Origin of the sequence: Rickettsiales endosymbiont of Trichoplax sp. H2, assembly GCF_009690945.1 — a bacterium.
Taxonomy (GTDB): Bacteria; Pseudomonadota; Alphaproteobacteria; order Rickettsiales; family Midichloriaceae; genus Aquirickettsia; species Aquirickettsia rohweri.
The window spans coordinates 12954-70624 of record NZ_NPHZ01000003.1; the positions used below are offsets into that span (position 1 = coordinate 12954).

The 57671-nt window shown below is 27.7% G+C and carries 52 protein-coding genes, 1 tRNA gene and 1 pseudogene (1 of these 54 only partly in view); 23 read left to right on the forward strand and 31 right to left on the reverse strand.

Annotated features, from left to right (window positions below; translation table 11 throughout):
- From h2es_RS03725 to h2es_RS03795, 15 genes are all read right to left on the reverse strand, one after another.
- Window positions 1-1244, reverse strand: a 1244-nt coding sequence (locus h2es_RS03725) for an Npt1/Npt2 family nucleotide transporter (RefSeq protein ID WP_154511917.1), incomplete at its 3' end; no start/stop codon positions are given.
- Window positions 1245-1320: 76 nt separating this feature from the next.
- Complete coding sequence (locus h2es_RS03730; RefSeq protein WP_154511545.1) at window positions 1321-2937, reverse strand: phosphoethanolamine transferase; 1617 nt, start codon at window positions 2935-2937, stop codon at window positions 1321-1323.
- Window positions 2938-2944: 7 nt separating this feature from the next.
- The gene (locus h2es_RS03735; RefSeq protein ID WP_154511547.1) at window positions 2945-5155 is read right to left on the reverse strand and encodes an FtsK/SpoIIIE family DNA translocase; all 2211 of its coding nucleotides are present in this window, start codon (window positions 5153-5155) and stop codon (window positions 2945-2947) included.
- 30 nt (window positions 5156-5185) lie between these two features.
- The gene (virB9, locus tag h2es_RS03740; RefSeq protein WP_230204256.1) at window positions 5186-5953 is read right to left on the reverse strand and encodes a P-type conjugative transfer protein VirB9; all 768 of its coding nucleotides are present in this window, start codon (window positions 5951-5953) and stop codon (window positions 5186-5188) included.
- A 17-nt stretch (window positions 5954-5970) separates the two neighbouring features.
- The gene (locus h2es_RS03745) at window positions 5971-6666 is read right to left on the reverse strand and encodes a VirB8/TrbF family protein (RefSeq protein ID WP_154511549.1); all 696 of its coding nucleotides are present in this window, start codon (window positions 6664-6666) and stop codon (window positions 5971-5973) included.
- A gap of 5 nt (window positions 6667-6671) precedes the next feature.
- Window positions 6672-7421 (reverse strand): prepilin peptidase, encoded by a 750-nt coding sequence (locus h2es_RS03750; protein ID WP_154511551.1) that lies wholly within the window; start codon window positions 7419-7421, stop codon window positions 6672-6674.
- Between the two features lie 13 nt (window positions 7422-7434).
- On the reverse strand, window positions 7435-8571 hold the full coding sequence (locus h2es_RS03755) for a D-alanine--D-alanine ligase family protein (RefSeq protein ID WP_154511553.1): 1137 nt from the start codon (window positions 8569-8571) through the stop codon (window positions 7435-7437).
- A 23-nt stretch (window positions 8572-8594) separates the two neighbouring features.
- Window positions 8595-9455 carry a protease modulator HflC gene (hflC, locus tag h2es_RS03760; protein WP_126044571.1) on the reverse strand — a complete coding sequence of 287 codons (861 nt, stop codon included), beginning with the start codon at window positions 9453-9455 and terminating at the stop codon, window positions 8595-8597.
- A 12-nt stretch (window positions 9456-9467) separates the two neighbouring features.
- On the reverse strand, window positions 9468-10565 hold the full coding sequence (gene hflK, locus h2es_RS03765) for an FtsH protease activity modulator HflK (RefSeq protein WP_154511555.1): 1098 nt from the start codon (window positions 10563-10565) through the stop codon (window positions 9468-9470).
- A gap of 384 nt (window positions 10566-10949) precedes the next feature.
- Window positions 10950-14435: a type IV secretion system protein gene (locus tag h2es_RS03770; protein ID WP_154511557.1), complete on the reverse strand. Its 3486-nt coding sequence runs from the start codon at window positions 14433-14435 to the stop codon at window positions 10950-10952.
- On the reverse strand, window positions 14436-17351 hold the full coding sequence (locus h2es_RS03775; protein WP_195909970.1) for a TrbL/VirB6 family protein: 2916 nt from the start codon (window positions 17349-17351) through the stop codon (window positions 14436-14438).
- Window positions 17352-17521: 170 nt separating this feature from the next.
- On the reverse strand, window positions 17522-17794 hold the full coding sequence (locus h2es_RS03780) for a hypothetical protein (protein ID WP_154511561.1): 273 nt from the start codon (window positions 17792-17794) through the stop codon (window positions 17522-17524).
- A gap of 60 nt (window positions 17795-17854) precedes the next feature.
- Complete coding sequence (locus tag h2es_RS03785) at window positions 17855-20116, reverse strand: TrbL/VirB6 family protein (protein ID WP_154511563.1); 2262 nt, start codon at window positions 20114-20116, stop codon at window positions 17855-17857.
- Window positions 20113-22530 (reverse strand): VirB4 family type IV secretion/conjugal transfer ATPase, encoded by a 2418-nt coding sequence (locus h2es_RS03790; RefSeq protein ID WP_154511565.1) that lies wholly within the window; start codon window positions 22528-22530, stop codon window positions 20113-20115. Before h2es_RS03790 ends, h2es_RS03785 begins: the two co-directional genes overlap by 4 nt.
- Before the next feature lie 27 nt (window positions 22531-22557).
- Window positions 22558-22848, reverse strand: a complete 291-nt coding sequence (locus tag h2es_RS03795; protein ID WP_126044686.1) for a VirB3 family type IV secretion system protein — start codon at window positions 22846-22848, stop codon at window positions 22558-22560.
- Between the two features lie 101 nt (window positions 22849-22949).
- Between h2es_RS03795 and tmk the strand changes: the two genes are divergently transcribed.
- From tmk to h2es_RS03810, 3 genes are all read left to right on the forward strand, one after another.
- A complete protein-coding gene (tmk, locus tag h2es_RS03800) occupies window positions 22950-23567 on the forward strand; it encodes a dTMP kinase (protein ID WP_154511567.1) in 618 nt (205 codons plus the stop codon).
- A gap of 101 nt (window positions 23568-23668) precedes the next feature.
- Window positions 23669-24730 carry a TAXI family TRAP transporter solute-binding subunit gene (locus h2es_RS03805; protein ID WP_195909971.1) on the forward strand — a complete coding sequence of 354 codons (1062 nt, stop codon included), beginning with the start codon at window positions 23669-23671 and terminating at the stop codon, window positions 24728-24730.
- 22 nt (window positions 24731-24752) lie between these two features.
- Complete coding sequence (locus h2es_RS03810; protein WP_154511571.1) at window positions 24753-25661, forward strand: glycerophosphodiester phosphodiesterase family protein; 909 nt, start codon at window positions 24753-24755, stop codon at window positions 25659-25661.
- A gap of 241 nt (window positions 25662-25902) precedes the next feature.
- Here the strand turns inward: h2es_RS03810 and h2es_RS03815 are convergent, their stop codons facing one another.
- The 3 genes from h2es_RS03815 to greA form a co-directional block, all read right to left on the reverse strand.
- Window positions 25903-27786: an MFS transporter gene (locus h2es_RS03815; RefSeq protein WP_154511573.1), complete on the reverse strand. Its 1884-nt coding sequence runs from the start codon at window positions 27784-27786 to the stop codon at window positions 25903-25905.
- A gap of 99 nt (window positions 27787-27885) precedes the next feature.
- Window positions 27886-27962 (reverse strand) — tRNA-Arg (locus tag h2es_RS03820).
- Window positions 27962-28438 carry a transcription elongation factor GreA gene (greA, locus tag h2es_RS03825; protein ID WP_126044278.1) on the reverse strand — a complete coding sequence of 159 codons (477 nt, stop codon included), beginning with the start codon at window positions 28436-28438 and terminating at the stop codon, window positions 27962-27964. Before greA ends, h2es_RS03820 begins: the two co-directional genes overlap by 1 nt.
- 210 nt (window positions 28439-28648) lie before the next feature.
- Here greA and h2es_RS03830 point away from each other — a divergent pair, with 210 nt between their 5' ends.
- The 3 genes from h2es_RS03830 (at window position 28649) to rodA (ending at window position 31313) form a co-directional block, all read left to right on the forward strand.
- A complete protein-coding gene (locus h2es_RS03830) occupies window positions 28649-29056 on the forward strand; it encodes a helix-turn-helix domain-containing protein (protein ID WP_126044279.1) in 408 nt (135 codons plus the stop codon).
- A 65-nt stretch (window positions 29057-29121) separates the two neighbouring features.
- Window positions 29122-30201, forward strand: coding sequence for a peptide chain release factor 1 (gene prfA, locus h2es_RS03835; RefSeq protein WP_126044280.1), 1080 nt, complete (start codon window positions 29122-29124; stop codon window positions 30199-30201).
- Entirely contained in the window at window positions 30198-31313 is a 1116-nt protein-coding gene (gene rodA / locus h2es_RS03840) for a rod shape-determining protein RodA (protein WP_154511575.1), read from the forward strand. Before prfA ends, rodA begins: the two co-directional genes overlap by 4 nt.
- A 94-nt stretch (window positions 31314-31407) precedes the next feature.
- Here rodA and h2es_RS03845 read toward each other — a convergent pair whose 3' ends face one another.
- Together h2es_RS03845 and csrA are read right to left on the reverse strand one after the other, a co-directional pair.
- A complete protein-coding gene (locus h2es_RS03845; RefSeq protein WP_154511577.1) occupies window positions 31408-32742 on the reverse strand; it encodes a M48 family metalloprotease in 1335 nt (444 codons plus the stop codon).
- Window positions 32739-32972, reverse strand: coding sequence for a carbon storage regulator CsrA (gene csrA, locus h2es_RS03850; RefSeq protein WP_154511579.1), 234 nt, complete (start codon window positions 32970-32972; stop codon window positions 32739-32741). The genes h2es_RS03845 and csrA overlap by 4 nt, the downstream gene beginning before the upstream one ends.
- A gap of 72 nt (window positions 32973-33044) precedes the next feature.
- Between csrA and h2es_RS03855 the strand changes: the two genes are divergently transcribed.
- From h2es_RS03855 to h2es_RS03865, 3 genes are all read left to right on the forward strand, one after another.
- Window positions 33045-33815, forward strand: coding sequence for a flagellar biosynthetic protein FliR (locus h2es_RS03855; protein ID WP_154511581.1), 771 nt, complete (start codon window positions 33045-33047; stop codon window positions 33813-33815).
- Window positions 33815-34897: a flagellar biosynthesis protein FlhB gene (gene flhB / locus h2es_RS03860; RefSeq protein ID WP_154511583.1), complete on the forward strand. Its 1083-nt coding sequence runs from the start codon at window positions 33815-33817 to the stop codon at window positions 34895-34897. The genes h2es_RS03855 and flhB overlap by 1 nt, the downstream gene beginning before the upstream one ends.
- 149 nt (window positions 34898-35046) lie before the next feature.
- Window positions 35047-35559 carry a GNAT family N-acetyltransferase gene (locus h2es_RS03865; protein ID WP_154511585.1) on the forward strand — a complete coding sequence of 171 codons (513 nt, stop codon included), beginning with the start codon at window positions 35047-35049 and terminating at the stop codon, window positions 35557-35559.
- Between the two features lie 38 nt (window positions 35560-35597).
- Here h2es_RS03865 and lpxC read toward each other — a convergent pair whose 3' ends face one another.
- The 4 genes from lpxC to h2es_RS03885 all read right to left on the reverse strand — a co-directional run bounded on the left by lpxC (window position 35598) and on the right by h2es_RS03885 (window position 39405).
- Window positions 35598-36446, reverse strand: coding sequence for a UDP-3-O-acyl-N-acetylglucosamine deacetylase (gene lpxC, locus h2es_RS03870; RefSeq protein ID WP_154511587.1), 849 nt, complete (start codon window positions 36444-36446; stop codon window positions 35598-35600).
- Between the two features lie 443 nt (window positions 36447-36889).
- A complete protein-coding gene (locus tag h2es_RS03875) occupies window positions 36890-37636 on the reverse strand; it encodes an MBL fold metallo-hydrolase (RefSeq protein WP_154511589.1) in 747 nt (248 codons plus the stop codon).
- Between the two features lie 6 nt (window positions 37637-37642).
- Window positions 37643-38419 carry a TatD family hydrolase gene (locus tag h2es_RS03880; RefSeq protein ID WP_154511591.1) on the reverse strand — a complete coding sequence of 259 codons (777 nt, stop codon included), beginning with the start codon at window positions 38417-38419 and terminating at the stop codon, window positions 37643-37645.
- The gene (locus h2es_RS03885) at window positions 38419-39405 is read right to left on the reverse strand and encodes a ribonucleotide-diphosphate reductase subunit beta (protein WP_154511593.1); all 987 of its coding nucleotides are present in this window, start codon (window positions 39403-39405) and stop codon (window positions 38419-38421) included. Before h2es_RS03885 ends, h2es_RS03880 begins: the two co-directional genes overlap by 1 nt.
- Before the next feature lie 169 nt (window positions 39406-39574).
- Between h2es_RS03885 and udk the strand changes: the two genes are divergently transcribed.
- The 9 genes from udk to h2es_RS03925 all read left to right on the forward strand — a co-directional run bounded on the left by udk (window position 39575) and on the right by h2es_RS03925 (window position 46849).
- A complete protein-coding gene (gene udk, locus h2es_RS03890) occupies window positions 39575-40198 on the forward strand; it encodes a uridine kinase (protein WP_154511595.1) in 624 nt (207 codons plus the stop codon).
- Window positions 40199-40201: 3 nt separating this feature from the next.
- Window positions 40202-40507, forward strand: a complete 306-nt coding sequence (locus h2es_RS07685; RefSeq protein ID WP_230204257.1) for a Na+ dependent nucleoside transporter N-terminal domain-containing protein — start codon at window positions 40202-40204, stop codon at window positions 40505-40507.
- A gap of 41 nt (window positions 40508-40548) precedes the next feature.
- Window positions 40549-41424: a nucleoside transporter C-terminal domain-containing protein gene (locus h2es_RS07690; RefSeq protein ID WP_326845008.1), complete on the forward strand. Its 876-nt coding sequence runs from the start codon at window positions 40549-40551 to the stop codon at window positions 41422-41424.
- 538 nt (window positions 41425-41962) lie between these two features.
- Complete coding sequence (locus h2es_RS03900; protein WP_154511597.1) at window positions 41963-42253, forward strand: hypothetical protein; 291 nt, start codon at window positions 41963-41965, stop codon at window positions 42251-42253.
- Between the two features lie 189 nt (window positions 42254-42442).
- Complete coding sequence (locus h2es_RS03905) at window positions 42443-42727, forward strand: hypothetical protein (protein ID WP_154511599.1); 285 nt, start codon at window positions 42443-42445, stop codon at window positions 42725-42727.
- A 122-nt stretch (window positions 42728-42849) separates the two neighbouring features.
- Window positions 42850-43455 carry a ribosome biogenesis GTP-binding protein YihA/YsxC gene (gene yihA, locus h2es_RS03910; RefSeq protein ID WP_154511601.1) on the forward strand — a complete coding sequence of 202 codons (606 nt, stop codon included), beginning with the start codon at window positions 42850-42852 and terminating at the stop codon, window positions 43453-43455.
- Window positions 43452-43862: a Fur family transcriptional regulator gene (locus tag h2es_RS03915; RefSeq protein ID WP_154511603.1), complete on the forward strand. Its 411-nt coding sequence runs from the start codon at window positions 43452-43454 to the stop codon at window positions 43860-43862. Before yihA ends, h2es_RS03915 begins: the two co-directional genes overlap by 4 nt.
- Before the next feature lie 5 nt (window positions 43863-43867).
- Complete coding sequence (locus tag h2es_RS03920) at window positions 43868-46192, forward strand: heavy metal translocating P-type ATPase (RefSeq protein ID WP_154511605.1); 2325 nt, start codon at window positions 43868-43870, stop codon at window positions 46190-46192.
- A gap of 303 nt (window positions 46193-46495) precedes the next feature.
- Window positions 46496-46849, forward strand: coding sequence for a hypothetical protein (locus h2es_RS03925; RefSeq protein ID WP_154511607.1), 354 nt, complete (start codon window positions 46496-46498; stop codon window positions 46847-46849).
- Window positions 46850-46970: 121 nt separating this feature from the next.
- On the opposite strand, the gene h2es_RS03930 is transcribed toward h2es_RS03925, so the two are convergent.
- Window positions 46971-47627, reverse strand: a complete 657-nt coding sequence (locus tag h2es_RS03930) for an outer membrane protein (protein WP_154511609.1) — start codon at window positions 47625-47627, stop codon at window positions 46971-46973.
- Between the two features lie 28 nt (window positions 47628-47655).
- A complete protein-coding gene (locus h2es_RS03935) occupies window positions 47656-48942 on the reverse strand; it encodes a hypothetical protein (protein ID WP_154511611.1) in 1287 nt (428 codons plus the stop codon).
- A 629-nt stretch (window positions 48943-49571) separates the two neighbouring features.
- Here h2es_RS03935 and h2es_RS03940 point away from each other — a divergent pair.
- On the forward strand, window positions 49572-49859 hold the full coding sequence (locus tag h2es_RS03940; protein WP_154511613.1) for a GIY-YIG nuclease family protein: 288 nt from the start codon (window positions 49572-49574) through the stop codon (window positions 49857-49859).
- Window positions 49860-49923: 64 nt separating this feature from the next.
- Here h2es_RS03940 and h2es_RS03945 read toward each other — a convergent pair whose 3' ends face one another.
- Both h2es_RS03945 and radA read right to left on the reverse strand, forming a co-directional pair.
- Window positions 49924-50751, reverse strand: a complete 828-nt coding sequence (locus h2es_RS03945; RefSeq protein ID WP_154511615.1) for a CvpA family protein — start codon at window positions 50749-50751, stop codon at window positions 49924-49926.
- A 3-nt stretch (window positions 50752-50754) separates the two neighbouring features.
- Complete coding sequence (gene radA / locus h2es_RS03950) at window positions 50755-52119, reverse strand: DNA repair protein RadA (RefSeq protein ID WP_154511617.1); 1365 nt, start codon at window positions 52117-52119, stop codon at window positions 50755-50757.
- A gap of 26 nt (window positions 52120-52145) precedes the next feature.
- Here radA and h2es_RS03955 point away from each other — a divergent pair, with 26 nt between their 5' ends.
- The 4 genes from h2es_RS03955 to h2es_RS03970 all read left to right on the forward strand — a co-directional run bounded on the left by h2es_RS03955 (window position 52146) and on the right by h2es_RS03970 (window position 54236).
- Window positions 52146-52706, forward strand: a complete 561-nt coding sequence (locus h2es_RS03955; protein ID WP_154511619.1) for a 5-formyltetrahydrofolate cyclo-ligase — start codon at window positions 52146-52148, stop codon at window positions 52704-52706.
- A gap of 265 nt (window positions 52707-52971) precedes the next feature.
- Window positions 52972-53322, forward strand: coding sequence for a hypothetical protein (locus h2es_RS03960; RefSeq protein ID WP_154511621.1), 351 nt, complete (start codon window positions 52972-52974; stop codon window positions 53320-53322).
- Between the two features lie 26 nt (window positions 53323-53348).
- On the forward strand, window positions 53349-53705 hold the full coding sequence (locus h2es_RS03965) for a hypothetical protein (RefSeq protein ID WP_154511623.1): 357 nt from the start codon (window positions 53349-53351) through the stop codon (window positions 53703-53705).
- Window positions 53706-53783: 78 nt separating this feature from the next.
- Window positions 53784-54236 (forward strand): hypothetical protein, encoded by a 453-nt coding sequence (locus h2es_RS03970; protein ID WP_154511625.1) that lies wholly within the window; start codon window positions 53784-53786, stop codon window positions 54234-54236.
- Between the two features lie 231 nt (window positions 54237-54467).
- Here the strand turns inward: h2es_RS03970 and pnp are convergent.
- The 3 genes and pseudogenes from pnp to truB form a co-directional block, all read right to left on the reverse strand.
- A pseudogene (gene pnp / locus h2es_RS03975) lies at window positions 54468-56678 on the reverse strand (polyribonucleotide nucleotidyltransferase); the annotation flags it as partial.
- Window positions 56679-56951 carry a 30S ribosomal protein S15 gene (gene rpsO, locus h2es_RS03980; protein WP_126044458.1) on the reverse strand — a complete coding sequence of 91 codons (273 nt, stop codon included), beginning with the start codon at window positions 56949-56951 and terminating at the stop codon, window positions 56679-56681.
- A gap of 15 nt (window positions 56952-56966) precedes the next feature.
- On the reverse strand, window positions 56967-57671 hold the 3' portion of the coding sequence (truB, locus tag h2es_RS03985; RefSeq protein ID WP_154511629.1) for a tRNA pseudouridine(55) synthase TruB. The gene runs 171 nt beyond the window's last position; 705 of the gene's 876 nt are visible here — the last part of the coding sequence; its start codon lies off the right edge, out of view; its stop codon occupies window positions 56967-56969.

Genomic DNA, 57671 nt, shown 5'->3' on the forward strand with positions numbered 1-57671 from the left:
TCAGCTGCTGCCTTACCTTTCGATTTTAAAGACTCATCTAAAGGAATATATGCAATCTCTTTTGTTGCATCAAAAAAGGCATATTTAGTTGCCTTACCAAGTATATTTTGCATCAAACCTATAAAAACCGCAACTACAATAGGTGCCAAAGTCAAAAATGGAATTACTTCAACAATTTCCATCTGATATATAGAAAAAATAAAAAATGCTACACCAGTTATTAAAATTATAATAGGTGTCAATAAAGCTGCTGTTTTCCAAGAAATTTTACTTAATATATAGCTACCAAATAACATAGCAGACATACTTGCAAGGCCAGTATAAGTTTGCAAATTCGACATAAATCTAGCATAGTCTTGTTTATCTGTATATACAGCACCAGCTTGTGCTTTCCAAACTCCTTCAACTATGTTTATAGAAATTCCATAACACAAAATTAATAAAGCAATTAAACCTATGTATTTTGATGTAAATACATGTTTTAAGCTTTTAATAAATCCTTCTTTCTTTTTTTTCTTAATAGTTTCAGCATTAATTATATCCTTAGAAACAAGTACATTTGTTAAAATAAAATACAATACTGATAACGATATTCCAGCAAATAACACTGAATAATTTATATACTCTAGTGATTGTTGCCAACCACTTTTACAAATATTTTTATTAGAAAATAATCTTAACAATCCTCCTGATGTAATAAGCCCTAATTGTGCTACTAATCCAAACAGTGGATACAATCTTTTTGCTTCTGTAATTTTAAATACCTGATTTGCTGTTTGCCAAAACATAAGTGAAAGCATTACACTGCCCCATAATTCTGCAAGCACAAAATATAATGAATATGACCAATTTTCAATTATAGCTATAAAATAACTTAAATATGGGTAATTATTCTTAGTTCCATTAAAATCAAAATGAAAATAAGAAATATTAGGATTAATGACAAATGTAAAAATTAAAAAATATGTGATAAAAAATCCATTAAATAAATGAAAAATTGTAGTTTTATTTAGTTCATTAGATAATTTTGCATAAATTAGCATCATTAAAATAGCTATAGGCATTGTACCATATAGCTTAATTGCACTTATTAGCTCTGCACCCATTTCATTTATTACTATTGTATCCTTCACAGTTCTCTCAATGCTATATATAAAAAGTATCATTAACATCATAAGCGAAATAACAATAAATCTTGAAATTTCATCTTTTTTAATAGGTATTAAGTTAAGTAAGTATTTCATTTGCAATTAATAAATTTCATTGCGAATAATAATCATTTTATTATAAAAGTCCAGAAATTTCTTTTTTAAAAAAATTTTAGTTGCAATGATTAAAGATAAATTTTTGATTTTTAATGTTTGTATCTATCTTTAGTAAATCTAAAATTGAATGAAAAAGGTTATCATGAGATAAATGATTATTTGAAACACTTTCTAAACAATTTGTATCTAAATTAAATTCCTTTGTAAAATTTTTAGACAACCACATTAACATAGGAATATGTTTTTGATTTTTTGGTGCTATTAAATAAGGCATACCATGTAAATATATCCCTTTTTCACCTAAAGATTGGCCATGGTCAGAAACATAAAACATAGCTGTGTTAACTTCTGTCTTTTCTTTCAATATTTCAATAATTTCTGATAAAAAATAATCCGTGTACAATATGGTATTATCATAACTATTTTTTATTTCTTCTGAAGAACATTTTTGAAGTTCTATAGAATCACAAATTGGCTGAAATTGCTGAAATTTTTTCGGAGTTCTTTTATAGTATGCAGGCCCATGACTACCCATTTGATGCAACACAATAAACAAATCATCTTTTTTATTGTTATTTATAAAATCTTTTAAAATTTTTAACATCTCTTCATCAAAGATTTCATTATTGATGCTATTATTTACTTCAACAGATTGCATTTGAATAGTATTAATATTATCACATACAGATTTACATCCGCCACCATTATTCTCTACCCATAAAACCTTAAAACCTGATTTTTTTATCAAATCTACTAAATTATCATTATATTTAAAATCTTGTTTACTAAAATTAGCTTTATCAAGAGAAGAAAACATACATGGTACAGAAACTGCAGTACTTGTACCACATGAGTAAAAATTCTCAAAATTTATCACTCCTTGCTTCTTGAGATTTGGATTGGTTTCTTTACTATATCCATTAAGTGAAAAATGATCAGCCCTTGCAGCTTCACCAATAACAAAAACAAACACCGCTCTATTTTTATGATTTTTCCAAGATTTATTCTTATGCGCTTCACTTGAAATTTGTTTTTTATTCTCAGTTGGTAACATTAAAATAACGTTTTGGTATATACCATTTATAAAGTTATTTGGAATAATCCTAAATATAATGTCCTTATGATTTCTAAAAACTGAAACAAAAGTTTTATATTGAAAAAATATAATTGAAGTGAAAATTACTAATGCTAATAACCCATAAAGATAAAATTTAATATAATCAAAAATTTTATTTGGATATTTAATCTTTACCATAAAAATAGCTAGCAAAGGTAATATACCAAGAAATAAAACATTTAAAACCATATTATACGATACTAATTCCAAAGATTCTTTAAAATCAGTTTCAAAAACATTTTGAATCATATAACTATCTATTATCACTCCGTATTTGAGCATAAAATATTGTGCTAAAGCTGAGCAAATCAATATGAAAGATAAGAAAATTTTATGTATATATGGAAAAGTAAAAAGTGATATTCCAACATAGATAAAACAAATTAATGCGATAAAAAATGATAATAAAAAACTTATTGGAATAAGATTATCTGTAACAGCTAGCTTATAGAGAAATGACCATAAAGGTATATTTAAAAATAAAACAATAAATATGCTTACTAATAAATTAAATAGTTTTACTGATGATATGTTAAACGAGGTTATTTTTTTCACTTATTATTTACTGATTTCTTAAAATTTCTCTTTTACCTTGTGAATTTGGAGGGCTTATTATACCTTCTTTTTCCATTTGTTCAATTAACGAAGCTGCTTTGTTATATCCTATTCTTAATTTTCTTTGAATATAACTTGTAGTTGGCCTTTTTTCTTCTAAAACTATTTTTACAGCTTGTTGATACAAATCATTATTCTCTCCTATATCAAAACTTGAATTTATATCTCCATTATTATCATCATTAGAAATATTAAGAGAATTAAAATCTACATCATAATCAGTTAATTTGTTTTTTTTAAGATATTTCACAATATTTTCAACTTCAACATCAGTGACAAAAGGACCATGCACCCTAGTTATATTGCCACCTGGCATCATATATAGCATGTCACCCATACCTAATAACTGCTCTGCTCCTTGCTCTCCTAAAATTGTCCTACTATCAATCTTTGACGTTACATGAAAACTTATTCTTGTAGGAAAATTAGCTTTTATTACACCAGTAATAACATCTACTGATGGCCTTTGTGTCGCCATAATTAAATGTATACCAGAAGCTCTAGCCATCTGAGCAATTCTTTGAATATGACCTTCAATTTCTTTTCCAGAAACTAACATTAGATCTGCCATTTCATCAACTATCACAACTATATATGGCAATTCTTCATTTCCTAAATCTACCTCTTCAAATATTGGCTCACCAGTTTGACTATCAAAACCAGTTTGAATAACCTTTTTGAGTGTCGTACCTTTTTTAGCTGCATCTAATAACAATTCATTGAATCCTATAATGTTTCTCACTCCAAGAGAAGCCATTGCTCTATATCTTCTCTCCATTTCTTGTACTACCCACTTTAAAGCACCAACTGCTTTTTTGGCTTCAGTAACAACTGGTGATAATAAATGTGGAATCCCATTATAAACTGACAATTCTAGCATCTTAGGATCTATCATAACAAATCTACATCTTTTTATTGTACAAGAATACAACAGAGATAAAATCATAGTATTAATAGCTACTGATTTTCCAGAACCAGTAGTACCTGCTACCAATAAATGTGGCATTTTTGCTAAATCTGTAATAATTGGTGATCCACTAATAGATTTACCTAAAATTAGAGGTAATTTATGCTTATTAATTTTATATTCATTACTTTCTACCAATTCTCTTAAATATATTATTTCTCTTTTATCATTAGGTATTTCTATTCCTAAAGCATTTTTGCCAGGAATAACTGATATTCTTGTTGAAACCGCACTCATTGATCTAGAAATATCATCAGATAACCCAATAACTCTAGATGCCTTGGTACCAGCTGCAGGCTCCAATTCAAATAAAGTTACAACTGGACCAACACTGTAATTTATAACTTCACCTTTGACACTATAATCTTTTAATGTTTTCTTTAATTTATCCAGCTCTCCTTTAATCTTATCTTTATTAAATTTAAAATTAGAAGATTCTGTAAATTTATTTAAAATATCAATAGGCGGCAAATTAAGTTGATTTGAAAATTTATCTACATCTACAACCTGATGTTTTAAACTTTCTGTTTTTAATTTAATATCCTTGATTTCATTTTTTTGAAAATCATTTTCATTTTGATCTTCTATTTTAAATTTAGCTCTTTGACTAGAAAGCTTTCCTATAATAAACCTTATAGATTTAAAAAATATTTTTATACCTAATATCAAATATTTAAATATTGACCTCCACTCATGAAATTTTAAACCTAAACTTAAAATTAAATTTACAATAAATATCAATAAAATTGAAATTAATAATACTTGTTTTTCAAAATACATTAAAAATATCTGTTTAAAATAATCTCCTAATACACCTCCCCAACCTATATTGTTAATTACATTAAATTTTATAATTAATGATAAAATTGTGGAAAATAATATTGTTCCTATTAACATCAATATAAATCTTAAAATAAAATTTTTAATAGGTAATTTACACAATATTTTTATAGATAAGATTAGAAAAAAAATTATTGGGAAAACAAAAGATATACCAAAAATTTGGATTAAAAAACTAGATACATCAGCACCGTATATACCAAAAAAATTACCTATATTAGCATTATTTTTGGCATTTAATATTGAGGGATCATTAATATTAAAAGTTATAACAGAAATTAAAATGAAAATTATTAGAAAAATTATAATAATAGCCAAAAAATTTTTTAAGCCTTTAGCAATATATTGCATATTGTACAACAAAAATAGATATTTATAAAATTACTTTTTTTGAGTTATTTTATTATTCAATAATGGTTTTTCATTAAAAACACAAATAACATCATTTCCATGCCTTAAAGTATATCTTTTAGATACTCTTTCAACAACTACATAGCCCTTCTCAACCCTATAATTAATTAAAGCTTCACTACCTTTATTATCAACCAAAAATATAGCTGGTAACTCAGCATTAATTTCTCTAAATTTAAAGTAAGTAAAACTACCATCATCAAAAATTTGTATAGGCTCTATATTTGCAGCGTTACCGCTAATCTTATATTGAAAATTATATAGCTCCGGCTGAGCTAAATTTGGGCCAGAATTAGAACTCACTTGTTTAACTGAAGAATAATTAGTTTCACTAGGATATACAAATTTTACTATAAAAGCTAAATCAGGATCATTAATACTATCTGCATGCTTAGCATGCATTTCAAAAAAATACATTCTCTTGTTGGTAATAACAGTCATATTTGTAGTAGCATCTTCTTCCACTGGCTTTAAAAAAATTCTATTGCCGGCTGGTACAATTTGCCATGGAGTTTTAGTTCCCATAGTTATAGTTTGTATCTCTTCATCTAAAGAAAATTCAATAATTGTTTGATAATAATAATGTCCAATATACCTAAAAACTGAATTAGGAATATAATTTATAATCTTTATCCTTTCCTCTCCTCCAATAGCTCTTGGCATCACTGTTGCATTAATATCAATTATGTAACTAGTTAACATAATGATCATTAAAAATTTAAAATATATCTTTTTCATATTAAATATAACAATTATCAATCTTTGTAATCGGTTATTAAAAAATTTAAGTCCTGTTTCGAATCAATAAATTTTTTATTTATTTCAGACATAAAAAAAGTAATTTCTGCAATTTTGTTTTCAATATTTTCTTTTTTATCAATTAATGAACGAACCTTATAGTATACTTGAGCATAAGAAGGAACTATTACATCTTTTGAAAACACTACTTTGTCAATTGTAATGATTCTACTATTTTTATACCTATATTTCAACAATGGACTGTCAGGATTATCATCAATGTTAATAAATTTAAAATATTTTTGAAATACTTTAAGCGACGATACATTATTAACATAGTTTAGTTTTTCATTTAATTTTTCTGGAATCAGTGAATTTTCATCAAATTCTTCTCTCATTTTAAGATAATTAATTATTAAGTATTTTGCTACAGATAAATTTATATTTTCGTTTTTATTTCCTATGGACTGTATTTTTGGAAAATATTTAACCTCATTATTAAAATATATTGGAAATGGATATCTATGTGATTCTTTAGTTACATTTGCAGTATTAATAATTAACATTGCAGCAATAAAAAATATAACCACAACAATAAGCAGCAACCTTAATGTAGCATTTATATTAACATATTTATACAAAAACCATTTTAATGATCTTTGATAAAAATCATTATCTAATAATAAGCTTTTATTATTAATATCTTCGCTCAAATTAACTACAACCTCATTAAATGATTTATTAATATAGTTAAAAATATTAAAACATAGCTAGCAAAGTAAAAATGCCTTACTAACATTACTTTAAGATTAACATACAAAAAATAACTTGCAACTAATAGCATGGTATAAGGTATTATAAACAATAAATCAAACCAGAAAAAAGCTACCAATATAATTTTAATTAATTCTAAATCTAAATTTTTAAAATTATACTTATAAGAAAAATTTATATATAAAGAATATAGTATTGAACTAATAGCAACCTTAAAAACCCAATCATAAATTGTCAAATTAAGAAGTGTATCATATATAATTGACAAAAATATACTGAAGAATATAAATTTCAAGCTCACATTTATATTGTTATATAAGCTTAAAGACATTATTAATGATACTATCCCAAATAGTAAAAAAATTATATACCAATCTAAAAAATAAAAATAATAGTAACAAATCAATGATAATAAAAGTGAGAAAATTTCTATAATTAAATAACAAATATCAATCTTGTTGCCACAATAATTACATCTACCTTTACAACTAATAAAACCTATAATTGGCAAATACTCTTTTAACTTTAAGTAATGATTACATTTAGAGCATTGTGGAGGCACTGAATTAATATGTTTAAGACCAAATAAAGAAATATTTCTTGGAATTCTAAAGTAAAAAGAAGTTGCAAAATTACCTATTATTATACCAAAATACGCAGCTACAATATAATTAATAACATTTACAGCATCCATTTTATTTTACTATTTACTTAACATAATTTAATATATCAATAGAATTATGATTCTTTATATTATTATGCTTATGCTTTTTAAAAGATAAAGCAATTAATTTATCTAATAATTCACTATATATTATACCATAATCATCTAAAAGCTTGGGATATAAACTAATTTCAGTAAATCCAGGAATGGTATTAATTTCATTAAAAAATAACTTATTAGTGTTATTTTCCAGAAAAAAATCTACTCTTGCAAGACAATTACATTCTAATATTTTAAATATATTTTTTGCTTGATATCTAATAGAATTTGATAAATTATCATCTATTAATGCAGGAATTTCAAATTTAGCACCATCTTTCATTATATACTTAGCTTCATAAGTATAAAATTCATCATTTGGTATAATTATTCCCGGCATACTTACTAAAGGTTGTTCATAATCTTCGATATTTTCAAGTACAGATATCTCTATTTCTTTTGCATCAATTCCTTGTTCAATTAAAATTTTATTATCATACCTAAATGCATTAGCAATACTTTTTTTCAAGCCATCTAAGTTTGTAACTTTTTGAATTCCAATACTTGAACCACAATTCGAAGGTTTTACAAAAATTGGAAAAAAAAAGTTCTTTTTAATACTCTCTATTAAATCATTCTTTTTTTCTTTATCGTTATATTGATATTCTTTAATGCTTATATATGGAACAACTTGAATCCCTTTTTCTTTTAGTAATATCTTGGTAAATTCCTTATCCATAGTAATGGATGAACTCACAACATTTGAACTAACATAAGGTAAATTTAATAGCTCAAAAAAACCTTGCATAATCCCATCCTCACCGGTTTTGCCATGAATTATTGGTAAAATCACATCTACTAACTGCTTTAATTTGTTAGAATCAATAAAATATGATGTTTTATTGTTATCCTGAAGCTGATTTTTAATTTCACTTATATATTTCTGTAAATACAAAATTAAATCATTTGACCCTGCTAATAAATCTATAACATTCCAATTACCTTTTATATCAACATATATAGGAATAGGATGATACTTGTTTAATTTAAGATTTTTAATTATAGAAATAGCAGATTTAATTGAAACTTCATGTTCAGCAGATACCCCTCCAAATACTATTCCTACATTAATTTTTTTCACTCAAATATAATTTTAAAATTTATTTAATTATTCAAATATTTTAAAAACTTATTATCTGATGACATTACTAATGAAGAATTTTTATCCAAAGAATTTTTATATACTTCTAAAGATTTATAAAATTCATAAAAGTCTCTATCTTTACCATAAGCTTTTGCATATAGACTAATTGCTTCAGCATCTCCCTGCCCCTTAATTATTTCCGCACTTTTATTTGCTTCAGCAATAATTATTGTTTTTTCCCTATCAGATTTTGCTTTTATAATATCACTTTCTTGATGCCCTATTGCTCTAATTTCCTTTGCTTCTTTCTGTCTATCAGTAATCATTCTTTCATATACAGCTTTTCTAGCTTTATCAGGAAGATTAACTCTAATAAGTCTAACATCAATTGCATCAACGCCAAAATTATTAATGTTTTTATTTACTATATCTATAATACCTTCTCTAATCTTATTTCTTTTTGAACCTAAAATTTCAATAAACTTAACCCTACCAATAACTTCTCTTATACCAGACTCAATTATAGACTCCAATCTCATTCTAAATTTACTATCATCATACATTGTTTCGTAAAATTGCTTTGGATTAGTAATTTTATACTTTGCAAATGCATCTACTTTCATAGTTTTTTGATCAAAAGCAACAACTTCACTATTTTCACTCATTTTAAAAGTTAGAGTTTGTATTCTTTTATCAAAAAATCTAACTTCCTGTATCAATGGTAACTTAAATTTTAAACCAGGCTCTAGTTGCTCTCCAATTACTTCACCAAATTGTATTATAATTGCAGTTTTTCTTTGATCTAGTATATATAATGAATTGGCTAAAAGAAAAACTACTATTAAAAGAATAATTAATAAACTACCTTTAATCTTTTTCATTGAACCTCTTTCTTATTTAGTATTGTTATTAAATTTATCTAACGGCAAAAATGGAAGAATTTTATTTGACACTTCTTTATCAATAATAACTTTATTTGTATCTTTATAAATTTTTTCCATCGTATCCAAATACATTCTTTTTTTTGTTATGTTTTTATCTATTGAGTAAGCTTTAAAAATCTCATTAAATTTATTAGCATCACCATAAGCTTTTGATATTACAGATCCTTTATAAGCAATAGCTTGTTCCACTACAGTTGCAGCCTCAGCTTTTGCCTTAGGTATAATCTCATTTCTATAAGCCTGTGCTTGATTTATATATCTTTCTCTATCAGCTTTTGCAGATTGAACATCACGATATGAATCTCTCACCTCTGGCCCAACATAACTATATAAAATTCCCACACTAATTATCTCAATTCCTGATTGATAAGAATCCATAATTTTTTGTAAATCATTTTTTACATCCCTTTCAATTAATAACCTTTTTTCTGATAAGGCTTCAGATAACGTTACCTCACTTATAACTTGCCTCATTACACTTTCTGCAGCACTTCTTACAATATTATCTGTTTTACTATCTTTTATATTAAATAAATAATTTTTTGCATTACCTATCTTCCACTGTATATAAAAATGCATATCAATAATATTTTCATCACCTGTTAACATCTGACTTTCTTTAGGATAGCTTAAATCATTTTCATTTTGTTGATTATCAGCATTGCTTAAATAAGCGTTTTTAGAAAACCCAATAGGACTAGTTATCTTACCTATTATATCTTTTTTAATTCTAGTAACACTAATTTTTTCAACTAATTCTATAGGATCAGGTAGCTTATAATTTAATCCAGGCTTAACTTCTCTATTATACTTTCCGAATCTAATTATTATTCCTTCTTCATCTGTATCAACAGTAAAAAATCCAGTAGATAACCACAATATAAGCAGACCAATTAATGTAATATATATAAAACGAAAGCCATGACTTTTATTCATATTATTATTAAATTTAGTAAAATTTTTCTTTTTTTTAAAAGGACCTTCATTTATATTCTTATCTTGGGAATTTTTTGAATTTGAATTATTATCCCATGGATTATCAATCATAATTTTAGATGTTTTTATGAAAATTACTTTACCTTGAATTTATAATAAACATTTGCAACTCTTGCAAGCAATTATATAAAATAACATCATTTTCTTGGAAAATAGCTTTAATTCTAAACATTATTAAGTAAATAATTAGGATTTAATTTATTATTTATATATTTAACAAAATCAAAAAATAAACAATCATGTCAATGATATTGGAATAGTTTACTAATTGTTATTAGAAATAGAGTTGTAATTATTTAGCCAATATACTTTCAACACTAAATATTTTAAAATTAACTATAACTTAAAAACCCAAATTCACATTTGTTAAAACACTCCAAAAATTTCATTTATCTATTTATGATATTAGCTTTATTATATATTACGATACTTTCTTTACTTTATCCTCCTACTTTCCTCAAATATCTCTTCTTCTAATTTTTTCATTTGATCCATTTTTTGCTGATATCTTTCAGTTTCCTCTTGTATCTTTGCTATTTTTTCCATTGCTGTTTCTTCATGATGAATCTCTTGACCAGATATAGATTGAGGCTCAAGCTGTAATTCATCTGAATCCCACCTTCCTTCGATGGAGCTTTGAGGAAGATTTTCATATTCTGATTTTTGTTGCTCATATGCATATTGAGTATTAGCAAGTTCATCTTGATCCCTTGCCATATCTTGAGAATATTGATCATATTTTTGAGCCTGATATTCATACTCTTGGTTATAAGTTTCTCTTCCTTGATCCAATTCTGTCTGCAATTGCTCAATCTGGACTTGTTGCTCTGCATAACTTTTTTCTAATGCATCATTTAACCTTAATCTCTCTCCTTCATCTTGATCACCAAGTGGTTCATCTTTTTTATTTTGTATTTCCTGAGCAAGTTGTTCAGATAATTCTCTTTGTTGTTCTAATTGCTTATTCAATTCATCCAGCTGCCTTAATTGTTCTTCTAATTGAACTTGAGAAGTAGAGAGCTCTTGCTGTCTGCTTTGGAATGAATCAACTGCTTGATTCATTCCTTCATATGTACGATTTAAATTTTCCTCTATTTCATATTTACTCATTCCTCCATCTAAAACTCTTTGTTGCTCTTCATATAATTCATATTGCTCCTGAACTAAACGTCTATCTTCTTCAAATGCACTTACACTTTTTTGATAATCTTCAACATTTTGTTGATGTGTCTCAAGCTGTTTAGCATAATTTTCTCTTTCTTGCTCTAATGATAATCTATCTTGTTCTATTTGTTGTTGTTTTTCAGCTAAAACTCTTTCTTGATCACCATACTTTTCTTGAAGCAATTCCTGATATCTCTCTTCAATATTACTTACATTAAGTGGATCACGTTGATCTTTCAAAGCCATTAATTCATCATCTTGCCTTTGAATATCATCCAGATTACGTCTTGCTTGATCGAATTCAACTTCTCCCTGACTTAATTTATTTTGACTCTTTTCTATCTCACCTAATTTACCCTCAAGCAATTGTTTTGAATCTAGAACAGCACCTTTTTCTGTTATTAATTGTTCATGTCTTGCATCTAAATTTTCAACACTCTTATCTAATATACTTTTATCTTCATCAAGCATCTTTTTCATTAAATCTCTATTCTTAGCATCTATTTTTCTACTTTTCCTATCTTTCATAGCTTGCTTTAATTTACCAAATTCTTCAACAAATAATTCCCCTGTTTCTTTAAGTTTTTTTAATTGCCTAGTTACTTTATATTCTTCTTTTTTAACATCATAAACTCCTAATTCACCTTGAGGATCACCCGTAAACCTATCCCATAAACCTTTGTGCTCTCTACCATCTTCTCCTTTATGAGTAGTTATACTATATTTATCATCAAAATTCTTAGCTAAACCCTGCAATCCTTTAACTGAACCTATTACAGAATCTTTTTTTGTGCCAAATGCCTTATTAGAAGCTCTATCAACATAGTATAATAATCCCATTCGTTGTTTTATAGGTGATAATATATTTTTATTAAAAGCTTGAATATATCTATTGTTTTTAACAAAAGCATCCATAGATTTCATTATACCTGGAGCGTCATTAGAACCCATATAAACTCCACTTAATGGTTTTTTTGCAACACCACCTAAAGCATCAACAAGTTGAGGAACATAATCAATATAAACTCTGAATAAAACACAAGAAATTAGAACATAAAAAAAGTTTTTTGGAGTAACTGCTTTTGTAAATTCATCCCAACTACTTGCTTTCCAAAATTTAAAATCTATAATTGTAATTCCTAGCGGCTTCCAACTAAATATTGTGTCCCAACAAACAGTATAATAAAGCATATCTTGCAACTGTGTAATAATTAAGCTAAGCATTAAAGCAACTGTGGCTGTTATAACTATAAGCATTACACAAGAACCTATAAATTGCTCAAGCCAATTGTCAAAAAAGTGCATAGTTTGTTTAAATAAAATTGTGACTATAAATATAGGTAGAATTATTGTTAACAGTGCTAGCAAGAAAAAACTCATAATATATTGTACCAATGATCTCCACATACCTATAAACATTAAAATGACACAAATATATATCCCTATTATTAAATAAAACCTACTAGTAAATAAAATACCCCAGATTTTATTATTAAATGCTTTTGATGTAACCATTTCAATAACACCATCATAAGCTGAAAAAACTGTATTTAATTCAGGAAAAGGTAATAAAGGTCGATTATTTATAGGATCAAACATTGAACTCTTCATTATAACAGTAGAGATATTAATAGTAGAGTCTACTATACCTTGAAATAAATCGGGTATAACATTCAATGTAGAATCTGAAATTACTGTAGATATGACACCAATTTTAAATAACCTAACAACCAACTCAGTTTGATTAATCTCAATTAAACCAAGCATAAAAAATACTACAGAAAATATAACAAATAAAACAAGCAATATTCTGGCTATAGTTCTAAATCCTGAGTCTTTAACAATATTATCATAAATAATTTTCTGAACTTTTGAAAAAGTATCTTTAAAAAAATCGATTAATTTTTCAATAAAACCTTTCTTTTTTATAAATGCACCATTATCTACCCTAATCTTATATGCACCAACATTATCTCTATAATATGAATCTTCAATTTTAAAATACAAAGTACCTCCAGCAGGTATTGGCTCCTTTGTGAATGTTTGGCTATCAGTATTCCACTTTTCTACATTCTTAACAACATATGTTTTGATAGTCACGTTCTTAGAATCATCACCTGAAGTAACGCTTGGTTTATACTGAGAAACTTTTAGTGGACCTACCCTAAAAGTTCTAAAATTAATATCATCTAAAACTTGGTAATCATTAGGATTTTTATTATTTAAAGCAATAAGACCATAAATACCATATCCATCTTTTATACAACATGGTATATTTGCTTGTTTATTACCTACATTAATTTGTTCACCATCTGGATAACAATCTTGTCCTATTCCTCCTTTACATGTATCAAATTTACACATTTTATTATTTATTTCTAAATCTCCCCAAGGCTTCCACGCACCTTCAACTGTAATAGCAATATTATTAGCATTACTATCTAAACTACTATTTCCTTTTGTATAAAAAGTTGGATCAAATTTTTTCCACTTACATTGACCACAATCTTCTTTTTTTGAATCATTACAATCACAATTTCCAGGAATGGCATCATTGTCACTACATGGGCATTTAGAACGTATAATAATTGACGAAGACGTAAATCCATAATCATATGCCATATAACAACTTCCTTGATAATTATCAACTATTGCAGGACATATATCATCACTATATGAATATAAAACAAAAAAGCTTTTAATGAAAAGTAATATAAATAAAAATCTAAAATATCTTTTTATTTTTCTTGTTTCCATTTACTTCCTCTTAACTTTTTCTGATTTACTTTTTGAAGAATCTTTTGATTTTCCTGAAGAATTTTTTGATTTCCCATCTTTTTTATTTTTATTATCCTTTGTTGAATAATCACCTGTGCCTAGTACTGTATTAGCAGCTTTAGACATCATACCTGTTGCATAAGATTGAGTTTTTATAGCTACAGCTTCTAGATCAAAACCATAAAAACTATTTGTAGCAATTTTATTTGCATAACTTGAAGCAAGCCTTACCATTCCATCCATAGCTTGTACAACTACAAAAACTGCAAAAACTGGCACTATCATATTAATAGGAGAAGACATAGAAGCTTCAAGTGGAAAATGAGCTCCATATAATGCAACCCACCAAGCATCTTTCCACGGCAAACATATTTGAGTTCCAAATATATCAAATGATAAGATACATGTAGGACAAGCAGTAAAAAACAAAGATGCGTGTAAGGTCATAATAAATAATTTATGAAGTATTGCAAGTGCTGCAAAAGCAAAAACTGGCTGAAACACCATGGATATCATATTATTTATCCATGATCTAAACAACTTTGATGTCTTTTCAAATAACATAAAAGAAATAAAAATTGGAGCTAGGATAAATAATATACATAAAGTTATCATAGAATATAAATACGTTACTATAATTCTTAATGCACAAATTAAATAGCTAACTATTGCAATAATAATCAAAAACGCAATCAAAACTCCAATTAAACTTGTACAAAATAAAGCCCAAAGCTTTGTCCAAATAATATGATTAAATAACTGATGAAAAATTTCATCAAACATACCAAAAACACTTTTAACTAATTCTGAATGAGAAGCAGTATTTACATTAATTGATTGCACAGAAGTAATAGGTTGAATGATATCATAAACTAATTCCATACTTCCATTTAACAATGCACTAAATAAATATGTATTAAAAAATACCCAACTATTAGGAGATATTATCATTACTACAAAAGCAATTTTTAATACTCTATTCATTGCTTCTTTTTGAGTAATTTTTGCAAACCCTATCATAAAACTAATTCCTGTATATACTAAATACAGTACTAATAACGCTCTAATTCCATTAATTATAATTGGATCTTGAGTTAGTTTATTAAATATATCCTGAACTTTTCCTGAATTTGACTGATTACCATCTTCACCAATAAAAAACTTAGTAACAGTATTTACTACATCCGATATAACGCCTGAAACACTATCACTTGTAGTATCTTTTTTATTTACAATTACTCCATAAGATCCTAAAGTATTTTCCCTGCCTTTAGTTATAACGCTAGGGTTAATTCTGAAAAATATCCTACCATCTCCTTCTATTTTAACTTCTTTACCACTCTTGTCACCATAAATGTACTCATACGCATCCATCCATTTAACACTTGGTTTCCATGGCTCATACTTTGAGTCACCCGTAACAGGAACCACAGCATACTGCAATCCTTCACCATTTTTATGTGGACATCCTTTCCAATTTATTTCCACTTCATAACCACCAAAATTTTTTGAGAAGCTTCGTTTAACGGGTTTACTTGTACTACTACGTGGTGTTACATCACGTTTATTATTCCTTGAAAATTTAGTTTGTATATCCATTTTAAAAGGTATCCCATCATGAAAAATATTACATGTTGTTGAATAATCACACTTCGTCTCTGATTCGTGCTTTACACATCCAAAAGCAGTGTGCCATTCACAATCGTGCCCGCAATTATTTTCTGTTTCTTTGCAATCAATAGTTTCCGTATAATCATCTTTATATTTAATTTGTAATTTTTCATCATCCGGTTCATAGTTATTTAAGTACCCAGAAAATTCAAATTTGTCTAAAGGCATATTACTAACTGAAAATCCATTGATATCCACATTCTTCTTAACATAATTGCTTCTAGTAGACCTTAAAGAACACATTTTACTTTTATCTTGTATATTATCATAACTTAACCCACCGCAACTGCCATTTTTACATTCTATTGTCTTATTATCTTTAGTTATACAATAAGACTTCTGTTGATCAGCATTGTAATAACAAGTTGACATCTGATCTCCAGGAAAATAATTTTGGCTACCAGAACATTTTCCATTAAAAGATAAACCTAAATCTGCTCTCTGTGGATCATAATAAAATTTTAAATCAGAATATAATAACTCCGAAATATATGGAAATTTATTACCAATATTTTGATCATCATAATAACCAAATACTTTACCTCCATATGCAAATCTTAAGTAATCCCCATTTTTCAAAGGAATATCAGTATGGTAAAATGCAGTGTTTCTCACATTCCAAACTTTATTTGCATTTTTATTATTAAAATTTACACTTTTATCATTAGGATCTACATACCAATACTTTGGTGTAATTTTTTCTGTTTGAAAGCCACATAAAAATAATGTGTTACCATATTGGGTACCTGAATCACCTAAACTAAAAGTTACTTTATCACCATTTTTAACATCATAACTTATTGGAAAATATCCATAATTTACTGTCTCGTCATTATCGTCATTACTACCATCTTTATCACTTTTTGAAACAACACATGCTGTATTTGTAGTTATAGTTTTGTCTGCCCATTTCCAACCAAAAATACTAGATTGACTATCATCTGCAACTCTATAATCACTTGAAAACGTTTTACCTTGCCTACAGTTGACCATGCAATCTTCAATAATATCTTGATTTAATTGCGCTCCAGTCAAACTATTAATAACATTATTCTTAGCTAATTGATAACAATCAGAACCATCTCTGTTTTCACAATTTGTAGTATCAAATTCACTTGGTTGAGAAAACTCTCTACATTGATTTTCACATATCTTATGACATTTATCACCAAGAGGTCTTACATATATATAACTTTTTTCAGCATCACCAAATTCCCAAGGCATATAACAACCTTCAAAATTAATCTGTGCGCTTACATATTGAGAAAAAAATGAAGTAAAAAAAATTATATTTAGTAAAATAATTTTAATTTTAAATGTATTCTTCACATTCTTCATTAATTATCCTCTAAAAATTCTGAAACATGATTTATAAAAATCAATTGGAGGTAGTATCATTTGCTACCTCCTTTTTTAGCTCCACTAGCTCCTCCACTATCTCCTCCTGCTGCACTCTTAATAGCTTTTAACGGAGCTTTAGCTGCAGTTCCAAATGCCTTTTTAAAGGCACCAGATAAATCGCCTTTTGCAAGACCTGCAACAGATTCAACTCCAGTTAGATATGCAAAAAATGTGGATATAGAATTCATCAACATAAAAAATAAAAATGCCATCAATGCCAACTTAAGCATAGTATAAAATAATGCATCTACAACAGAAGAACTCATTATAGTATATGAACCTAATATCCATAAATCTAGAGTTTCATATAACCCCTTAATAATATGTCATATATTCATATCGCACATATCTCTTATGCTATTATCAATGCTTCTATTACTACCCGTCATTCCTGCACCAATCTCAACATTGTTAGCTATGGCACAAATTGGACTTTCTGAAGATCCTTTGCTTTTACATTGCTCAAATATACTTTGTGAAGTGGAGTCTAATTTTAAATCTCCAAAATATATATTATCAAATGTGGCAAGCATTAAAGCTAAAAATGCAAAATGCAAACCAGGATAAATTGCATATCCCAACAACATCTTAAACCATGCTTCATAAATACCTTTTGTAAAATCAAATAAAGCAAACGTTATCATTATTGGTGAAACTGCAACTAATATTGTTATTGAGAACATTGAAAGAATAAATATATGCACAAATTTAAACAGAATTTTTAGCAACATATATGAATAAACAAACATTGCTATCATTAATACAAAACCTATGCCACTAACTAAAATTAGTGCTGTAATAGACCAAATTGCAATAAGTCCAGCAAAAGAATAATTGCAAGTCCCCATATTTAAATAATTAATTAACCTACAATCAATTAAATCCCATACCGTCATTGTAATATATCCATTTGCCCCAACGGTCGATTTCATATCACCTGTTATTGGTATATTTCTTTGACTTAATATATTCCTATTATTGTAATCATATGTACAATGTCCTAATGGATCTGCCATATTTTGAGATTCCATAAAGTAACTAGCTATTTGTTGAGCCCCATCAGTAATACCATAATAAATCCCTACTTTTTTACCATTTTTATCAACTGAGAACCAAGCATTTCCTAAAGCAAAATAAAGAACTAATGCTAATTTTATTGCAAACATCAAGTAATCACTTCTTTTTAAATTACCTCCTGAATTCATAATCTTAATCCCTGTAAGACATAAATATAACGTCACTGCTGCAAGAACTATTCTCTTCAAATTTTTCTGTATTTCTGGAAAAAATCCTGTTTTATGATCTGGATTTATAAAAACCCTCTCTAGTAAATCTAATATACAGCCAACTGTTGTACTTGTTATATGCATATCACTCATTAAAAAATTTGATACTGATTTCTTATTTCCATTACCAGTATCTTCTCCAAGAATGCCACTGTTCATAGCTAAACCAAGAGTTTTTAAATCAGTTCTTCCATTACTAAAATATTCACATCTAGTACCTTCTCCCACTGCTAGATTAGGCACATCCACTAAATTAACTGGAGGAGGGACATAAGTGCACCCTACTCTTACTGGAAACAAAGTATATGGAGCTCCAACACATAATTGCACTTTACCGATAGTTGAATTAAATCTATAATATCCAATTAATCTAAAGAACCCTTGTGCATCACTTTCACCAGTTATATCAAATAAAGTTCCTAAGTCTTTTTTAAACGTACAAGAATCATGTTGACTTGCAAATCCATGTAGAAGAAACTCAAAAGCATCAGTCCAATCACCATTTTGTCCAAATATTCTTTCCCAAGTGCTTGTATGATAAACTAATACATGACCATCTGATAAAGCCTTTATATCCGTTGGCATGTTAGAAGGAACATCTTTAAATGTTAATTTCTTAGTTGGATTAGGAATAACTAATTGACCATATTGATTTGTGCAATAAGGTGATGCTTCCAACATATACCCATATGTATTATCCAATTTTTCTCTATAATCATCATCTGTTTCTATTAAGTTTCTCTTCAAACCAGGTTCATATTTAGGATCACAATGATAGAAAAAGGGAACATCCACTGCAGTAAGTGGTGGAAGAGGATTTTTACCTTGCACAAATTTTACATTACCATCACTATCTTTTGGTTCACACTCATATCCTAAAGCAAGATTTGCATATTCATGAGGTGCAATTATAAAAGCATTAGTACAAATATCAAGCATAACTAAATATTCAACACCAATTGCAACTAAAGCAAATATACTAGCTGGTGAAAATGATAAAAGCATATCCATATAAAGTATTGCTCTACCAATTGTAGCAAGTTCTGACCAACCGGCTCTAGATCCCTGTTTAATTGTGTTATTAGCTTTTAAATAATGCGGAATACTAACGTTATTAAAATCTCCAACTGATAACTGAAACACAGCTTTACCAGAGCTGAAACAATTATCAATATGAGAAAACCATGCACTACCATCTCTTGTTTTATTTTCATAATCTATCATTGTATCAAAGCTATATACTTTTTCATCTACGTAAAACGTAATAAAAAATAATAATAAAATAATTTTTACATACTTCATTTTTTAGACCTAATTTCTTTAAGTTTTTCTGAAAATTTTGGTATCCAAATATTTGGATCATTGCCATATTTTTTTCTTACCTCATCTAGTACAACAACAGTATCAGCTCTACCAGACAATATGTCAATTACATCACTCACACCACCTAAATCTACTTTTGCAACCACAGCATCATTACCTTGCTTTATTAAAAAGTACCTAGTACCTGGATCTGTTGTCTTGATTAACTGATACTCTCTCTCACTTAGCATAAAAGAAGTTTTATACACATCAGTAGCTTTTAAATTTGGTAAAAAAATCTGTGTTGCAGTTTGTTGAATCAATGTATCACTTATCTGGCTTTTACTAGCATCTTCCACGCTTTGAGTTGCAAATACAACAAAAGTATTTAGCTTCCTCAAAACTTTAAGCCAATCTTTAATTTTAGGAGCGAATATAGGATTATCTATTAAAGCCCAAGCCTCATCTAGTACAATCATACTTGGTGTTCCATCAAGAGATAAATTAATTCTATGAAATATATAAGTTAAAACTGGACCTAAACTTGCCTTATCTTTTAATAATTCAGCCATTTCAAAGCCAAAAACACTGGATTTACCAAAGTTAATCACATCATCATCATTATCAAAAATACTTGAATGAGATCCTCCTGAGTGCCACATAGCAAGTCTACCAGCAAGAGTTCCTGGCCCTGACATACCTAAAAATGCAGCAATATTAGATAACTTTCTATCTTTCTTATCTAATTTAAAATTACCTTCAATAGCACGTGTTAATAAATCAATATCTTGAGCAGTGATAGTCTCACCATTAACTGATACTAACTGCTTTAACCAATCAAGTAAAAACGTTTTATTTTCTCCTCTATCATCTAATTTCAATGGATTGAAATTACATTTTTTACTAGGATCAATTACAGTATATTCACCACCAAGTGCTCTTAAAAATATTTCTGCCCCTCTATCTTTATCAAAAAAGAATAATCTACATTGATATTTTTGAGATTGCGCACATAAAAAATTCATCAAAACAGTTTTACCAGCACCTGTTGGTCCTATAATTGTAGTATGGCCAACATCCCTTAAATGAAAATTAAAATAATATGGAGTTCCTGAAGTAGTATCCATAACTGTTACAGCATCACCCCAATGATTATCAAATTTTTTACCTGTAGGATAATTATGGAAAGAATTAAATGCCGCTAAATTTAAAGTATTAATAGTAGATGATCTAACTATATAATCATTATTACAAGGTAATTGAGCCCAAAAAGAAGGTTCCATATTTACTCTTTCTCTAACCCCAATACCACCTGTATTAGTAAGTTCAACTGATGCCATAGAAAGTGCATTTTCAAGTTCTTTTAAATTATCAGCAATACACATAATTGACAAATGATGTGTCCCAAATGCAATTTCACCACCCATTGCCATATCTAATGCTTCAGAAATTCCTGCAATCTGAGAAATTGCTTTATCACCCGCTTGAATCATCCTATTTTGTTGAAGCTGCATTTTTGCAATAGCTATTTGCCTATTAATAAACTGGAAAGATTGGGTGATAACAAACTCAAATGGCATTTGCAAAAATCCGTCCATCATGCCTGCCCATGTCTTCTGGCTATATTCCTTTAAACTAACCATACCTGCATATTTAGATCTACCATCAATTCCTTTTATCTCTATAGCTTTTTTACCAAAATAAAATCTTTGATTATTTACTAAATTATCAAGCTTACCAAATCCTATTAGAGCATTTGAATTACCTCCACAATTCACAATACTGTTAAAGAACTCTATTAATTCAGAATATTTTTGATTATTTCTCTCTATTATTCCAAGAACCTCTGGACTATACTGCCTTAAAGAATTAACTATTCTATTAGTAGCTTCTTGTAATTGTTCAAAACCTTCAACCATTGATTCATCTTCAGTCTTTTTGTTTGAATTTTTTGAAAATTTTTCTAAAAAATCATTAATGAATGATACACTAATATTCTTTTTAACCTTATAACAAATAGTTATGTATAGTTCATTTAAGAAACCTTTATGATTTTTATGCTTTTGTACCCATTTATCATCTAAAAAGCTAGCAAAACCATCTGGCATATCTATACTTCCTTGAGAACCCTCATAAACATCTTGTTTTTTTCTAACAATATGGAAATACAGACTAATACTTGGATCAGCCATACCTTTAAAAAGGAAATTTCTAACATTCTTCTTTATATCAACATCTTCATCATCAGCTGTTTCAAAAGAAAAGCCACCTAACCTTATTACTTGAATTAACTGGTTCTTCTTCGTATAAATGGTATTTTTATCTAAATGGTATAAATATGGTATAAAACCACTAAATAAATATTCTCTATTAATAAGAGCATTTTTCTCTGGTTTAGCTGAAAAAAATTTCATTATTTTACATCCCTTTTATTAAAAATATTAAAATGGATCATATGAATTTGCTCCATGAAAAAATTTATTTTTACACCTAGAACATTTTTCAGCTCTCACTTTAAACAATTCAATAAACAAAGGTTCTTTAGAACAAATATAATAACCTATGCCGTGAATTGGGAACGCAATAACTAAGTATAAAAACTTAGTTGTCATAATATACATCAACATACACACAAGCGCATTTACAATAAAAAAATTATAACTTACACCAAATAAAAGTGGAGGTCTTGTTAAACCTACAAATAGGTGGTCAGTAGTTAACGATCCTGGCATATCACTTTAAAAAAACACTTAAATTTATAGTAACTACTTGATTCTTTGAGTACAAGATATATTTTATAAATATCTAAAAAATATATGTTTTTTAAATACCTATGAATTTTATAACTTTTGAGGGATGTGATTTTTCAGGAAAATCAACTCAAATAAAATTATTACAAGAATATTTAGAAATCAATAATAAGAAAGTTTGTGTTACAAGGGAACCTGGAGGGACAATTTTAGCTGAAAAAATCAGAGAATTACTTTTGTTACGCAATGAAATATCTGACCCACTTATAGAATATTTATTAATTTCAGCTGCTAGAAAAGACCACGTTGATAATTTAATTAAAACTAAGCTAAAAGAAGGTTATTATGTAATTTCAGATAGATTTTATGACTCATCAGTATGTTATCAAGGTTATTATAAAAATTTAAACACTACCACCTTAAATATAATAAAAAAATTAACAATTAACAAATTTGAGCCTGACTTAACTTTCTTAATTGACATATCTGTTGATGAAATACTTAAAAGAAAAAATATAAAAAGAGCTGAAAACAATATTTACGACAATAAAAATCAAGAATTTTATCAAAAAATTAAAGCATCTTATCTAGAAATAGCAAATAAGAATCCCCATAGAATATTTGTTATTGATGGAAATAAAAAAGCTAAAGATATTAGTAAGCAGATAATTAAAATTTTTACAAAAAAATATTATAGTTGATTTAACATTTAAAATCATGCAATATTTTCAAATAAAATCAATTTTATCTCATGTTTATAAATAGACTACTACTAGCAGTTTTATTTGCTCTATCCTTTAACATGCAAATACTATTTGCAATTGAAAAACCTCAAAATCCCTTTGAAAAACCAAAAATACAAAATAAAGAAATTATTAACAATGCAGACATAGATAACACTATTAACAATAGTAAGAAGCCTAGTAATAAAATAAAAATATCTACAGATACTAAAATAAAAAAAGAGGAATTTTACAACCCAAAAACAATCACCATTGCAACTAATTATGCAAATAATAGCGTTGGCAAGGTTATTTGTAGCCTAGTAAATTATAATCAACATGTAACAGGTTTCGATTGTGTAACAAAGCAAACAAGCGGCAGCACAGAAAATATGAATAAACTAGAAAAGGGAGAAGTGGATTTTGCAATTGTTCCAGCCAGTATGATTTTTGATAAAATTCAAAATCAAAGTGATGAAAATAATAAATTTAGTAAAAATTATAGATTTATTTTATCGCTAGGAGATGAAGTATTAAACTTCATGGTGAATAAATACTCAAAAATAACAAGTATTGATGATATTAAAGGTAAAATAATAGATGTTGGCAGTAAAAATTCTGCATCTTATACTTTTTTACAAAAAATTTTAAAACAAAAAAAATGGACAGACAATGATTTTTCTGGAATTGAATACTTGAAATTCTCTGATAAAATTCACGCTTTATGCTCTAATAAAGTGGACGTATCATTTATATATGGTGGAATACCTGACACACGAGTTAGTAATATCACTAATTTCTGTGAAATCAGACTTATCTCCATAGATGATGAATTAATTAAAAATATATCATCTTCAAATTATTTTATAAATAAAGAAATAATCCCTGGAGAATTTTATCTTGGAAACCCTATTGAAATAAATACTCTTGGAAGCCCTACATTGCTTATTTCTTCAAATAATGTTGAAAAATTATCTGCATACAATTTAGCAAATCTTATAATTGATAACTTAAATACCTTAAGTAAAATTCATCCAGCATTTAATATCTCTCCCTTAAAAAAAATTGCTGATAATCAAAATCAAATACCTTATCATCAAGGTGTTAAATTACTGTTTCAAGAAAAAAATTTATCACAATAATTAATATTCATTTATTATTAAAATGCTTTATAAATTTTTTATATTAGTATTATTAATAACTAATTTATCTTCTTTAAAATTAAAAGCTGATTTGCCATTAATAATACCTCATAGAGGAGGAAAATCAGAATTACCAGAAAACACAATATTTGCTTTCACAGAATTAAAAAATCTTAAAATAAATATAATGGAAATTGATGTGCAAATTACAAAAGATGAAATTCCAATAGTTTATCATTCAAAAAATTTAAATCATAACACTGATAAAAATGGTGAAATTGTAGATCAAAATTTTGATATAATTAAAAATTCTAAAATTAAATCTCTTCAGTATTTAAAACAAGAATTATATATACCTTCTTTAGAAGAAGTTCTAATTAAATTTAAAGATATACAATTCATAATTGATTTAAAATCACTAAATACAAAACAGTTAATAGATGCTATAGCAAAAATTTTATCTAAAACTGAAAGCTGGGATAGAGTTATTTTTTACTCTACAAATATTGATCATTACAAATACCTAAATCAAAGATACAAACATGCTAAAAAGTTTGAAGCAAGAGATTATACTAGAAAAAGAAACTTGAATGTCATTTTAAACAATACATGTAATATACAATTAAATGATCCATGGATAGGATTAGAATTAAGAAGGGATATGATTATCAAAGAAAAATTTCTCCTAGGAGAAGGAGTAAATAAGATTAATATAAAATTATGGAACACAAATGTTATTAATTGCACTAAAAAACTATCAAAAGATGTTAAAATAGTGTTATTTGGAATTAACAATATTAGTGATTATTGCGAATCGATAAAACTAGGAGCATATGCTATACTAACAGATTATCCAAAAAAAATGTTAAACTATAAAAAACAATTAGATCAAAAAAATTTATATATTTGTGACAAACACAAAGATCAATAAGTTAATCTTCAATAACATATGATACCTTAGATTATATAACTAAAAAATAATTCATTAATACTAAATTAACATGTAAAGCACTATAAAAGCTAAAGTACAAAATTTGTTTTTATTACTTTTATTTCTTTTTTAACAATATATCTTTGCAATATTGAAACATTTTATTTTCTAAATAAATTTTCCCAGATATACCAAGCTTATCCCCAATAATCGCTATAAATTTTATAAAATAATTATTTGTTTACTCCGCCATCTTTTTTTGCATAATCGGACTTAAACCTTTTATTGTCTCCAGATTATGCATTCTATCCATCTTTTTGATTAATAACGCTTCATTATCTTCAACTAACTGCAACTTTTTTATTGTATCTTCAAAAGTTAATTTAATATATTGGCCATTTTTAAATCTTTTATTTGTCAATCTATCAACTATTTGAGCAATTCTAAAATTAAATTTCATTTCAATAAGATGTAAATCACACTTAGAATCTTCAATTACATCATGAAGTATTGCGGCGACTATCACATCTGTCTTTAAATATCTTTCCGCTACCATTTCTGCTACTTTAAATGGATGTGAATAAAATGGGTGTTCTCCACTTTTTCTCATAGCATTTCCATGCCACTTTTTAGCAAAAACCATAGATTTTTGTATTAATTTCAAATTAACATCCCTATTTTCCCTTTGAATTATTAATTTAATTTTTTCTAATAGATACTGCGAATATTTACATTCATTTTTAAAATCTTCATATTCTATTCCTAAATCATTATATTCAAAATCTCCTTCCTCTAAAGCTGTATCTATATATGGCAATTTTTCATTTGGATATTGATAATATGCTCCTCTAGTGATTTCTAATTTCTTAAGATAATTTTTACTCATGTTTAGTGATAATAATATTATAAAATAAACCAACCAAAGAGCATAAAATCCAATATAATTCTCCATATATACCAAAAAAAAACTAACAATTGTAAATGATAATGCACCAGATAAACCAAATAGCAACGCAAAACATGAAAATCTTTTATGTATAGGAATATAGTTAAAGCAACTTACTTCTAAACCAAACATTGGCATAGATGGGAGGAGTATTAATAATTGTATAATAGTTAATATATAAATATTTAAGTTATTACTTAACAAATATGGAATAAATGGCAAGAATGTCATAAAAACTATAACTGCATAACTAGTCAATTTTATAGGATGAACCTTTTTAACAAATTTTATAAACATAACTGTGATAAAAATTGAAATTACAGTAACTTTTAAATTTTGCAGTACTATTGAATCAAAGCTCATTCCTAGTTTTATCTTCATAATATCTCCCATATATATGTATGCAATATAAAAGCTTAAAGGAATGACTGAAGAAAATACAAAATACGATAATGCTAATTTTTTATCTATTTTTTCTTTTTGTAAAAAAGAAAAATCTTTGCTTTTGACTTGTTGATTATTTAATTTATCTCTATTTCTTATTCTTTTTTTATAATCAATAAATTCTGGCGTTTCTCTTAATTTAGTCCTTGCGATCAACCCCACAAATGCAATTATAACTCCAAACCAAAAAGCTAATCTCCAATTTAATGCAAAATATGTAGAAAATAATGCTATAATCAAGGCAACTAAACTACCAATACTTGCACAAATTTCAATTACTCCACTATATATAAATTTGTGAGGTCTTTTAAAAATCTCAGAAACATATAATTGCGCACCAACAATCTCACCCAAAGATGAAAAACTTTGCAAAATTCTACATAATATAACACCAAAACTAGCTAAAATACCAATTTCCACATAAGTTTTAAGATTAGCCATAATAAAGCAAGACAACCCCATTATAAAAGTTGTAATAATTATAGTATGTTTTTTACCTATAACATCACCTATCTTACCAATTAAAACCCCACCTAAAGGCCTAAAAAAAAATGTAACAGATAGTGCAAAAACACCTAATAATTTAGCAACAATAGGATCTGTTTGTGGAAAAAATAAGTCATTTAATAAAGTAGACATGTGAACATATAGCATAAAGTCAAAATATTCAAAAAAAGTACCAATAGAAAGAAGCCCTATTGTATTTTTTTGATACTTTGTAATATTATTGCTCATGCCATTTCCCAAGATAATTTATACCTAAGTAAGTAAAATACAATTTCAATAAAATTGCAAATAAATAAAGTTATCTGCATAGAGAATATTTTTATTTATTGGTGCATTTGGAGGGATTCGAACCCACGACCTATACCCTCGGAAGGTAACGCTCTATCCAACTGAGCTACAAATGCTAAATATAGTTAATTGATAAAATTTGATAATACTTTGTTCCTTTAGGAGTTTTAAATTCAAAACATTCTTCAATTTTTTTCCCCAACAATGCCTTAGCAAGTGGAGAAGAAATTGATATTAACCCTTTAGAAGCATCTGCTTCGTAATCGCTTACAATTCTATACACTATTTCTTCATCTTTTTCTTCATCTAATAATCTTATTGATGCACCATATTTTATTTCATCACCTTGTAATTTAGAAACATCTATTATTTCTGCTCTTGAAATTTTATCCTCTAATTCAGAAATTTTTGCTTCAATAAAGCCTTGTTTTTCTCTAGCAGCATGATATTCAGCATTCTCAGATAAATCACCATGTTCTCTAGCTTCAGCTATAGAATTAATAACATTAACTCTTTCAACATTCTTTAAATTCTTAAGTTCTAAATTAAGCTTATCTAAACCCTCTTTTGATATTGGAAACCTACTTACCATTTATTTTAATATAAATTTAACTTGATTAAAAAAAAAATATATACTATACATTAACAAATGTTGTTTTTAGAAAAGCTTATCACTATTATAGATATATATCAAGTTGAGTAGTCTAAAATTTATATATTTTTAGTGTTTGTAAGATGCGTGTAAAATGCGCTTTAATTTTTAATGGATAAAAATTGAACTAAGTGGGAGGGTTATAAACTTATGGTCAATTCTAATAATAAAATACATCATGTTGATTTACATGTAGGTAAAAGATTAAAACAAAAAAGAATAGAAAAAGGTATTAGTCAAGATGATCTTGCAGGTTCGGTTAACCTAACCTTCCAACAAGTACAAAAATATGAAAAAGCCACAAATAGAATTAGTGCAAGTAAACTTTATGATTTTGCTAAATTTTTAGGAATTGACGTAAAATATTTCTTTGAAGGAATTGATGATTATGTTACTCCAGAAGTAAAAATTAATTATGCATCTGATGTAAATAAAAATTCATTTGGAATCAATATAAAATCAAAAGAAATTGAAAATTTAGTTGAGCATTATAAAAAAATACAAACTGCAGAGGTAAGAAAAAATATATTAACATTATTAAAATCTTTATCTTCATGAAAGCTTGATAGATTCAGTTTAAACTGTTAAGTTCAAAGCTAATTTTCATAAAACACATTTTTATTATGGCATTTGAAGATAGGCTAAAGAACATTATTAAAAAATATAATAGTTTAAACGACAAATTATCAGATCCTTCAAAGATATCTTCTCAAGACTTTGCTAAAATAGCTAAAGAACATTCAGATTTATCTGAAATAAATAAGCATGCTACAAAATATTTAGAAAATTTAGAACTATTAAATGAAGCTGAAGAACTATTAAAAACCAGTGAAGAAAAAGAACTAAAAGATTTAGCGTTAGAACAAAAAAAAGAATCAAAATTAAATTTAGAATCTTTAAAAGAAACACTTAAAATAATGCTAATCCCAAAAGATATTGCAGATGAAAAAGGTGCAATTATTGAAATTAGAGCTGGAACAGGAGGTGATGAAGCAGCTTTATTTGCAAGCACATTATTTAGAATGTATCAAAAATACGCTGAGAATAGAAATTGGAAGTTTGAAATTTTATCAGTATCAGGAATTGTACTAGAAGGATGTAAAGAAGCAATGGCATCTATATCAGGAAAAGGAGTATATAAAAGACTAAAATTTGAATCTGGAGTTCATAGAGTACAAAGAGTGCCTACTACTGAATCAAGTGGAAGAATACACACTTCCGCTGCCACCGTCGCAGTATTACCAGAAGCTGAAGACATTGATTTAAAAATTAATGATAAAGATTTAAGAATAGATTCATATAGATCAAGTGGAGCTGGAGGACAACACGTTAATACTACAGATAGTGCAATAAGAATTACACATATACCAACAGGTTTAGTAGTAGTACAATCAGAGAAGTCACAACATCAAAATAAAGCTAAAGCTTTAAAAATTTTAAAATCTAAATTATATGATATTGAAAGAGAAAAACAGAATAAAGAAATTTCAGATTTAAGAAAAGTACAAGTAGGTAGTGGTGATAGATCTGAAAGAATTAGAACTTATAATTTTCCTCAAAATCGAATAACTGACCATAGAATTAATTTAACTACCTATAATTTACAAGAGGCTATACAAGAAAGCAATATAGATCAATTTATTGATGCATTAATCGCCGATGATCAGGCAAAAAAAATATCTCAAGATGATAATGATGAATGATGAATTCAAAATATTTAATTAAAAAAAATTTATTCTTAATAAAATTTTTTATTATTTTAGTTATCATATTAATATTTACAAACCTTTTAGCTATGCTATCAATTGCTGGAGGAGTATTAGATAGCTTAGTAACAAAGCAAATTATTATTACATCTATTTCATTTTTAATAATTTTTATTTTTTCAATTATTAACATAAATTTTATATTTACTAACTCCTATTATATATATTTTTTTATACTCTTAACATTACTTATTACTAATTTTATGGGATATAAAGCTATGGGTGCTAAAAGATGGATAAATTTGGGCTTCATTAACATACAACCCTCTGAATTCATGAAAATTGGCATTATTTTAGCATTAGCTAAATTTTTTCATAATTGTCATGTAAATGATATAAAAAAAAATAGGTATCTTATATTTCCAATAGCTCTAGTATTATTACCATCAATAATAATATTAAAACAACCTAATTTAGGCACATCAATTATTATTATTTTAACTGCTACAACTATTTTTTTCATCTCAGGTGTTAAAATTAGATTATTTGTTTATTTATTTATCTCTTCTATCATAAGTTTACCTGTTATTTGGAGATTTTTACATAATTATCAAAAGACTAGAATATTAACTTTTTTAAATCCTCAAACCGATACTTTAGGTGCAGGATATAACATAATACAATCAATTATAAGTATTGGATCTGGTGGAACTTTTGGAAAAGGTTTTTTAAAAGGATCACAAAATCAACTAGATTTTTTACCTGAAAATCATACAGACTTTATATTTGGATCAATTGCAGAAGAAGGTGGATTTATTGTATGCTTAACATTACTATGTGTGTATATATTACTTATACTAACTTTATATTTATTAGCTTTACAATGCTATTCTCAATTTTATAGAATATACGTCCTTGGCTTTGCATCACTTATTTTCTTTCACGTTTTAATTAATATAGGAATGATATCAGGACTTTTACCAGTTGTAGGAGTTCCACTTCCAATACTTTCATATGGAGGATCAAATTACTTAACAATGATGATCGGCGTAGGATTAACTATAAATATTTTTTTTAATAAACACCAAATTTTAGTAAAAGGTACTTAATATTTTTATATTATTACTGTTTAAAAATCATTATCAATAGCTTCAACTATTTACTCTATAGCATATTGTAAATTTACATTTTTTAATTATTATCTTAATGCATCTCACTGAATTTTTTCTCAAGTAAAATGATCTGATTTTTTTGCTCTATTGTTTTAGCATATTTCTGAGCTCTTTTTAAAAAGATCTCAGAAAGCTTTTTATCTCCAACTATAATAGAACTTTCAAAATAATGTTTGTTAGCTTCAAAATAATCCTTATTTATATAATATGCATTACCTAATTTTTTCCATATTTCTGCCACTGAACTATAGTGAAATATAACTTCTTTCAATAATTCAATTGCCCTTTTAATATTCATTTTTTTTATAATTAATTGATTAGCTAATTCATATTTAGAAATATATAATTTTGGGTCCTTTTTAGTAACCATTTGATAATAATAATTAGATTGTGATATATCACCTGATTCAAATAATAATTGAGCTTTTGTTATATAATAATAAATATAATTAGGATTTTTTTTAATTAATTTATCAATAATCTCAATTGCTTTTTCAAAATTTTTATTTTTACTATATGCAATACAATTAGCATATAAACAATAATCTTCCTTACAATCATAAATCTTGTTAGTATCTGTAAAAGAGTTAGTGATAGCAAATAATTTTGCTTTAATTATATTAAATTCGTTAATTAATGATTGATTAGTATATTTAGAATTCTTATTTAAAATTACCTTATCATTTACTGATTCAATAAATCTTATGCGTTCACTAGTAAGGGGATGAGTCAATCTATATGAATTTTTAAAATTGTATATTCGCTCTCTATTCTCTAATTTTTTAAAAAAATTTATCATCTCTTTTTTATGAATCCCAAGCTTAAACAAATAATCTAAAGCTAATTTATCTGCAGCATATTCATTATGCCTACTATGCCTTAGGATATCTAAATGTGCCATTTCAGCGCTACCTAAGGCACCTATCGTTGCAACACCAGGTTTATTAATAGAAATACCAATTGCTAACCCTAAAATAGTTGAAAATATAGCTTTCTTTTTTTCTAAATTAATATTTTCTTCAAATTTTAATATGTGATTTTGTTTTATATGAGCTATTTCATGGGCTATTACACCTATTAAGCCTTCTATATTATCAATATTTGATATTAAACCAGAATATACATATACATTTTTATTATCAATAACATACGCATTTATTGTATTTGACAATATAATTTGTACCTTTATACCCCTACCTTGAAGATTTGACACCTTCAAAATAGGAGTAGTCAAATTATCAAAAAAATCAATTACTTCATCATCGTATAATATCTGATCCGAATAACACTTACATATAAAAGTAATATATAAAAATAATACATATATATATTTTTTGATTTTAGTTTTATAAAGAAAAATACTCATTCATTAATATCATCTTGTTCAACTTTTTTATCTGAATTTTCATCAAAAGATAAAAGTGCCTCCATATTTTCTTTCACAATTACATCATGAACCTCTTTTCTTAAAACAGTAGAAGATTTTGGCGTTTCAATTCCTAATTTTACTGAATTTTTGTTAATTTCAATAATAGTAATATTTATATCATTATTAATAATAATTGATTCATCTATTTTTCTTGTCAAATATAGCATTTTTAATATATGTTTAAAATTTAACTAATTATAACTTATTTTTTTATTTTGTTATAGGCTTAATCTAATAAAATGAATTTATCAAATTTCTCTGTAAATTTCATTTATACCTTTTTAATAATCTTTAGTAGAGTTGGTTGCGTAATGATGTTTACACCAGGTATTGGCGAACATCTTATTAATACTAGAATAAGATTGTTATTTGCAGTTATCCTAAGCTCTATTTTATTACCTATCATATTTCCATCTAAATTAATTATAATACCTGATAGCTCAATACAATTATTTTTGAACATATCAGGCGAGATTATCATAGGATTATTTATAGGATTATTTCTTAAAATAATTGTATCAGTTGTAAATATATTTGGATTTGTAATTAGTAACTCTATGGAACTTTCTGCAGCAACACTTGTAGATCCTTCACAATCATCTCAACAAGGCACATTACTTGGAAATTTTTTTACAATTTTAGCTATAGTTTTAATCTTTGCCACAGGAATTGATCATATTGTCATTAATAGCCTAGCATTAAGCTATAAAACATTCCCTATATTTAGTTATGCTGAATTTAATTCTGATTACACTCAATCTATAATGAAAGCTGTTAATGAAGTATGGATCATTAGTATAAAAATGGCATCATCCTTTATTATTATCAGTTTATTAATAAATATTGGTAGTGGTATTTTATCAAGACTAATGCCACAACTTCATATATTTTTTCTCATAATACCTATACAATCATTAATTGGATTTTTATTTCTTTCTATTACAATATCAACATTGATGATTTGGTTTATTGAAACATATAAAAATTATATAAATAATCTATTTATCTAATGTCTGAATTACAACAAGAAGATAAATCACAGAAAACCGAGCAACCTACTCCCAAAAAAATAGAGGATGCTAAGAAAAAAGGTAATATACCTTTATCAAAAGAATTTAACAGCTTTATACTTTTTATATTTATTGCAATACTAATAATACTTATAATGCCTAAAATTAGTATAAAATATCTAAGCAATCTTTCTTATTTTATTGAACAACCAAATCAAATTATTTTAAGCACAGCTACTATAAAGCATTTAATTACACAGGTATTAATTACTTTATTCTTTATTGTTTCAATTCCTTTTTTGTTTTGTTTAATAGCAGCTATTCTTGGAAACTTACTTCAAAATGGTGTGCTATTTGTTCCTGAATTTATCAAATTTCAACTTAATAGAATTTCTATTATTTCAGGATTTAATAAAATCTTTTCATTTAACTCAATTGTTGAATTAATTAAAGGCTTATTCAAAATCTTGATTATAAGTATTGCTATTTATCTAACAATAAAATCAGAAACATATAAATTTTCTATGCTACACACATTGAGTATGTTAGAAATATTAGATTTTTTTAATCAATCTTTGCAACAAATCTTTATCTCTGTTTGCATTATTATGTTTTTTTTGGCAGCTATTGATCTTATTTATCAAAGAAATAAATATATCTCAAATTTAATGATGAGTAAGGAAGAAATTAAAAAGGAACTAAAAGAAAGTGAAGGTGATCCTCAAATAAAATCAAAATTAAAAAGTTTAAGAAATAAAAAATTAAGAGAAAGAATGATGTCAAAAGTAGCAAATGCTGATGTTGTAATAACAAACCCCACTCATTATGCTGTTGCTTTAAAATACTCCCCTGATGATGATTCTGCACCTGTAGTTGTTGCAAAAGGCTTAGATAATATTGCTCTTATAATTAGGGAAATTGCCGAAGAAAATAATGTTCCTATATACGAAGATCCACCACTAGCTCAAACTCTTTATAAAACTGTTGAGATTGATGAAGAAATTCCTTTCGAACATTACAAAGCTGTTGCAAAAGTAATAACCGAAGTAATGAAATTAAGAGGGAAAAGGTTTGATGCTTAATAAACATTTTTATTACCAAAGCTAGATTTAACTATTTCTTGAAATTTTTTATCTATTTTATTTTTTTACTTCATAAGTATGTATTTTATAATGATTTATTTTTATATTAAGGTTATCATTATTAATAAGAGTTTGGCAAAGTTGAGGAAATGAAGAGTTCTTTACTAGAAACTGATAGATTATATATAAAAATTCCTAAAATAACAAGTTTGGATAATTGGTATAATTTGCAATGCGATCATCAAGTAATTAAATATATAGGAAATGGCAAATCTTTAAGTAAATTGCAAATCCAAAAAAATTTATATAAAAATATTGAATACTTTAAAAAATATAACTACTCATTTTTTGATATAAATTTAAAAAGTAATAATAATTTCATCGGCATAGCAGGCTTATTTAATTTAGAATTCAATGAAAAAAATAAAAATATCGAAATAGGATATATATTTAATAAAAATTCTTGGGGACACGGATTTGCAACAGAATGTATGAAACTGTTAATTGATTATGGATTAAATAAAATAAAATTAAAAAATATATATGCTTGTTGCCATAAAGATAATAAAGCATCTAAAAACGTTATAAAAAAATGTGAAATGAACTATGTAAAGAAATATAAGTATAAAGGAATAATTGATTGCAATCTTTATATAATCTAAATTTATATAAGCATCTTTATTTGAAGTTTTAATTAAGTTTATATAATTTTATATGAATCTGGTGTAGAGAATATCTTTTTCAACACCTCATTATTTAAATTGTGTCCAGCCTTATTTGCTTTTATATTACCAACAATACGATACCCCGATAAAAATAAATCTCCTATACAATCTAATATTTTATGCTTAACAAACTCATCTTTACACCTAAGGCCATCAGAATTCATAATCCCATTTTCATTTAAACCAATCGTATTCTTAAGAGATGCACCCATAGCAAGGCCATTCTTTTTTAAAACTTCAACCTCATTGTAAAAACCAAAAGTTCTAGCATTTCCTATTTCTTTTTCAAATTGACTTGAATCTGATAGAGTATAATTTTGATGACCTATGGACTTATGATCAAAATCAATATCAAAATCAATTTGAAAATCGTCTGAAGTATCAATTATTATTTGTTTACCATCTTTATCAACAGAAATTGTATTTAAAATTTTCAAATATTTCCTTTTTTTTGATTGTTTTTGTATACCGGAACTTTTAATAAGATTTATAAATTCCTTAGAACTACCATCCATAGCAGGAACTTCAGGACCAGACACCTCAATCAAAGCATTGTCTATATTCATACCCCACAATGCAGCCATTATATGCTCAATTGTTGCAACTTTTACCCCACTTTCATTAGAAATTTCTGTGCATAATTTTGTGTTAGAAACATTAAAAAATTTTGCATCTATTATATTATTCTCACTAATATCAGACCTTTTAAAAACTATTCCTGAGTTCTCTTTAAGTGGAGATATGGAAAGATTGATCATCTCACCACTATGCAAGCCAATACCTGAAATAACTTGCTTGCTACATATAGTTTGCTGATAACTCATTTAATAAATCCATATTACTTTTAATATAAGTAATACCCTTATTTATAAGCTTTATTAAATAAAATAATATTACAAATTATTGCAATATATATTTTTTTTAAAATTAACCTGAGCTGCAGATAAGAATTGCTCTATAAAAAGCTAGGCCACTATACAGCAATATTTAGCACAGTTAGGAACAACGATATAGTCATTGCAAGGGCACAAATTGCTCGTGGCAATCCAGGAAAATTATCAACAAACATAAATATAGCAACAATTCTGGATCACCACAGTCGAAACTAGCGTCCCTCCTTCGTGTGATGACATATATAGCAACAATCATTGCGAGGATACGATAGCATCCGTGGCAATCCAGATATAGAATCTTCTTCATTATTATAAGATTTGCATAAATTTCTTATTTTTTATCTGCAGTTCGGGTTATATTATTACACCATACATTAAATTTTAAGATTATCATAAGCCGCAATCACATTCTTTGGTAATATTTTTGAAATTTCCTCATATTCAATTTCGTGAGCCATATGAGTTAGAACTGCCAATTTCGGTTTAATCCTTTCTATGAGCAATAAAGTTTTTTCAAGATAAGAGTGAGTAGGAGCATAAGAGTATCTCATACAATCAACTATCCAAACATCTAAATTTTCTAATTTTTCAAAAGATTTCTCAGGTATTTCATTAAAGTCAGTAGAGTAAGCAATATTTTCTAACCTTATACCTTGTGAAATAATAGACCCATGGATTTGATCAAAAGCACTCACGTTAATATCACCTATTTTTTGAGATTTTTCTAATTTTATCCTTTTTAATAATGAATAATATAATGGAGAATTATTTTTGAAAATATAATCATATCTTTTGCTCAAACTTTTAAAAGTGCTGTCGTCTATATATGCATCTATTGGCTTTTTATCTTTACATAACCTTCTAACATCATCTATTCCTGCAACGTGATCAGAATGATCATGAGTATATATAACTGCGTCAATTTCTATTATATTATTCTCCAAGCATTGTTGTCTCAAGTCAGGAGATGTATCAATTAATATTTTGGTATCTTTATATTCAACAAATATTGATGGTCTTTTTCTTTTATTTTTTTTATTCGTAGACTTACATACAAAACAATCACAATTTATGCAAGGAACACCATGCGAGTTCCCACATCCTAAAATAGTAATTTGCATTTTTATTTAAACTTTAGCTTTGTTAAATAGATTAAAAAAGTTTTTTGTAGTTATGTCTATAAAATTATTTAAATCTAAGTCTAATAATTTGGCCATAAATTCTGCAGTATATTTTAAATATGCTGGCTCATTATCTTTACCTCTCATTGGCACTGGAGCAAGATAAGGTGCATCAGTTTCTAATAAAATTTTTTCAACTGGTATTTTTTTAAAAGTTTGTTGAATATCTTTTGCATTTTTAAAAGTGATAATACCTGAAGCTGAAATATAAAATCCCATATCAACACATTCATTTGCAAGCCACTGACTAGCAGTAAAGCAGTGAATTACACCAGAAAATTTTTTAATTTTCATATACTTTTTCAAAATCTCAACAGTATCTTTATCTGCTGACCTGGTATGAACTATTATAGGCAACTTAGATTCTTGAGCAGCAATAATATGTTCAATAAAACTCTCTTTCTGCACTTTCTCATTATCTTTAGAATAGTAATAATCTAATCCTGTCTCTCCAATACCAATTACTTTTTGTTTATTAGTGAATTTTAATATTTCTCCAGCCTTAATTATACCCTCTTCAACTAAATTAAGTGGATGATTACCGATAGAACAAAAAATCTTATTATGAGATTCAGATAATTTATATATTTTATCAAATTCGCTAATCTTAGTGCATATTGTTTGCATTAAACCAATATTGTTATCAAACGCTCTTTGAATTACAGATTCTAAATCTCTGTTTAGTACCTCAAAATCAAGATGACAATGTGAATCAACTAACATTATTTTTGATCTGCATCTTTAAAAATCATAAATGCATCTTCCCAAGAACCAGTTGTAGCTGATTTTGCATATTCAGTTACTCTATTTTCAAAGAAATTCGTATGCTCAGGAGCATTAAGGATTTCGTCCAACCATGGTAGAGGATTTTTTTGGATTTTATATATAGGATTTAATCCTAATTGTTTAAGCCTCCTGTCAGCTATAAACCTAATATAGCTTTTTATATCATGCTCATCCATTCCCTCAATTGCCCCATCAAACTTAAATGATAAATCAATAAAAGCATCTTCATGCTCAACAATATCTTGACATGCTTGATAAAGAAAATCTTTTAATTCGTCGTTCCAAACTTCACTATTTTCACTTATAAAAGTTTTAAATAATTTAATTATTGAAAGAGTATGCAAAGTCTCATCTCTTACAGACCAAGCAACAATTTGTCCCATACCTTTCATTTTACCAAATCTTTGAAAATTAAGCAACATTGCAAATGAAGCAAACAACTGAAGTCCCTCTGTAAATGCCCCAAAAACTGCCATAGTTTTCGCTATATCAATTTTAGAATCAACATTAAACTGCTGCATGTAATCATATTTATCTTTCATTTCTTTGTATTTCATGAAAGCTTGATATTCAACCTCTGGTATTCCTAATGTATCTAGTAAATGAGAATAAGCATCAATATGTATAGTTTCCATATTAGAAAAAGCAGAAAGCATCATTTGAACTTCTATAGGTTTAAATATTTTAGAATAATGCTTCATATAACAATTATTAACTTCAATATCTGCTTGAGTAAAAAACCTAAATATCTGAGTTAAGAGATGCTTTTCTTGCTCAGAAAGTTTTTTTCTCCAATCTTGTACATCATCTGCCATTGGAACTTCTTCAGGCAACCAATGAATTTGTTGTTGTTTTTTCCATGCATCATATGCCCAAGGATAATGAAATGGTTTAAATATAGGTTCAGCAGTAAGTAAAGACATAAATAGTATTATTTTATTATTATCTACACAATATATAGTTTTTTTTCATTATTTTTACAATATATAATTTATATATTTTAATATAAAATTATATATTTAAATTTATCTATTGCATAAAGACTTTTTTGTGATAATTTACTTAAAATTTTGCATCTAAGGAACGATTTTTATGCCGAATATAGTAATTGGTGTCTCAGGCCCTTCAGGATCAGGCAAAAGTTTATTTGCTAAAAGCATATCACAGAACTTTAATTTAAATACTGAAGTAGCAATAATTAGTGAAGATGGTTATTATAAAAATCGTCCTGACCTAACATTTGAAGAAAGATGTATTCAAAATTATGATCATCCTGACGCCTTTGAACATGAGTTACTTTCTAAGCACTTATCAGACCTTAAATCAAATAAAACTATTAACGTCCCTCAGTATAACTATACTTCTCATTTAAGAAAGAAAGAAACAACAAGAATAATGCCTTGCTCAGTAATAATATTAGAAGGAATACTATTACTTGCAGATACTAAAATCCGCGAGCTTACTGATATAAAAATTTATATGGACTCACCTTTAGATATTTGCCTATCAAGAAGAATCTATAGAGATTCTGTAGAAAGAGGGCGTGATATCGCATCCGTTATAACTCAATACAATAATCATGTTAGACCCATGTATTTTAAATTTATAGAACCTTCCAGAAAATATGCTGATATGATAGTTCCAAAGGGTGGAAAAAACCAAATTGCGATTGATATAATTCAAGCAAAAATTGCTAAACTAATTGATAACAAATAAAAAATGCAATATTTTCACTGTATACTAACCGTTATCTTATCACTAACAGTAGCTTTTATATTAAGTAATAATAAAAAAAATATAAATATCAAAGCTGTTATAACTGGTTTGTTTTTTCAATTTCTTTTTGCAATTACTCTTTTTAAGATACCAGCTATATCTACAATATTTTTAGGATTTAACAATGTTCTAGAGGCTATTGCCAAATCAACCACTCACGCAGCAACTTTTGTCTTTGGGGGACTTGCAAATCCACCTGAAAATCAGGACTTGGGTATATACTTGCATTTCAAGGGTTTCCAGTATTAATTACAATATCCGCATTATCCTCAGTATTAACATATTGGAAAATATTACCCTTTATTATAAATCTATTCTCTTTTGTATTTAAAAGAATATTAAACATTGGAGGAACTTTAGGATTTGCAGTTTCAGCAAATATATTTTCTGGAATGAGTGAGACACCCCTTGTAATTAATAATTATTTAAAACGCCTTACACATAGTGAGATTTTCTCACTTATGGTTTGTGGAACTTCTGCTGTAGCAAGTTCAGTTATGGTACTTTATTCAATGATTTTAAAACCACTTACACCCAACCCTTTAGGGCATATTATAACTTCTGTTTTAATCAGCATCCCTGCATCATTAGTTGTTTCTAGAATCATGATTCCTGAAACATCAAAGGTATCTGAAGGGAAGGATGCAAATTACTCTTCAGCTAAAAATACACTAGATGCGTTATATACGGGTATTATTGATGGAGGCAAGGTGATTATTACTATACTTGCAATGTTAATTGGCTTTGTAGCATTAATAGACATCACTAATCAAGCAATTGGCGCTTTAAACCCTACTGACTATGATATAACAATTCAAAAAATTTTAGGATGGATTATGTATCCAATTGCTTGGGTAATTGGCATCCCATCAGATGAAGCTGCTATTGCTGGCTCTCTTTTAGGAACAAAGTTGATATTAAACGAAATTATTTCGTTTCAAGAGTTAGTTAATATTAGCTCTACTTTAAGCTTTAAAACTAACATAATGATGATATATGCTCTATGTAGCTTTGCTAATTTAGGAAGTATAGGAGTTATGATTGGGGTTTATGGCACTTTAATACCAGAACGTAAAGCAGAAGTTATAAAATTAGGATTTAAAGCAATTGTAGCTGGAACTTTGGTAAATCTTTCAACTGCTAGTATTATAGGTGCATTAATTTAAAACAATTGCTTATGTATTATCATAATGACCGTATAGAAGATTGATAATAAATACTTTACTATATCTCTAAATAATTATTTTCTTAATCAATAATTATTAATAACCACATACTAATAATTGTCACAACAAAATCACTTAATAGGTGTGGTTGACCCAGAGATATAATCATTATTACATTTTTTGGATTATCATATTATAATCATCATCTCCTTTTACAATAACAAACAAAAAAAATGAATTGCTATAAATAATCTATATCAACTATAGTAAAAGGTGAATTATCATAAATTATAAAAAATCTTAAAAAAATTTTTTTTCTTAACCTAATCTTAACATTTCATCAGTATAATCAATAAATAGAAGAGATTAGCTTTAGGAAGATATTTGATTTAAGGGGAATATTCCCCTTAAATCAATTCATATTTATTTAATATTACCATTCATTTACTTACTAAATTCAAAATGCAACTCTTGATTAGTAGCATTATATATTAATTATATTTATATTTAATTTGAAATATAGTTATGGAAGGTATTTATGGGAATTTTTGATAAATTAATCAGGACATTCAAACCTAAAAAAGAGAGTTTAAGAGAAAAACAAAACAAAATAAATTCATGGGGAAAAACTTTTCCAGAAGAGGAAAAAAGTTCAGTTAATTTTAAAGAAGAGTTAGCAAAACTAAAAACTGAAATTCAGAATTATGGATTTGGAGAAAAAAATCCTTTAGAAAAACTTGATGAAAAAATTATACAACTTCAAGAAAGACTTAAAAGTAAAACAAAGCTATTAAAAAGTGCACGGACCCAAGAAGCCATATCTGAATGAACCTCAATTGTAAGCAAATTACAAGAAGAATTAGCTAGCTTACAAACTAAAAGAACTGAACTTTCAGAAAAAATAAAACAATATAATACTTTAGTTAAAGAACAGGATAAAGAATATCAAAAATTTTTAGATAAAACAGAAGAAAGATTAGATAGCAGCATACAGAGGAATGATCGCGGAATTAAAAAAATGGGCAAGGAAATTGACAGTGTATCACAACAGGTAGATAATAAAACAAACTCACTTCAAAATGATCTTGAAAATAAGCCTAAAACACAAAAAAATAAAATGACTCAATATAGTCAGAAAAAGCTTGATAATCTCAAAAAATTATATGAAAAAATAAGCAATAGTAAAGATAATGTAGTGAGAAATAAGGATGGTATAATAATTTCTAAAGACAGATTTTTAGAAAAAATACAAAAAAGCATCCAGAAAGAAAGCTCAAAAGTTAGTGGTAATATTTACAAGTAAATTAAATAGTGAAAAATCAAATGTAAAACAACATCAAGGTAGACAGTAAGTACAATAAATTTCTTTTACTTTTTTTTAATAGGTTAGTATTATTATTACTATAAAAATTATAATAACCTCAAGTGAACTCAAATTTATTCCAAAGAGAATGTAAATTTTTTTATAGTGTTGATGAACAAGGAAAACATCCAAAATCTCATTTACCTGAAATTGCATTTTTAGGCAGATCAAATGTTGGAAAATCTAGTTTAATTAACACACTTGTTAATAGGAAAAATTTAGTAAGAACATCAAAAACACCAGGAAGCACAATAAAAATCAATTATTTTAATCTTGCCGATAAAATAACATTAGTAGATTTACCAGGGCATGGATACACAAAAAGATCTAAAGAACTAGTTAATAAATTAAGCTATTTAATAGAAGGTTATATAAGTAACAGAGAAAATTTAAAAATGATTGTACTAATAATTGATTCAAGGCGTGGTATAAAAAAAGAAGATGAATTATTGTTGAATTTTTTACAAAGTAAACGTATTAATATATTATTAGTACTTAATAAAATTGATAAATTAAAAAAATCTGAATGTGAATTTATAATGAGTTCTACAAAAAACATATTAAAGATTTTAGATATATCAACAGAAATTATTGCTGTAAGTTGTACTAAAAAGACAGGTATACAAAATTTAAAACAAAAAATAATTCATAGTATAAATAATTCATGAATAATATAGAAAAAGCTTGTGTAGAAAAAAATTTAAAACTTACTAGTCAAAGAAGAATAATTGCAGAAGTTTTATCAAATTCAAACGATCATCCTGATGTTGAAGAACTATACGCTCGAGCTAATAAAATTGATTCAAAAATAAGCCTTGCAACAATTTACAGAACTTTAAATTTATTCGAACAATTTGGCCTTATAAAAAAACTAGAAATTGGAGAAGGTAAAGCTAGATATGAAGAATTCAAAAAGGCTAATGAACATTTTCATTTAGTAAACATGGAAACTGGCTATATAGTAGAATTTAAAAATAAAGAATTAGAAAAATTAAAAGAAAGAATTGCTAAAAAACTTGGATTTAAATTAGTTAATTCAAAGCTTGAACTATACGGAGTTCCTATAAAGAAATAATTAATATGGGAGAATGCATACATTGTGGCCAAGAAACCATAAAAGATGAGAAATTTTGTTGTATTGGCTGTAAAAGTGCACACTATCTAATTAATAAATTAAATTTAAAAGACTATTATAAATATTGTAGAGAAATTTACAATACTTCTCCCCCTAAAGCGTCTGAATATAAAAATGAAATAAACTTCATAGATGAGGTAATTACTGATAACCAAGGTAGTAACACAATTAACCTACTAGTAGATGGGATATCGTGTGGTTCTTGTGTTTGGTTGATTGAAAATTCATTAAAATCTTTAAATAAAATTATATCTGCAAAGTTATCAGTTTCAACGAATAGGCTTGAAGTTATATGGAAAGGTTCAAAAAAATATATAAATAAAATAATAAATTTACTTGTAAATTTAGGTTACCAGATTTCACCTTATGATATAAAGCTACTCAATGATCAAGAAAAACAAAGCGAAAAAGAACTACTTAAAGCCATCACTATCTCAGGCTTTGCAACTGCACAAATTATGGCTTTTGCATTCGCAGTATGGATAGGCAACTATACTCACTCTATGGGGGAATATTTAAGATATATATTCCACTTAGTTTCTGGAATTATTGGAGTACCATCAATTATCTATGCTTCCAGAATTTTCATTATCTCTTCATACAAAACTTTAAAAGCACATAAAACAAATATAGATATCCCTATTTCGATTAGCATTACTGCAACACTTTTAATTAGTATCCAAGAAACTATCAGGATGAGTGATTATGTATATTATGATGCAGCAGCAAGTTTAACTTTTTTGCTTTTGGTAGGAAGATATTTAGATTTAAAAGCAAAGAATAAAGCAAAAGAAGGCATAAGAAAAATTATGTTTCAGCAGCCAAGAATAGCAAATGTAATTAAATCTGATGGAATCATCAGTATTACAGCGAAATCAGTAAAGCCAAATGATATAATATTAGTTAAAGCAGGTGAAAAATTTCCAGTAGATGGAATTGTTATTGATGGAGAAAGCGAAGTTGATAACAGTATAATATCAGGTGAGAGCAATCCAATATCTGTAAACAAATCCGGTTTTATATATGCAGGGACAATTAATTTAAATAATACACTTAAAGTTCAAGCTAAAAACACTGGAAAGCACACTACATTATCGGAAATAATTAAACTTGTAGAAGTAATTGAAAAAAACAAATCAAAATTTGTTAAACTTGCAGATAAGCTAGCACAATATTTCACACCTATAATACTATTTCTATCTCTTATTACTTTTGCAATTTGGTTTAAAACTGGAGTCATGAATGCCACTTTAAACGCTGTCACTCTTTTAATAATAACATGCCCTTGTGCAGTTGGCTTAGCAGTCCCTATGGTGCAAATTATTGCATTTTCAAAATTAATTAAAGAAGGAATTTTTATTAAAAAATCCGATTTCCTGGAGAGATTAAAACAAATAGACACTATTGTTTTTGATAAAACTGGCACTCTAACATATGGCAAACCAATATTATTAAATTTTGAAGACCTATACGATGAAGATAAATTATTTATTGCATCAATAGCATCTAAAAGTGGACATATTTTATGCAATGCAATTAATAAATATTATAATAGCCAAAGCTTGTTAGATTTAAAGGTACTCGAGATAAAAGGTAGAGGACTTTACGCAAAATATAAAAATGATGAATTTTGGTTAGGAAATAAATCATGGTGTAAAGTAGTAAGTGAGAAAAGCAAAGATGACTATTTAGAAGTTTGGTTTAGAAAAAACAACGAAGCACCTAAAAGACTAATTTTCAAAGATGAACTTAGAGCAGAATCTAAACAAGTTATGCAACATTTAAAAAAAAATTATGATTTGCATATACTATCTGGAGATAAAATTTATAATGTAGAGAAAACAGCCAAACAGCTAAATATTAAGAATTATTATGGAGAAAAAAGCTATAAAGAAAAATATGAATTTATAAAAAAATTATCAAAAAATGGTAAAAAGGTTTTAATGATAGGAGATGGACTAAACGATTCGATTGCCTTAAAATCTGCCTTTGCATCGCTTTCACCAAAAAATTCCATTGAGATTGCCAAATATGTATCTGATGCAATATACAATGGCAATTTAATTAATATCTTAACTATCATACAAGCATCTAAGACATCCGTTAAATTAATCAAGCAAAATTTCTCCATGTCTATAATCTATAATTGCATGGCCATACCACTTGCCATAATGGGAAAGGTCAACCCTATTTTTGCAGCTATATTTATGTCTATTTCATCTATTACTGTTATATTTAACTCTTTAAGATTTAAGGTAAGAAAGAAATAAATACATTAATCCTGGATTGCCGCGAGCACTATGTGCTCTCGCAATGACAATATAAACACCCCCGAATTCCTATCTGCATCCTCGCAATGACGTTTTTATTTTAGTCATCACGAGGTTGCTTTTTTCAATTTCGTCATCACGAGCCCCGCAAGGGGCGTGGTGATCCAAAATTGTTGCCACATTACACTTTGTTGATGCTTTTCTGGATTGCCACGCTGCGCTGTCGCTTGCTCGCAATGACAAAAGAGGTGGTACGTGCTCTCACAATGACATGCATCCACACTTAGTCATCACGAAGGAGGGATGCCAATCTCGACTGTGGTGATCCAGAATTATTATCACATTTACACTTTGTTGATGCTTTCCTGGATTGCCACTCTGCGCTGTCGCTTGCTCGCAATGACAAGAGAGGTGGCATATGTCTCTCGCAATGACATAAAATCCATACTTAGTCATTCACAAGGTGCTTTTTTTCAATTTCGTCATCACGAGCCCCGCAAGGGGCGTGGTGATCCAGAATTGTTGCCACATTACACTTTGTTGATGCTTTTCTGGATTGCCGCGCTGCGCTTCCGCTTGCTCGCAATGACAAGAGAGGTGGTACTTGCTCTCGCAATGACGAGTGGGATAGATACGTTATTCACAATGACAGATTGATTAATTATGCCTCCGCTCACAATGACTATACACCACATAGAAAACAGAAAAACCACGCCACCTCCTGTAATAACAAGAAGAAACGTGGTTTTGGTAAAATTATTTTAAGAATATTAGATGCTTAAAATTTGTAAACTAAACCAACAGTTATGTTATGAGACTTAAGTTTAGCACTATCACCTTTCATAACTTTTCCTAAATCTCTATATCTGTATGTTAAGTCAACAGCAAACTCTGGATCGATATTATACATCGCACCTAAACCAACATTCCATGCAAAATTTGTTTTGGTTTTAGAATCGCTACCAGCTGTTACTATTTTTCCAGCACCTGTCTTTGTACCTGCTGGAGTAGTACTACTCAACGTAGCTGTTCCTCCTCCAGAAGAAGAACTAACATTATTTTTTAACTTATTCCTAGAAACACCAACACCTGCTGTTAAATATGGTGTAAAGCCGTTGAACTCTCCTATATCATAATATGCATTAACTTCACCAAATAAAGATGAAGCTTTTGGAGCTGTTGTTCCAGCAGGAACATCTTTTGGCTTAACATTATTTAACATACCAATTCCAAGGCCAAATCTGAAATTTTCATTCATTTTGTAACCACCTTCAATGCCAAAAATAACTGATTTTTTTAATTTACCACCATCTATTTTTTTTGGTAATGCAAGGCCAACTTCACCTTTAGCATAATAACTATCTTCAGCATTTGCAGCACATGCAATAAAAGGAGTTATTGCAAGAGCTAAAATTTGTTTTGAAATATTTTTCATTTATTTTTCCTCTATTTTTTTATTAAAATTAAACTGTAACAACATCATCTGGATATGCATGGCTAATATCTATGAACATAGCATCTGTATCACCATTATTATATAGATTTCCAATTGCAAGTTCAGTATAACAAGCACCTTTAACAGCACCACTATCTAACTTATCACTACCACAATTAGGGCTACTTAAGATTGCAACTGCAACTTTGTTAGCTTGTTCATAACATTTTGTTGTACCTGCAGGTAACTTACTTTGTTCACCATCAAAAGGTGCAAAACCACAAACAGTACCAACTAATTTATAGTAAAAATTAGCAGAATCTAATTTATCTTTATTTGAAGGACCAGTTAAATCATCACCATAAGCATTAAAAGCATCACCTGTAGCTTTTAAAGCACCTGTTCCTGCATTTGGAATGTTTTTCAAAATTGCATTGATAAAGCCATAGTCTTTAAATCCATCTGCAAAACATGTTGTAACATCATCACCTTTAACTGCTTTTGTATCTTTAATATTAGGACAAGCATCGTTTGTAGCTTTAATAATAGGTGATGTTCCTTCTTTAATTGTATCAGCTGTATTTTTTTTATCTGCATAATCTGTATAATCTTTTTGTGCTGTAGTTCCAGCAGTCTTAACATCTCCAACACTTGTTTCCGCACTACCAACTTCTGTGTTTGCAGCTGTTATTGCACCAGTAACCGCTGTTTTGTCAGGTGTAGGAGTTTGATCAGTATCAGTACCCTCTGTGATTGCACCTGCTGCTGTATTTGCATTACCAACTTCTGTTTTTGCAGTTCCTATAGCTGCTACTGCATCCTCGATTGCTTGAACAGCATCATTAATTGCTGTTTCAAGATCAGCCCCAGTCTTTGTTTTTATATCATTTATATCTATACCATCTAATTTAGTTTTTGCTTCACTTGCAGCAGTATTAGCTTTTCCTAATGGATCTGTTACTGCTGTCTTTTCAGTATCTTTAACTATCTTTTCTGCTGCTGTATTTGCTTTATCAATTTTAGTAATTAAATCAGTTACTTTTTGTTGTGCTGCAGCTAATTTTGTTGCTACATCCCCAACATCAGTTGTTAACTTTGTTTCTGCATTAGCTGCAGCTGCTTTTGCATCAGTAACATCTTTTGGAGTTATATTTTCAGCATCTTTAATTGCAGTTGCAATGTCTGATGCAGTTGTTTTTTTTGTTACTTTAACTAAAGCTTTAAGTTTATCGTTTGCACCTTTGTTTAATTCTTTTTCAAAGTAGTTCATTCTACTTTGAGCAAATTTAATTTGATCTGCTGTAGCATCTGCCATATTTTTTCTCCTTATTTAAAAATTAAAATGTATCTGTGTAAGTAAATACATTAATTGTTACATATTGATTAATTTATTTAGATAAAATATAACAAGTTAAATACTTACCATATACTTTGTTAATTAGTACTTTAAAAAGTGAATTTAATTATGTCAAGAGTAAAATTGCTTTTTTTATTATTTGTTTATAGTGGATCACCACAGTCGAGACTGGAGTCTCTCCTTCGTGATGACTGTGCCTGCGATGTCATTGCGAGAACACGCACCACCTCTCTTGTCATTGCGAGAGCACGCGCCACCTCTTTTGTCATTGCGAGCAAGCGATAGCGCAGCGCGGCAATCCAGCAAAGCATCAACAAAGTGTAATATGGCACCAATTCTGGATCACCACGCCCCTTGCGGGGCTCGTGATGACGAAATTGAAAAAAGCAACCTCGTGATGACTATTGAAAGTGTAATGCCTCTCCTTCGTGATGACTGTGCCAGCCTTCGTCATTGCGAGAACACGCACCACCTCTCTTGTCATTGCGAGCAAGCGGAAGCGCAGCGTGGCAATCCATTTAAAAATATATTTACTTAATAAGTCAAATATATTAAAAAGCCAGCTATAGATAAATAGCTTAAGTACAATGTTTACACCTACTATATACATAATATCAAATTTTAAAAATGGAACTATATATGTAGGAGTTACTTCAAATTTGCCTAAGAGGATTTATGAACATAAGAATAATATTATTAGTGGTTTCAGTAGCAAATATGGTTGTAAATGCCTAGTATATTATGAAATTCACACAAACATTGAAGATGCAATTTTAAGAGAAAAGCAAATTAAATCCAGGTCAAGAAAGTATAAATTGAATTTGATTGAAACAATGAACCCTGATTGGGTTGATTTATATGATAGTATTTGTTGATGTATCACTGGATTTGCCACGGATGTCAATCAACATCCTCGCAATGACAATCAGACAGTCATCACTAATCTACATAGTTTTCAATAATAGTTTCAAGTCTCTCAATTTCATCTTTGGTTAAAACCTTATCTTTAACCTCATCATCTCTTAATTTTTCATTATAGATATCCAGCAAATGCTCTACAGTCTTAATATCAATCATTTCTTGAGATTCTTCAGATCTTAGTTCTTGCCTTTTAAGATTAATGCTTTTAATTTGCTCAGGAGTTGCAAATTTTGTCAATTTTTCAATTGTTTGCTTAACAAACCTATCATCTCCATCTTTTTTACTCACTGTAGCAAATATTTTTTCAAATCTTTTATTAAATGATTTAGGCAGCATATTCTCAAGAGAATCAGCACCATTTTTCAACAATTCAAATGTAACTGCTTCAGAAATAGCCTTAGGGTAGTCTTCTTCAGTAATATTGTGTTTTTTTCCTACCAATAATTTCAAACTTATTGTAAAACACATAAATAAAAAGGAAACAATCAAAAATCCTCTTATGAGCCCAAATAAAACACCCATCATTCTATCAAAAAAGCTTCTTTTAAGATCACCAATAAGCTTATAAAATATAGCATTTAAAATCGCAAATATTACTAGAAGCAAGGCAAATAATCCTCCAGAACCAAGTATAATTACAAATTCTTTTGATTTTATATAGTTTAATAAATGCTGCTCTACAGTTGGGTAAAATTGGTATGTTAAAACTATAGAAAGAACCCATCCTACTAAACTAATTGCAGATGTCACAAAGCCTCTGTAAAAGCCAAATCCAATAGAAATGAAGACAATAATTAGCGATATGTAATCCACATAATTCATAGCACTAAAATCAAAACCTTGCATAATTTAAATCAGTATTTTTTTAAGTTCATTTATGTGCTTTAGCTCAATTATTTCCATATTGCAAGCAAACTTTTTTCTCATCTTTGGGATGATTGCTTTTTTAAAACCCAATTTACTTGCTTCTATCAAACGATTATCCATGTTGTTCACTTGCCTCACCTCACCAGATAAACCAACTTCACCAAAAAATATTGTATCTTTGCTAATTGAAATATTGGCATTTGCAGATATCAATGATGCAATAACAGCTAAATCAGCAGCTGGCTCATATACTCTTAACCCACCTACTATATTTAAGTATACCTCTTTGTTCATTAAATTAATATTCATTTTCGCATTTAAAACGGCAATTAGCATAGATAGCCTATTATGATCCCACCCCACAGTTGCTCTTCTGGGAGTTGCAAGAAAACTTGGCACCACTAAAGCTTGGATTTCAAGTAAAATTGTTCTTGTTCCTTCAATACTTGCAAATATACATGAACCTTGTTTTTCAAGATTATCACCTTCATGTGGTAAAAAAATCTCTGAAGGATTTTTTATTTCCCTAAGTCCCTGTGATTCCATCTCAAATAACGCAATTTCATTTGTTGAACCATATCTATTCTTTGTTGCTCTTATTATTCTAAATTGCTGAGTATTTTCTCCTTCAAATGAAAGAACAACATCCACCATATGCTCAAGAATCTTTGGTCCAGCTATTTGCCCTTCTTTAGTTATGTGACCAATCAAAATTAATGTAATTTCATGCTTTTTGCATATCTGAATCAATTCATGTGTGCACACTCTAACTTGACTAACTGATCCAGGCGGTGAATCTAACTTATCAAAATACAATGTTTGTATAGAATCTATAACAATCATAGATGGCTTTGTCTTTGCAATAAGTAATAACAATTTTTCAAGAGATGTAATATTTGCAATAGTGATATACTTATTTGCAACATTTAACCTATCTGCTCTTAATTTTATTTGTGAAAGCGCTTCTTCACCACTTACATATACAGCAGAAAATTCTTGCTTTGACAGTTTATTACACAATTCAAGAATCAATGTAGATTTTCCAATGCCTGGCTCTCCTGCAATTAAAATTGCAGATCCTCTAACTAATCCTCCACCTAATAATCTATTAATTTCAATAATTTTTGTATCTACTCTTTTTAGACTATATTCTACTTCATTTAAATTACTAAAATTACCTAATTCTCCTGTATCAGACCTAACTTTAGTTAATGCACTTTTGGTAATTTTCGTATCTAATAGCTCTTCTATAATCGTATTCCAAGCATTACATTCTGAACATTTACCTTGCCATTTTTTAAAAATTGCTCCACAGTTTTGACAGGTGAAAATTTTATTTTTACTCATTTAATATATAGGTATGGAAAATTATTATGAATCATAATGCAAATTTAAAGAAAAAACTACGTCAAAATTTAATAACAAAAAGAAAACAATTAACTAAATCTGAGGTTAAAGATTTAAACAAAAAAATATTTAAAAATTTAAATGATAAATTTGGTATTGAGTTTTTTAAAAATCTTTCTTTTGTTTCAGGCTACATGCCTTTTAATAATGAAGCAGAGGTTATTACAATTATGAGTTGGTTAAATAGAAACGGCGTAAAAACTACTTTACCAAGAATACATAATGACAGTATAAAATTTTATGAATGGAATCAATACTTTCCACTTATTAAAAATTCACTTAACATTTATGAACCCCTTGTTGGAATTGAAGTAATACCAAAAGTACTATTTATACCTCTTGTAGGATTTGATAAAAATCTCAATAGATTGGGACATGGTTTTGGACATTATGATAAAAAATTAAGCACCATGCCTAATTCAATAAAAATAGGTATAGGTTATAGTTTACAAGAAGTTGAAAAAATACCAATCGAAGAACATGATGTAAAATTAGACTATATAATTACAAATAGCATTTGCTATTGATGCAGATAACTAAATTGATTTAGTTAAATGATTAATTTATAGTCTGTTGAAAGAATTTAAACTCATCTCTATAATTTAAGGGAATTTAGTTATATTTATAACTTTAATAATTTTTTAATTAGCTGTTTTAATTAAATGAGTAATAAAAATTTAGAACTTAATTGCGATTATTATACCATCATCCTTTAGCATTGAATAAACAGATATATTATGTATATAATGAACTTTAATATGCAATATGTGCTAAAATGGGGGTAAATGACATATGTGCCGCAAACTTAAATTCAAAGAAATTCCAGCGGGGTATAAATTTGTTGATTTATTTGAGTATGAATCATCAAATCAAATGGCATCAGAATTAGGTATTACAACAATAACCTTCTTAAAAACCAATAATCAAAAAAAAGCAATATCTGAAATTAAGTCACGTTTATTTCAAATTCTAAAGGCTAATCCATGGCTTGCTGGCCGTTTAATTAGAATCAAAGGTCAAAAAAGATTAAAACTTATTTATTTGCCCAATATCACTGAAAAAGACTTAAACGAAGTTTTTCATGAAAATGAAAATATTGAGATCTCTGTAAAGACACCTTATTCAGAACTTTATAAAAAATAATCAATAATAAAGTTGCTCGGATCCCAATGGGGTTTAATTTAATAAATAAAGATCGTCCTTCGCTTAGTTTAACTATTTCAAGCATTGATGATAATAATTTTGCATTGATTTACAGTCTTGGTCACATTATTGCCGATGGTGAAACCTATTATAGAGTCTTTAATATGTTAAGCTCAAATAACCCTATCAAAGCACTCAATCCTAAACGTAAAAATCAATATTCTTGGAAAAGTGCAATTAGTGAAGTTGATTATAAATTTCTTTATCGTAAATCTTTTATTATTAACATTATTCGATCTTACTTATTTGATAAAAATACAAAACTTGTTGCTTATTATATTAATGAGAAAGAAATTAATAAAGCCAAAAAGTTTTCTAAATAAAATAGCGATGTTCCATACATATCAACTAACGATATTATTACATCAAGCTTTTTCAAGGCCATTAATGCAAAAATTGGTATGATGGCAATTAATTTTCGCAATAAAATAGATGGCCTTAATGATAATGATGCAGGTAATTATGAAGGTGTTAAACTTTATGATTCAGGAATATATGATACACCCGAAGGCATACGCAAGTCATTACAAGGCACCATCCCTTACAAGAGTCGAATCAAACCAATGCCAGGCACACTTGAAACTTGCTATATGAATATAGGAATTATAACTAACTGGACTTCATTTACTGGTAAATTAAAAATAGATCATTGCGAAGAAGTATTACTGCATTTACCTATATTACCAACACATCAACCATTAAATGCTGCCATTATATTTTACCCGCAACCTAATAAAATAGCGATGCTAATATCGTCTCAATATTTTAAACCTCAATATATTAAAAAAGCTAAGGGTAACAATCCTCTACTTAAATTTCTTGGAAAACCTATATCTAAAGAAATATTTGATTAAACACCTAAAATTATGAATAAACATGATAATATTACTTTAAATAAAGCTAGCAAAAATAATCTTATGTATTTTTTTAAGAAGTCTTAAAATAATTATTTATTAACATTAACTATCAAAAACTAATTAACTAAATAGCTTTTTTATAAACTTCTTGGCACTAAACTCAATAGATTCTTTTTTTGGCATATTTTTACTGTCATCAGTTCTTTTAATATTTCTTTTAACTGGCCCTTTAAATTGATTTTTTACGGGAGCACTTCTTCTTTTATTTACAATATGCTTATCATTTTTTTTTTCGATTTGATGTTTTTTAGGCTCACTTTTCATAAGCTTTTTCCATGAATCTTGATTTATAAAATCATCATCTTGATCAACACCTTTCATAGTAAGCTTAATTTTTCCTCTATGGTCTGTACTAATATACTTAACATTTACAAACATATCTACCGAAAATATATCATCAACATTTTCAACATTTCTATCAGAAATTTCGCTTATATGAATTAATCCTTCAGTATTTCCTAAAAATTTTGCAAAAGCTCCAAATTGAACAATTTTTGTAATTTTAGCCCTATATACCTTACCAACTTCAGGTACTGCAACAATTCCCTGAATTGTATTTAAAGTATCTTTTAATGAACTTTCATCTGAAGAAAAAATTGTAACATTTCCATCATCTTCAATATCTATCTTTGCACCAGTTCTATCACAAAGCTCTTTAATATTTTTACCACCTGGTCCAATTATATCTTTAATTTTATTCTTATCTATTTTAATAGTACTAATTCTAGGAGCAGATGAATTAAGATCAGCTTTAGGCTTAGAGATTAATTTACCCATTTCACCTAAAATATGCTCACAACCATCTTTAGCTTGTAAAATGGCTTCTTTCATAATTTTTACAGTAATGCCACCAACTTTAATATCCATTTGTAGTGCAGTAATACCATTTTTAGTAGAAGCAACTTTAAAATCCATATCACCTAAAGCATCTTCATCACCGATAATATCTGAAAGAATTGCATACTTATTCTTTTCTAAAATTAATCCCATAGCAATACCTGCAACTGGAGTTTTTATAGGTGCACCTGCATCCATTAACGCAAGAGTTGCAGCACAAACAGTCGCCATAGATGATGAACCATTTGATTCTGTAATTTCACTTACTATTCTTACAGTATATGGAAATTTTTCATCTTCAGGTAATATCGCACTTACTGCTTTGAATGCTAATTTTCCATGCCCAATCTCCCTTCTGCCCGGCGGTTTAAGCATCCCAACTTCACCTACTGAATATGGAGGAAAATTATAATGAAGCATAAATTTTTCATTAGAAACACCAGTAATGTCATCCCTTAACTGAGAATCCTGCAAACTTCCAAGAGTAACTGTAGATAACGATTGTGTTTCACCTCTTGTAAATAAAGATGACCCATGAGTTTGAGGCAATAAACCTATTTCACAATTAATTGGCCTAATTTCTTGCAAATGCCTTCCATCTATTCTTACATTTTTTTCTAAAACTTGATTTCTTACTATTTCTTTCTTAAGCTTCTTATATGCTAAATCAAATAAATTTAATTCAAACTCATCCACAGTAGAATATTTTTCTAAAGCCTTTTCATATATATCTTCAAGCTTATCTCTTCTTTCACTTTTATTAGTAATACTGTAAGCTAATTTTAAATCTTTTTGGAAAGATTTTTTCAATGACTTGAATATTTCCGAAATATCTACTTTATTATAAGCATATTTTTCCTTGATAGCTTTTGCAGAAAAATCATCAATTAATTTTATAACAGGTTGTAAATTATTATGTGCTGACTCTATTGCAGATAATAATTTTTCATCATTAATTTCTTTAGCAGATGATTCAATCATCATCACTGAATCACTTGTACCAGCTATAACTAAATCTAATTCTGATTTTTCCAATTCCAATAAAGATGGATTAAATATCAATTCACCATCAATCATACCAACCTTTACTGCTGCAAGCAAATGATCAAAAGGAACCTCAGAAACCCTTAAAGCTGCTGCTGAACCAACAATTGCCATAACATCAGTCGGGGCATTATCATCATAAGATAAAACTTTACAGATAACATTAACCTCGTGGAAAAAATCTTCTGGAAAAAGAGGCCTAATAGGTCTATCAATTAACCTAGAAATGAGTGTCTCCCTATCAGATGGCTTTCCTTCCCTCTTTATAAATCCACCTGGAAACCTCCCTACTGCATAATATTTTTCTAAATAATGCACTGATAGAGGAAAAAAATCTATTCCCTCTTTTAATTTTTTACTAAATGTAACTGTACATAAAACCGTGCTACCGCCCATTTTAACAATCACAGCTGCACTCGCTTGCCTGGCTATTTTGCCAGTTTCTAATTCAATTTTCTTACCATTCCACTCTATTGATTTTTTAACTATATTAAACATTTATACCTTTTTAAGTTTTAATTCTTTTATTATTTTCTCATATCTATCATTATTGTTATTCTTTAAGTAAGTTAACAATCTCTTTCTTTTAACAACAAATGATAATAACCCTCTTCTTGCTTGATAATCTTTTTTATTTATCTTTAAGTGTTCTGTAAGATTACTAATATGTTTCGTAAATAATGCTATTTGAACCTCTGAAGAACCAGTATCATTTTCAGAAATAGCAAATTTAGAAATAATTTCTTTAGTTAATTCTTTTGTAACCGACATCTTTTTATACCTCCATTAAAATACTTTTAGTGGCTTTATATAATTATCTCTATAAACACAAAGAGCTACAAGATCATCATCAAATTTAACAACTATCTTGGAATTATCTTTAAGGGATAAGTTATAAAAAACAGCAACACCATTTTTTAATTTAATAACTTCACCTTCATCTAGATTACACACAGGGATGTCGTCTAGCACATAATCTAGAGGCAAAATTCTCGATTCTATATAATCATATAGTTGATCCTTATGCAAGAAATCTTTTATCTTTTCATTCTCAATCATTTTCAAATTTTGAAAAATATCACTTAAATTTCTTCTTAGCATTATTACATTTGCAAGTGTGTTTAATGATTTTGCAAAATCTACTGCAAGAGATCTAACATAAAATCCTTTGCTTGTAGTGATATTAAATTTACTCACATCTCCTTCATGTGAAACTAATTTAAATCTTTTTAAATGAACTTTTCTAGATTTTAAAAATATTTTTTCACCTTTTCTAGCATATTCATATGCTCTTTTACCATTTACCTTTACTGCAGAGTAAACTGGAGGTACTTGATCAATTTCACCAATAAAATCAACCAATTTATCCAAAATTTGGTTTTTTGTAGGTATTAAATCACATTTCTCTATTATATTACCTGTTAAATCACCGCTATCTGTAGATATACCCCACTTAACAGAAAAGGTATAATTCTTTTCAAAATTCATTGC

Bases quoted from the DNA above. Each gene is read 5' to 3' on its own strand.
- h2es_RS03735 (WP_154511547.1), bottom strand. From the start codon at position 5,155: ATGCAATATATTGCTAAAGGCTTAAAAAATTTTTTGGCTATTATTATA.
- virB9 (WP_230204256.1), bottom strand. From the start codon at position 5,953: ATGAAAAAGATATATTTTAAATTTTTAATGATCATTATGTTAACTAGT.
- h2es_RS03750 (WP_154511551.1), bottom strand. From the start codon at position 7,421: ATGGATGCTGTAAATGTTATTAATTATATTGTAGCTGCGTATTTTGGT.
- hflC (WP_126044571.1), bottom strand. From the start codon at position 9,455: ATGAAAAAGATTAAAGGTAGTTTATTAATTATTCTTTTAATAGTAGTT.
- hflK (WP_154511555.1), bottom strand. From the start codon at position 10,565: ATGATTGATAATCCATGGGATAATAATTCAAATTCAAAAAATTCCCAA.
- h2es_RS03770 (WP_154511557.1), bottom strand. From the start codon at position 14,435: ATGGAAACAAGAAAAATAAAAAGATATTTTAGATTTTTATTTATATTA.
- h2es_RS03775 (WP_195909970.1), bottom strand. From the start codon at position 17,351: ATGCCTTGGGAATTTGGTGATGCTGAAAAAAGTTATATATATGTAAGA.
- h2es_RS03780 (WP_154511561.1), bottom strand. From the start codon at position 17,794: ATGAGTTCTTCTGTTGTAGATGCATTATTTTATACTATGCTTAAGTTG.
- h2es_RS03785 (WP_154511563.1), bottom strand. From the start codon at position 20,116: ATGAAGTATGTAAAAATTATTTTATTATTATTTTTTATTACGTTTTAC.
- h2es_RS03790 (WP_154511565.1), bottom strand. From the start codon at position 22,530: ATGAAATTTTTTTCAGCTAAACCAGAGAAAAATGCTCTTATTAATAGA.
- h2es_RS03795 (WP_126044686.1), bottom strand. From the start codon at position 22,848: ATGCCAGGATCGTTAACTACTGACCACCTATTTGTAGGTTTAACAAGA.
- tmk (WP_154511567.1), top strand. From the start codon at position 22,950: ATGAATTTTATAACTTTTGAGGGATGTGATTTTTCAGGAAAATCAACT.
- h2es_RS03805 (WP_195909971.1), top strand. From the start codon at position 23,669: ATGCAAATACTATTTGCAATTGAAAAACCTCAAAATCCCTTTGAAAAA.
- h2es_RS03810 (WP_154511571.1), top strand. From the start codon at position 24,753: ATGCTTTATAAATTTTTTATATTAGTATTATTAATAACTAATTTATCT.
- h2es_RS03815 (WP_154511573.1), bottom strand. From the start codon at position 27,786: ATGAGCAATAATATTACAAAGTATCAAAAAAATACAATAGGGCTTCTT.
- greA (WP_126044278.1), bottom strand. From the start codon at position 28,438: ATGGTAAGTAGGTTTCCAATATCAAAAGAGGGTTTAGATAAGCTTAAT.
- h2es_RS03830 (WP_126044279.1), top strand. From the start codon at position 28,649: ATGGTCAATTCTAATAATAAAATACATCATGTTGATTTACATGTAGGT.
- prfA (WP_126044280.1), top strand. From the start codon at position 29,122: ATGGCATTTGAAGATAGGCTAAAGAACATTATTAAAAAATATAATAGT.
- rodA (WP_154511575.1), top strand. From the start codon at position 30,198: ATGATGAATTCAAAATATTTAATTAAAAAAAATTTATTCTTAATAAAA.
- h2es_RS03845 (WP_154511577.1), bottom strand. From the start codon at position 32,742: ATGAGTATTTTTCTTTATAAAACTAAAATCAAAAAATATATATATGTA.
- csrA (WP_154511579.1), bottom strand. From the start codon at position 32,972: ATGCTATATTTGACAAGAAAAATAGATGAATCAATTATTATTAATAAT.
- h2es_RS03855 (WP_154511581.1), top strand. From the start codon at position 33,045: ATGAATTTATCAAATTTCTCTGTAAATTTCATTTATACCTTTTTAATA.
- flhB (WP_154511583.1), top strand. From the start codon at position 33,815: ATGTCTGAATTACAACAAGAAGATAAATCACAGAAAACCGAGCAACCT.
- h2es_RS03865 (WP_154511585.1), top strand. From the start codon at position 35,047: ATGAAGAGTTCTTTACTAGAAACTGATAGATTATATATAAAAATTCCT.
- lpxC (WP_154511587.1), bottom strand. From the start codon at position 36,446: ATGAGTTATCAGCAAACTATATGTAGCAAGCAAGTTATTTCAGGTATT.
- h2es_RS03875 (WP_154511589.1), bottom strand. From the start codon at position 37,636: ATGCAAATTACTATTTTAGGATGTGGGAACTCGCATGGTGTTCCTTGC.
- h2es_RS03880 (WP_154511591.1), bottom strand. From the start codon at position 38,419: ATGTTAGTTGATTCACATTGTCATCTTGATTTTGAGGTACTAAACAGA.
- h2es_RS03885 (WP_154511593.1), bottom strand. From the start codon at position 39,405: ATGTCTTTACTTACTGCTGAACCTATATTTAAACCATTTCATTATCCT.
- udk (WP_154511595.1), top strand. From the start codon at position 39,575: ATGCCGAATATAGTAATTGGTGTCTCAGGCCCTTCAGGATCAGGCAAA.
- h2es_RS07685 (WP_230204257.1), top strand. From the start codon at position 40,202: ATGCAATATTTTCACTGTATACTAACCGTTATCTTATCACTAACAGTA.
- h2es_RS03900 (WP_154511597.1), top strand. From the start codon at position 41,963: ATGGGAATTTTTGATAAATTAATCAGGACATTCAAACCTAAAAAAGAG.
- h2es_RS03905 (WP_154511599.1), top strand. From the start codon at position 42,443: ATGGGCAAGGAAATTGACAGTGTATCACAACAGGTAGATAATAAAACA.
- h2es_RS03915 (WP_154511603.1), top strand. From the start codon at position 43,452: ATGAATAATATAGAAAAAGCTTGTGTAGAAAAAAATTTAAAACTTACT.
- h2es_RS03920 (WP_154511605.1), top strand. From the start codon at position 43,868: ATGGGAGAATGCATACATTGTGGCCAAGAAACCATAAAAGATGAGAAA.
- h2es_RS03925 (WP_154511607.1), top strand. From the start codon at position 46,496: ATGCCAATCTCGACTGTGGTGATCCAGAATTATTATCACATTTACACT.
- h2es_RS03930 (WP_154511609.1), bottom strand. From the start codon at position 47,627: ATGAAAAATATTTCAAAACAAATTTTAGCTCTTGCAATAACTCCTTTT.
- h2es_RS03935 (WP_154511611.1), bottom strand. From the start codon at position 48,942: ATGGCAGATGCTACAGCAGATCAAATTAAATTTGCTCAAAGTAGAATG.
- h2es_RS03940 (WP_154511613.1), top strand. From the start codon at position 49,572: ATGTTTACACCTACTATATACATAATATCAAATTTTAAAAATGGAACT.
- h2es_RS03945 (WP_154511615.1), bottom strand. From the start codon at position 50,751: ATGCAAGGTTTTGATTTTAGTGCTATGAATTATGTGGATTACATATCG.
- radA (WP_154511617.1), bottom strand. From the start codon at position 52,119: ATGAGTAAAAATAAAATTTTCACCTGTCAAAACTGTGGAGCAATTTTT.
- h2es_RS03955 (WP_154511619.1), top strand. From the start codon at position 52,146: ATGAATCATAATGCAAATTTAAAGAAAAAACTACGTCAAAATTTAATA.
- h2es_RS03960 (WP_154511621.1), top strand. From the start codon at position 52,972: ATGTGCCGCAAACTTAAATTCAAAGAAATTCCAGCGGGGTATAAATTT.
- h2es_RS03965 (WP_154511623.1), top strand. From the start codon at position 53,349: ATGGGGTTTAATTTAATAAATAAAGATCGTCCTTCGCTTAGTTTAACT.
- h2es_RS03970 (WP_154511625.1), top strand. From the start codon at position 53,784: ATGATGGCAATTAATTTTCGCAATAAAATAGATGGCCTTAATGATAAT.
- rpsO (WP_126044458.1), bottom strand. From the start codon at position 56,951: ATGTCGGTTACAAAAGAATTAACTAAAGAAATTATTTCTAAATTTGCT.